Source organism: Niabella sp. CPT15-335-S11 (genome assembly GCF_058792415.1).
Genome location: NZ_JBYTEI010000003.1, coordinates 57,672 through 115,342 on the forward strand (window position 1 = coordinate 57,672; position 57,671 = coordinate 115,342).

The 57,671-nt window shown below is 44.8% G+C and carries 45 protein-coding genes, 1 tRNA gene and 1 pseudogene (2 of these 47 cut by a window edge); 18 read left to right on the forward strand and 29 right to left on the reverse strand.

Annotated features, from left to right (window positions below; all coding sequences use genetic code 11):
- Positions 1–367, reverse strand: the 5' portion of a protein-coding gene (locus tag AC3WS5_RS11315) for an SGNH/GDSL hydrolase family protein (protein WP_492467489.1). Its footprint begins 1,019 nt before the window's first position; 367 of the gene's 1,386 nt are visible here — the first part of the coding sequence; the start codon lies at positions 365–367; its stop codon lies off the left edge, out of view.
- Between the two features lie 580 nt (positions 368–947).
- On the opposite strand from AC3WS5_RS11315, the gene AC3WS5_RS11320 reads away from it, so the two are divergent.
- The gene (locus AC3WS5_RS11320; RefSeq protein ID WP_492467490.1) at positions 948–3,479 is read left to right on the forward strand and encodes a glycoside hydrolase family 38 C-terminal domain-containing protein; all 2,532 of its coding nucleotides are present in this window, start codon (positions 948–950) and stop codon (positions 3,477–3,479) included.
- A 25-nt stretch (positions 3,480–3,504) separates the two neighbouring features.
- Complete coding sequence (locus tag AC3WS5_RS11325; RefSeq protein ID WP_492467491.1) at positions 3,505–5,940, forward strand: alpha-L-rhamnosidase-related protein; 2,436 nt, start codon at positions 3,505–3,507, stop codon at positions 5,938–5,940.
- Between the two features lie 61 nt (positions 5,941–6,001).
- Here AC3WS5_RS11325 and AC3WS5_RS11330 read toward each other — a convergent pair whose 3' ends face one another.
- From AC3WS5_RS11330 to AC3WS5_RS11350, 5 genes are all read right to left on the reverse strand, one after another.
- Complete coding sequence (locus AC3WS5_RS11330; RefSeq protein WP_492467492.1) at positions 6,002–6,643, reverse strand: HAD family hydrolase; 642 nt, start codon at positions 6,641–6,643, stop codon at positions 6,002–6,004.
- 51 nt (positions 6,644–6,694) lie between these two features.
- Entirely contained in the window at positions 6,695–7,147 is a 453-nt protein-coding gene (locus AC3WS5_RS11335) for a DinB family protein (RefSeq protein ID WP_492467493.1), read from the reverse strand.
- 146 nt (positions 7,148–7,293) lie between these two features.
- Positions 7,294–7,716: a hypothetical protein gene (locus AC3WS5_RS11340; RefSeq protein WP_492467494.1), complete on the reverse strand. Its 423-nt coding sequence runs from the start codon at positions 7,714–7,716 to the stop codon at positions 7,294–7,296.
- The gene (locus tag AC3WS5_RS11345) at positions 7,703–8,173 is read right to left on the reverse strand and encodes a hypothetical protein (RefSeq protein ID WP_492467495.1); all 471 of its coding nucleotides are present in this window, start codon (positions 8,171–8,173) and stop codon (positions 7,703–7,705) included. The genes AC3WS5_RS11340 and AC3WS5_RS11345 overlap by 14 nt, the downstream gene beginning before the upstream one ends.
- A gap of 132 nt (positions 8,174–8,305) precedes the next feature.
- The gene (locus tag AC3WS5_RS11350) at positions 8,306–9,865 is read right to left on the reverse strand and encodes a glycosyltransferase family 39 protein (protein WP_492467496.1); all 1,560 of its coding nucleotides are present in this window, start codon (positions 9,863–9,865) and stop codon (positions 8,306–8,308) included.
- 446 nt (positions 9,866–10,311) lie between these two features.
- On the opposite strand from AC3WS5_RS11350, the gene AC3WS5_RS11355 reads away from it, so the two are divergent.
- On the forward strand, positions 10,312–11,178 hold the full coding sequence (locus tag AC3WS5_RS11355; RefSeq protein WP_492467497.1) for a hypothetical protein: 867 nt from the start codon (positions 10,312–10,314) through the stop codon (positions 11,176–11,178).
- Positions 11,179–11,427: 249 nt separating this feature from the next.
- Here AC3WS5_RS11355 and AC3WS5_RS11360 read toward each other — a convergent pair whose 3' ends face one another.
- Positions 11,428–12,858 carry a S41 family peptidase gene (locus AC3WS5_RS11360; RefSeq protein WP_492467498.1) on the reverse strand — a complete coding sequence of 477 codons (1,431 nt, stop codon included), beginning with the start codon at positions 12,856–12,858 and terminating at the stop codon, positions 11,428–11,430.
- A 170-nt stretch (positions 12,859–13,028) separates the two neighbouring features.
- Here AC3WS5_RS11360 and AC3WS5_RS11365 point away from each other — a divergent pair, with 170 nt between their 5' ends.
- From AC3WS5_RS11365 to sucD, 4 genes are all read left to right on the forward strand, one after another.
- Positions 13,029–15,326: an NADP-dependent malic enzyme gene (locus AC3WS5_RS11365; protein ID WP_492467499.1), complete on the forward strand. Its 2,298-nt coding sequence runs from the start codon at positions 13,029–13,031 to the stop codon at positions 15,324–15,326.
- A gap of 25 nt (positions 15,327–15,351) precedes the next feature.
- Positions 15,352–16,089, forward strand: coding sequence for an MlaE family ABC transporter permease (locus AC3WS5_RS11370; protein WP_492467500.1), 738 nt, complete (start codon positions 15,352–15,354; stop codon positions 16,087–16,089).
- A gap of 15 nt (positions 16,090–16,104) precedes the next feature.
- Positions 16,105–16,971, forward strand: a complete 867-nt coding sequence (locus AC3WS5_RS11375) for an ABC transporter ATP-binding protein (protein ID WP_492467501.1) — start codon at positions 16,105–16,107, stop codon at positions 16,969–16,971.
- A 114-nt stretch (positions 16,972–17,085) separates the two neighbouring features.
- Positions 17,086–17,967: a succinate--CoA ligase subunit alpha gene (gene sucD / locus AC3WS5_RS11380; protein WP_492467502.1), complete on the forward strand. Its 882-nt coding sequence runs from the start codon at positions 17,086–17,088 to the stop codon at positions 17,965–17,967.
- A 201-nt stretch (positions 17,968–18,168) separates the two neighbouring features.
- Here sucD and AC3WS5_RS11385 read toward each other — a convergent pair whose 3' ends face one another.
- The 4 genes from AC3WS5_RS11385 to AC3WS5_RS11400 all read right to left on the reverse strand — a co-directional run bounded on the left by AC3WS5_RS11385 (position 18,169) and on the right by AC3WS5_RS11400 (position 20,798).
- On the reverse strand, positions 18,169–18,480 hold the full coding sequence (locus tag AC3WS5_RS11385; RefSeq protein WP_492467503.1) for a rhodanese-like domain-containing protein: 312 nt from the start codon (positions 18,478–18,480) through the stop codon (positions 18,169–18,171).
- 41 nt (positions 18,481–18,521) lie between these two features.
- Positions 18,522–19,358 carry a PASTA domain-containing protein gene (locus AC3WS5_RS11390; protein ID WP_492467504.1) on the reverse strand — a complete coding sequence of 279 codons (837 nt, stop codon included), beginning with the start codon at positions 19,356–19,358 and terminating at the stop codon, positions 18,522–18,524.
- 28 nt (positions 19,359–19,386) lie between these two features.
- Positions 19,387–20,379, reverse strand: coding sequence for a D-alanine--D-alanine ligase (locus AC3WS5_RS11395; RefSeq protein WP_492467505.1), 993 nt, complete (start codon positions 20,377–20,379; stop codon positions 19,387–19,389).
- A 71-nt stretch (positions 20,380–20,450) separates the two neighbouring features.
- Entirely contained in the window at positions 20,451–20,798 is a 348-nt protein-coding gene (locus AC3WS5_RS11400; RefSeq protein ID WP_492467506.1) for a 4Fe-4S dicluster domain-containing protein, read from the reverse strand.
- A gap of 88 nt (positions 20,799–20,886) precedes the next feature.
- On the opposite strand from AC3WS5_RS11400, the gene AC3WS5_RS11405 reads away from it, so the two are divergent.
- From AC3WS5_RS11405 to AC3WS5_RS11415, 3 genes are all read left to right on the forward strand, one after another.
- Entirely contained in the window at positions 20,887–21,888 is a 1,002-nt protein-coding gene (locus AC3WS5_RS11405; protein WP_492467507.1) for an acyl-CoA reductase, read from the forward strand.
- Between the two features lie 267 nt (positions 21,889–22,155).
- On the forward strand, positions 22,156–23,709 hold the full coding sequence (locus tag AC3WS5_RS11410) for a trypsin-like peptidase domain-containing protein (RefSeq protein WP_492467508.1): 1,554 nt from the start codon (positions 22,156–22,158) through the stop codon (positions 23,707–23,709).
- A gap of 190 nt (positions 23,710–23,899) precedes the next feature.
- Positions 23,900–24,778 carry a universal stress protein gene (locus tag AC3WS5_RS11415; RefSeq protein WP_492467509.1) on the forward strand — a complete coding sequence of 293 codons (879 nt, stop codon included), beginning with the start codon at positions 23,900–23,902 and terminating at the stop codon, positions 24,776–24,778.
- 6 nt (positions 24,779–24,784) lie between these two features.
- On the opposite strand, the gene AC3WS5_RS11420 is transcribed toward AC3WS5_RS11415, so the two are convergent.
- Entirely contained in the window at positions 24,785–26,125 is a 1,341-nt protein-coding gene (locus AC3WS5_RS11420) for an alpha-amylase family glycosyl hydrolase (RefSeq protein WP_492467510.1), read from the reverse strand.
- 121 nt (positions 26,126–26,246) lie between these two features.
- Between AC3WS5_RS11420 and AC3WS5_RS11425 the strand changes: the two genes are divergently transcribed.
- Positions 26,247–27,470 carry a 4-hydroxy-3-methylbut-2-enyl diphosphate reductase gene (locus AC3WS5_RS11425; protein ID WP_492467511.1) on the forward strand — a complete coding sequence of 408 codons (1,224 nt, stop codon included), beginning with the start codon at positions 26,247–26,249 and terminating at the stop codon, positions 27,468–27,470.
- 252 nt (positions 27,471–27,722) lie between these two features.
- On the opposite strand, the gene AC3WS5_RS11430 is transcribed toward AC3WS5_RS11425, so the two are convergent.
- The 8 genes from AC3WS5_RS11430 to prfB form a co-directional block, all read right to left on the reverse strand.
- On the reverse strand, positions 27,723–28,769 hold the full coding sequence (locus AC3WS5_RS11430; protein ID WP_492467512.1) for a hypothetical protein: 1,047 nt from the start codon (positions 28,767–28,769) through the stop codon (positions 27,723–27,725).
- A 132-nt stretch (positions 28,770–28,901) separates the two neighbouring features.
- The gene (locus AC3WS5_RS11435; RefSeq protein ID WP_492467513.1) at positions 28,902–31,415 is read right to left on the reverse strand and encodes a DNA gyrase/topoisomerase IV subunit A; all 2,514 of its coding nucleotides are present in this window, start codon (positions 31,413–31,415) and stop codon (positions 28,902–28,904) included.
- 59 nt (positions 31,416–31,474) lie between these two features.
- Positions 31,475–32,314: a DUF1835 domain-containing protein gene (locus AC3WS5_RS11440; protein WP_492467514.1), complete on the reverse strand. Its 840-nt coding sequence runs from the start codon at positions 32,312–32,314 to the stop codon at positions 31,475–31,477.
- Positions 32,311–33,105, reverse strand: a complete 795-nt coding sequence (locus AC3WS5_RS11445) for a class I SAM-dependent methyltransferase (protein ID WP_492467515.1) — start codon at positions 33,103–33,105, stop codon at positions 32,311–32,313. The genes AC3WS5_RS11440 and AC3WS5_RS11445 overlap by 4 nt, the downstream gene beginning before the upstream one ends.
- A gap of 13 nt (positions 33,106–33,118) precedes the next feature.
- Positions 33,119–35,029 (reverse strand): DNA topoisomerase IV subunit B, encoded by a 1,911-nt coding sequence (locus tag AC3WS5_RS11450; RefSeq protein ID WP_492467516.1) that lies wholly within the window; start codon positions 35,027–35,029, stop codon positions 33,119–33,121.
- A 218-nt stretch (positions 35,030–35,247) separates the two neighbouring features.
- Positions 35,248–35,775, reverse strand: coding sequence for a bifunctional pyr operon transcriptional regulator/uracil phosphoribosyltransferase PyrR (gene pyrR, locus AC3WS5_RS11455; protein WP_492467517.1), 528 nt, complete (start codon positions 35,773–35,775; stop codon positions 35,248–35,250).
- A gap of 101 nt (positions 35,776–35,876) precedes the next feature.
- Entirely contained in the window at positions 35,877–37,508 is a 1,632-nt protein-coding gene (gene pruA / locus AC3WS5_RS11460) for an L-glutamate gamma-semialdehyde dehydrogenase (RefSeq protein ID WP_492467518.1), read from the reverse strand.
- Positions 37,509–37,608: 100 nt separating this feature from the next.
- A protein-coding gene (prfB, locus tag AC3WS5_RS11465; RefSeq protein ID WP_492467519.1) for a peptide chain release factor 2 occupies positions 37,609–38,704 on the reverse strand; the annotation gives its coding sequence in 2 pieces (ribosomal slippage) (positions 37,609–38,643 and positions 38,645–38,704; 1,095 coding nt in all).
- Between the two features lie 385 nt (positions 38,705–39,089).
- Here prfB and AC3WS5_RS11470 point away from each other — a divergent pair.
- Positions 39,090–39,797, forward strand: coding sequence for a hypothetical protein (locus AC3WS5_RS11470; RefSeq protein ID WP_492467520.1), 708 nt, complete (start codon positions 39,090–39,092; stop codon positions 39,795–39,797).
- A gap of 23 nt (positions 39,798–39,820) precedes the next feature.
- Here AC3WS5_RS11470 and smc read toward each other — a convergent pair whose 3' ends face one another.
- Positions 39,821–43,354 (reverse strand): chromosome segregation protein SMC, encoded by a 3,534-nt coding sequence (gene smc, locus AC3WS5_RS11475; protein WP_492467521.1) that lies wholly within the window; start codon positions 43,352–43,354, stop codon positions 39,821–39,823.
- Positions 43,355–43,706: 352 nt separating this feature from the next.
- The gene (locus AC3WS5_RS11480) at positions 43,707–44,921 is read right to left on the reverse strand and encodes an NAD(P)-dependent oxidoreductase (protein WP_492467522.1); all 1,215 of its coding nucleotides are present in this window, start codon (positions 44,919–44,921) and stop codon (positions 43,707–43,709) included.
- Positions 44,922–45,226: 305 nt separating this feature from the next.
- Here AC3WS5_RS11480 and AC3WS5_RS11485 point away from each other — a divergent pair.
- Positions 45,227–45,313, forward strand: a tRNA-Leu gene (locus AC3WS5_RS11485).
- A gap of 155 nt (positions 45,314–45,468) precedes the next feature.
- Here AC3WS5_RS11485 and AC3WS5_RS11490 read toward each other — a convergent pair.
- The 5 genes and pseudogenes from AC3WS5_RS11490 to AC3WS5_RS11510 form a co-directional block, all read right to left on the reverse strand.
- The gene (locus tag AC3WS5_RS11490) at positions 45,469–45,723 is read right to left on the reverse strand and encodes a Txe/YoeB family addiction module toxin (protein WP_492467523.1); all 255 of its coding nucleotides are present in this window, start codon (positions 45,721–45,723) and stop codon (positions 45,469–45,471) included.
- Positions 45,720–45,971, reverse strand: coding sequence for a type II toxin-antitoxin system Phd/YefM family antitoxin (locus AC3WS5_RS11495; RefSeq protein WP_492467524.1), 252 nt, complete (start codon positions 45,969–45,971; stop codon positions 45,720–45,722). Before AC3WS5_RS11495 ends, AC3WS5_RS11490 begins: the two co-directional genes overlap by 4 nt.
- A gap of 240 nt (positions 45,972–46,211) precedes the next feature.
- Positions 46,212–46,319: pseudogene (locus tag AC3WS5_RS11500) on the reverse strand (transposase); the annotation flags it as partial.
- 86 nt (positions 46,320–46,405) lie between these two features.
- The gene (locus AC3WS5_RS11505; RefSeq protein ID WP_492467525.1) at positions 46,406–46,873 is read right to left on the reverse strand and encodes a hypothetical protein; all 468 of its coding nucleotides are present in this window, start codon (positions 46,871–46,873) and stop codon (positions 46,406–46,408) included.
- Between the two features lie 251 nt (positions 46,874–47,124).
- A complete protein-coding gene (locus AC3WS5_RS11510) occupies positions 47,125–49,503 on the reverse strand; it encodes a TonB-dependent receptor domain-containing protein (RefSeq protein WP_492467526.1) in 2,379 nt (792 codons plus the stop codon).
- A gap of 734 nt (positions 49,504–50,237) precedes the next feature.
- Here AC3WS5_RS11510 and AC3WS5_RS11515 point away from each other — a divergent pair.
- From AC3WS5_RS11515 to AC3WS5_RS11525, 3 genes are all read left to right on the forward strand, one after another.
- Complete coding sequence (locus AC3WS5_RS11515) at positions 50,238–50,999, forward strand: response regulator transcription factor (protein WP_492467527.1); 762 nt, start codon at positions 50,238–50,240, stop codon at positions 50,997–50,999.
- Positions 51,000–51,448: 449 nt separating this feature from the next.
- Complete coding sequence (locus tag AC3WS5_RS11520) at positions 51,449–51,625, forward strand: hypothetical protein (RefSeq protein ID WP_492467528.1); 177 nt, start codon at positions 51,449–51,451, stop codon at positions 51,623–51,625.
- Positions 51,626–51,682: 57 nt separating this feature from the next.
- Positions 51,683–51,913 carry a hypothetical protein gene (locus tag AC3WS5_RS11525; RefSeq protein WP_492467529.1) on the forward strand — a complete coding sequence of 77 codons (231 nt, stop codon included), beginning with the start codon at positions 51,683–51,685 and terminating at the stop codon, positions 51,911–51,913.
- A 23-nt stretch (positions 51,914–51,936) separates the two neighbouring features.
- On the opposite strand, the gene AC3WS5_RS11530 is transcribed toward AC3WS5_RS11525, so the two are convergent.
- Positions 51,937–54,057, reverse strand: coding sequence for an outer membrane protein assembly factor BamB family protein (locus tag AC3WS5_RS11530; RefSeq protein WP_492467530.1), 2,121 nt, complete (start codon positions 54,055–54,057; stop codon positions 51,937–51,939).
- A 219-nt stretch (positions 54,058–54,276) separates the two neighbouring features.
- Here AC3WS5_RS11530 and AC3WS5_RS11535 point away from each other — a divergent pair, with 219 nt between their 5' ends.
- Both AC3WS5_RS11535 and AC3WS5_RS11540 read left to right on the forward strand, forming a co-directional pair.
- Positions 54,277–55,494, forward strand: coding sequence for an esterase (locus AC3WS5_RS11535; RefSeq protein ID WP_492467531.1), 1,218 nt, complete (start codon positions 54,277–54,279; stop codon positions 55,492–55,494).
- Positions 55,495–55,532: 38 nt separating this feature from the next.
- On the forward strand, positions 55,533–56,432 hold the full coding sequence (locus tag AC3WS5_RS11540; protein WP_492467532.1) for an urea transporter: 900 nt from the start codon (positions 55,533–55,535) through the stop codon (positions 56,430–56,432).
- 162 nt (positions 56,433–56,594) lie between these two features.
- Here the strand turns inward: AC3WS5_RS11540 and AC3WS5_RS11545 are convergent, their stop codons facing one another.
- Positions 56,595–57,671: the 3' portion of a metallophosphoesterase family protein gene (locus AC3WS5_RS11545; protein WP_492467533.1), read on the reverse strand. It continues 69 nt past the right edge of the window; 1,077 of the gene's 1,146 nt are visible here — the last part of the coding sequence; its start codon lies off the right edge, out of view — the gene reads right to left on this strand; the stop codon is at positions 56,595–56,597.

The window sequence follows — 57,671 nt, forward strand, 5'->3', positions numbered from 1 at the left end:
TAGACTCAGCAATCCTTTGTTTTGAAATTGAGTCACCATCTTTTTTCAAAAACTCAAAATAGCCAGTATCATTCATTCCAAAGGTCAAGACTACGACGCTGGGGTTCCGGTTGAAAACATCATTGCCCAGCCTACGGTATATATTTTCGGCTACATCGCCCCCAATACCGGCATTGTAAATCGTCAACTTCTGATCAGGCATCCTGGTCATATAGTACAGCCAAATGTAAGAATGATAATGTCCTCCATCCGTTATACTGTTACCCACAAAAGCTACTCGATCTCCTTTTTTAAAAGGTGCAACCGGTTGTGAAATACTCCCATAACTGAGCACTCCAAAAAAAATAACCGCAAAGATCCTTTTCATGTATCAAAATTTTTATTGTACGATTGGAAGTCACGTTCAGGGGCTTTTACAGCTATCCCGATTACTATTTTAATTCAGATTTCCCCTGGATCAATGAATTTCTGTAAAATCTGATTTAGGGTACCAACAATTTTACTCATACTTTTCATATTGCCAAAATCATTTCAGACCTTTCGAAGAAAGATCCGGAGTTTAGGAAGTACTCAGTGTTCCAGCCGCGGAAATGGAGGTAAATTGATGTTTGGGTGACATTCCATACAGACAAGATTTATACATGCTTTGGGTGTGCGCTTAGTTTCGGTGAATAGCAGAATTTATGCGTTTAGTTACAGTAGTTTTGTTATTTCGCTCAAACAACCAAAAGTCATGATTAAAAAGGGACAGCAGTGAAGCTATAAATTTAGCTACGAAATACCCGGATATTGTCAGACAATTACATAATAAATATAATATATGGGTTCAGACGGTCTTTCAACAGTGAATTTTGGGGAGCTCTGAAAGCTCCTTGCTATAATCCCCTCGGCAAAATGATAGGTACGGGGAAACGATCGATCGGGAACGAAATAAAAAAGGAAGGTACATGAACGGAATGGGAAAGATTGCAATAAGCAGGCTATTTATCGTCATTTTATTATTAGTGAGATTGAGTTCCGTTGGCCAGTCAACCTACTTCATCGACGGGTATCACGGAGGAGTCTATGGTCACTATCCCAGGAAATTCACTTCGTTTATTTTAAATACACTGGAACAATATCCTGACTGGAAGATCAACCTCGAGATTGAACCTGAAACATGGGATAGCGCTATGGTAAGGGAACCTGACGCCTACCTCAAATTCAAAGATAAATTCCAAAATCAGCGCCCAAAAAATAGTATTATTGAGTTTGTGAGTCCTGCTTACGGGCAAAGCTACCTTTTCAATATTTCGGGTGAAAGTATCATCCGCCAGCTCGAATATGGAATGTGGAAAATAAGGCAGCACTTCCCAGGAGCAGAATTCGCGACCTACTCATCCGAAGAGCCTTGTTTTACCAGTGCATTACCAGGCATTCTCAGATCATTTGGTTTTAAATATGCTTCTCTCAAGAATCCAAATACCTGCTGGGGAGGATACACAAGGGCGTTTGGCGGTGAAACCTTGAATTGGGTGGGGCCTGACGGAACTAAGATCCTAACGGTGCCCAGGTATGCATCGGAAAGACTTGACAGCGCCTCAACCTGGCAAACGGATGCGTGGACCAATTCAGAAAGCTATTTTTCAGATGCGAGAAAAATTGGCGTGAAAAACCCGATAGGCATGTGTCTCCAGGATGCTGGTTGGAGAAATGGGCCATGGTTATCAAAAAAACAGGGATCAACACAATATACGACCTGGCAGAATTATTTTGAAAATGTTGCAGAAAAACCGACAACAGACTGGAAACTCTCACAGGAAGATATTCAGGTCAGCCTGGTATGGGGATCCCAGAAATTGCAGCAAATTGCGCAAATGGTCAGAGCGACTGAAAACAAGCTGCTGGAAGCTGAAAAACTATGTACAATGGCTCAACTCGCAGGGAGTTTTAGATGGCCTGACACTACAATCCGGGAAGCCTGGCGCAACCTCCTGCTTGCTCAGCACCACGATTGTTGGATTGTTCCTCTTAGCTGGCATAGCCGCGTAAGCGGATGGATAGCGAACTGTGATCGACTTACAGCGGAAATTTTGTCAGCGGCCAAAGATCAATTACTAGACAAATCTGACAAACAAACCATTTCAGTAATTAACCTTTCAGGTATTTACAGAAAGGAACCGGCAAGTGTCTGGTTGCCTGCAAAAAACTACAGGAAGGGAATAAAGGTAATGAACGCAGAAAACAAGCAAGTACCTTCTCAAATAAACTATAACGCGGGCCGGGACTCTCTGGAATTACTATTTATAGCAGAAATCCCACCAACTTCCGGAAGGACGTTTTCTTTACAGGAAGGTACCGGACCTATTAAAAATACTGCACTTCAACCTAATGCATTAAAAAATGGGCGATATCTGCTTGAAACGGATCTGTACAAACTTCAAATCAATTCCAGAACAGGAATCATCGAAAGCCTGAAAACAAAGAAAGACAAACGAGAATTCGTATTAGTAAACGATGGTCGTAGATTCAATGAGGTCAAGGGCTTTTTTTACCAGCAGAACAAATTCCTTTCATCATGTGACGGAGAAAACGCTATAACACTGGTTGAGGACGGCCCCCTCCGAAAAAAAGTGAAAATTGAAGGTAAACTGGGGATTCATCGATTTACCCAGTATATCACATTAACTAATGGTGAGAAAAGAATCGACCTCAGCACAACGATAAATTGGTTAAGAAATGAGGGGATCGGGGACGGTCACGCACAAAATGAAGGTTATCAGGAAAAGGACAGGTACAAGGCCTTCTATGTAGACACTTCCAAATTGATCATTTCTTTCCCATCGAACCTGAACCACCCGAAACTTTTCAAAGATGCTCCTTTTGACGTAACAGAAAGCAGGCTGCAAAACACATTTTTCAAAAGCTGGGATAGCATTAAGAATAATATAATATATAGGTGGGTAGACTTATACGATCCCAATAAAAATCAGGGCATTGCTTTGTTCACTGATCACACAACCAGCTACTCCTACGGCAAGGGCTTTCCCTTATCGTTAACCCTGGCATACAGCGGAAAAGGATTATGGAATGGAAACTATGAATTACAAGATTCCAGTACTATCGACTATGCGCTGATGCCTCATGTGGGGAATTGGAAAGAAGCGGCTATTCATCATGAATCAACCCGGATCTCCGAGCCCTTAATTATATCGAGCGGCTCATTAGTAAATCAAAAATCTAACCTCCTCTTTGATCTTTCAGGAACCGGCTACGAGTTAACTTCACTACGCATTGATGGGGGCGCTCTCATAGCAAGGTTTTACAATGCAGGGGGCAAGGGTCATGCAGCTTACATCAAAACAGGAATTCCGTTCCGATCTGCCCAGTGGATTAACCTGAACGGAGAATCTGCAGCAAAAGTTGAATTATTGAACAACAAAATACTTCTGCAGTCACCCGGTTTCGGATTCCGGACGCTTCAACTGAAGATAAAATAAAAAATTTCACTAACATCAGATCAACATGAATCTTCTCAACTTACTCAACCGTCACCAGTCAGCAAAATGGACAAGGGGAAGTCGCTTTACCCGGGCCAATATATTTCTCCCGTCATTTGCCGTTATACTATTATTACTTCATTTCTCTTCGGCTTATTCCCAGGAAACTGCCAGGATCAATCCTGATATTCTCAATAGAACCTGGCAATCCAAATGGATCACCTATCCCGGAATTACTGGTGAGGAATTTGGTGTTTATCTTTTTCGCAAAGATTTCAAATTGGACATCAGACCGAACAAGTTCGTCATTCATGTTTCCGCCGACAACCGGTATAAACTGTATGTAAACGGACAACAAGTCGGTGACGGACCAGCCAGGGGAGATAATTACAAATGGTATTTTGAAACGACGGATATTTCTTCATATCTAAAATCGGGGACAAATGTAATAGCAGCAGAGGTATGGAATTTTGCAGAATTCAGACCGGCTGCGCAAATTTCCAGCTTGACAGGATTTATCATGCAGGGAGATACAGAAGTTGAGAAAATAATTAATACAGACAGCAGTTGGCGCACTTTTAAAGACGTCGCATACAGCCCGGTCACGGAAGGATTTCATATTATTGGACCAGGGCTGATCTTCGATGCGGCAAAACACCCCTGGAATTGGATGGCGTTCAATTATGACCGCGCGGGCTGGACCAAATCCAGAGAACTGGAAAATGGAAGACCTATGAAGAGTATGGCCCCCTGGGGAGATCCGGCAAGATATATCCTTTCACCCAGGGATATTCCACCCATGGAACAACATATTCAAAGATTCTCGAAAATAAGAAGGTCCGGTTTGAGTGCTTCACCATCAACATTCCTGGAGAACAAAGCCAGCCTGGTCATCCCTGCATCAACCAAAACCAGGATCCTGGTAGACCAGGACTACCTGACGAATGCATACCCTGTACTGGTTTTTTCCAACGGAAAGGGAAGCCAAATAAAAATCACCTATGCCGAAAGTCTGGTTGACAGTAACAATGAAAAAGGCAACAGGAATCTTGTAGACAACAAAAAGATATCTGGTTACTACGATATTGTCAGGCCGGACGGTGAAGAAAACCGCATCTTCACGCCTCTTTGGTTCCGGACCTTCAGGTACATAGAGCTCGAAATTGAAACGAAAGAATCGCCCCTGATCCTTAAAGATTTTTATAGTGTCTTCACAGGATACCCATTCTTAGAGAAGGCATCGTTTGATTGCGACAATCCGTTGCTCAGGCAAATCTGGAATGTTGGCTGGCGAACCCAGCGACTGTGTGCGATGGAAACTTTTTTCGATTGCCCGTATTACGAACAATTACAATACGTAGGCGATACCCGCATTCAGGCGCTGGTATCAACTTACGTGAGTGGCGATACCAGGCTTACAAAAAACGCAATAGCCTCCATCCATGACTCAAGGCTGCCCGATGGTTTGACGCAAAGCCGCTATCCAAGTTACCAGCCACAGGTTATTCCGCCATTTTCACTGGTTTGGAATACGATGGTCTACGACTATTGGATGTTGAACAAGGACAGTCAGTTTATTCAATCCATGATCCCCGCAATGATAGATATCCTGAATTGGTATGAAGCCAGGATTGATTCTTCAGGTCTTCTGGGAAATATGGAATGGTGGAATTTTGTCGATTGGGTAAATTTTAAAAACTGGAATTTCGGAACACCTCCTGAATCCCACGGAAGATCTGCAGTTTTGAATCTGCAATTTGTCTATACACTGCAGAAAACCGCTACCCTTTTGAAAGCATTTGGAATGCCTGTCAAGGCCGCCTATTACAGTTCCCTCGCGAACAACATAAAAAACAAAGTGTTCAAATCCTGCTGGGATGCATCAAGAGGGCTGCTGGCTGATACGCCTGAAAAAAAGAATTTCAGTCAGCATACAAACTCGCTGGCAATACTGACAGACGCGATTCCATTTAATCTGCAGAAAAAGACTGCTTCAAAGATGCTTGATGGTGATGATATCGCAAAATGCACATTCTACTTCATGTTTTATCTGACAGAAGCCATAGAAAAAGCTGGTCTGGCTGAAAACTATCTCTCGCTTCTTCAACCCTGGAAGGAAATGCTCGACCATGGTCTTACAACTTTTGCCGAAGTTCCTGATCCTACCAGATCAGACTGCCATGCCTGGAGTTCCTCACCAATTTATTACTTCCTCTCTCTGGTATGTGGAATAAAACCGGCTGAGCCAGGCTTCAGAAAAGTAATCATAGAGCCGCATTTAGGAGATCTCAAATGGGTAAAAGGCGTCGTTCCCCACTCGCTTGGTAATATTAAAGTATCGCTCAAAAATGGTGCGCAACACCAGTTGAGCGGTGAAATTGAACTTCCCCCAAACCTCACCGGCGTATTCAAAAATAAGGGGCGGACAATTATACTCAGGTCCGGTACTAACAAGATCTGAACAAAATGAAAATGCATTCACCCGGTGTATACGCGATGTACTTCATGGTGGCGAACAGCAATTACTTCTTATCAAAATAGCCGGTCAGTTCGGCGAATGAGTCAAATTTCATTTCATAGCGGTCCGTATCGCCAAAACCGTAGCTGACAAACACAAATGGAATGGAAGCAAGCTCACACTGTGCACTGTCGGAATCCGTGTCACCAACATAAACAGCCCCCTCCAAAGAATATCGGCTGATCAGACTTTTTATATTCTCACTTTTCGATTTAAGATTCGCTCCATGGGCCATACTGTCAGTGATGTAGTCTTCAATGCCTGCCCACTCCATGAAATACTTAATCATAAACTCTGCGCAATTGCTCACGATAAACAACTTATACTTTTGGCTCAGTATCTTTAAACCCACTTTCACAAATGGGTAAAGCACTCCTCCATTGATCCTGATTTGCTCATATTGAAAGCCGACAATACTCCGATACATCTCTTTTCTTTCCTCTGACGGAAACTCCGATAATGTCAGGTCTACATATTTGTCTTCCTCCATGCCCATGAGCCCATAAAGATCGTCTTCTGTTATACGCTTTTCTATGTTCTTTGACTTAAAAAAATCGTTAAATCCCTCCGCGTAGGATTTCACGCCATCCCAAAGTGTTCCGTCCATATCGAAAAATATCGCGTCTGTTTGCTGTATGTTAATCATATAAGTATATATTATTATTCGAGATGCAACCGGATACTGTGTCGGCAGCGCTTAGTCTCTTTTAAAGAAAATATAGTCCATGTTGATAGGTTCAATCCCGTTATTTCTCAAATCAGCGGAAATCTGTGCCCGGTGATGGGTTGAATGATTGATCACTTGAAATAAAATATCCTGTACAGAACTCACGAAATCGATCCCGGCGGATGTTTTATAGGCCAGATTTTTGTCCAGTTCCATGCCGCCCAGGACTCTCATCGTCTTTTCATAGTTATACTGATTAAATGCAGGAAGATCTGCAAATTCCCGGATCTCCCATACGCCGCAGGAAATTTTCTCCCCCAGAAGCCTCTCGTTCCAGACCTGGTGCGCATCGATCAGGTGATTAATGAGCTGAATGGATCTCTCGGGGACCATTGTCCTATTGCTATCGAGTAATTTCAGCAGTTCGCGATTATAATGAAAATTATATTCAAAAAGCTCCTCAAAAAATGTTTTCAGTTCCATCGTTTATGTTGACCGTTACTGTGTTTAAAACTATCCCGCATCTTGATATTCATCGTCATTTTTTCGGAACACTCACGGCTTCATCAGACCGATGCTTAAAAATAATGAAAATTTGCCAGTCGACATGGCCGGCGGGATTTTGTTAACTATCTGCTAGGCGACTTGGTGCAAAATTGTTTGATTCTCTTCATTAAGGTCCTGGCCTTATCAGCAATTTGCTTATCTTGCTGATAAGCCAAATAGCGGGCATTCATGGACATACTTAATAACCAGTCATAATCCCCCGATATTTCACTACATTGCTTTCCAACCAAATCTGCCAGCAATTCGTGTTTGGTTTGCCTTCTGTTATTTTGATAGCGGGCAAAGTCGTCCAGACTTTCGATCTTCGTTTTCTTTCCTTCAATAGAAGGCATTTCAAAGGGGAAGATTCTATGTGAGACAAATTGCAACGAAGCATAAAACGCGGTCGTGACAATCCAATCCGTAAATTCCTTTTTCAACTCAAGATAATTACAGGCAGCTTCGTTATGTAACCCATGTTTTAAGCGATCGTCAGTCTTTATCATACTCCAGAAAATAGCCATCAGCGTGGATACTCTTTTCGCTCAGGGATTTTGAATCAGGCATGAACGAAAATGAAATATAGAAACTATCACTTTCTACTTCGTCCTTAAACTTCCGGGCAGCAACAAACATTTCCCTGAATTTGTCAGAAATAAAGTCATTTTTTTTGGCAACAAGTAATGCGGAGAATTTTGTGATACCATCTGCCTTGAGATAGATCTTTTTTAAATCCATCTTCTTTTGTGCCGCCGTTGCAAAAAGCTTTTCAGATACAGCCGTAGCTATATTTATATTTTCTTTAAATTGCTTTGCGAGGATTTTCTTAGCTTCATCCCTCCCGTCCTGTTTACCCATTAAGTAGGCGTCAATCAGATGATCCCCAGTGTAAACACACTCCTCTTTTTTCCATTTCGGCGGAATGAATGATGATTTAGCGGTCTGTTTTTGGGTAGATGGCATAAAATCAAAATGACTTTGATTAGCGAATATAGTATTAAAATGTCAATATGGTATCAAATCCCGGGATTAGCATAAAACTGTTTATTGATTTCTATAGTTGCCCAGCATCTTCGATCGCGAAGCGAAAGCCCTCTAACGCGCTTCCTCCAAACTCCGCCTGACTTTCGCCACTTCTTCTTTCAGCCGTCGGCTCACATCGATCTTAGGTCCGGAAAAGACAAAGATAGTCGTCTGGTATTCCCGCGAGAATGGGTTAGCTATAGAATCAGCAACGAAAGATGTGTCAAACAATGGGCCCGTCACGCGCATTTCATCGGACTGCTCTGATCCTACTTTTACCCGGATCAGATGCCGGACCTTTTCGTGGGGCTGAATCCAATTCAGATAGTTAGCCTCAAATGTCACCGCCTGGATACCTTTATTACGGCTATAATAATTGATAGCACCAGCCTCCCCGTAATTGTCACACAAAATCAGCGTAGCATCCCGATCCGGCAGCTTATCGTAAGCCGCATCCACCTTCCGGGCCAACTCCTTCCAGCCCAGCATATCGGCATAGTCCTGCGGCAGCGAATGATCCTTACCACCTTCCCAGCGCAGGAGTCCCAGCTTTCTGTATGCATCTGCATGCGCAATGATATAGTCCGGACTTTTTACCGGCAGGATGAACCTGGCCATAGGTAGGAATAACATTATAGGTATCAACAACGCAACGGGACGTAAATAGCGCTTCCAACTCGTTGCTAAAAGCTTTTCCAGGTAAACCGATCCAAAGGCCATATACACGGGGTAAATACCGATCGCGTAATAACCTTTCGCGTGGAACAACATGAAAATCGACAGCGTGAAAATCAGCGACCACCAGAACAATCGATATTTTCTGAGCGGCGGATAAATCAATAACCCAATTAGGGCCGCGATGATCACAAAGAGGGAGTTAATGAAAAATAAAAGCTGCCATTGCAAAAACTCACCCGCGCTGACGTGCACAAGTTGCGTCGACGCCAGTTTTTTAAGATGATGGATCACTGGAAAAGAACGCGTGTACTGCCACCAGAGGTTGGGCAGGATCAACACGACCCCAAGTAGCAGCGCGAAGTAAAACGATTTTCTGGCAAACAGTTTCCGGTGACTGGTCAGCAGAATCGCCGGAACCAGGCCCATTAACAGGAATACAAAATTGTATTTATTCAGAAAACCCGCAGCAAAAACCAGCGCTCCCAGGTAGAGCCACTTTTTATCGGTAGATTGAATAAATTTGATGACGATATAATAGAAAGTTGTCCAGGCCAGCACATCCACCGAATTAGGCTGGAACAGACTGTTCAGACGCAACAGCGCAGAAAACAGGACTGCCAGCGAGCCCAGCACCAGCGCAAACAAATTTCCTCCCAAAGTTTCGATCGTCTTCCAAACGACGACGATAGTCAGCACGCCAAACAAAGCTGGGAAGAACTTTACCCAAAACACGCCATTCCCCAACTCCCTGATCATCCAGGCGATCCAGGATGTAAACGGAGGAATAGACAAATAACCCCAGGCTAAATGATTGGCCTGATCCAGATGCAGGTACTCATCGCGCTGCAATTCATAGACCGGGTTGATAGCCAGGTATTGCAACAGGAATTTTAATACGATGATCCCTGCCAAAACAAATCCGTTCCTGCGTATCGTTAAGTTCGTTCGCTGCAATTGTAAAATTTTTGTCAGTTCTTTTGTGGTCACCGCGCGATTCTTCCAACACCTTCACGTTCCGGCCGACGAAAATAAAATTAATTAAAATCAGGTTAACCAGGGTTCAGGCCCTGAAGGAGGGTCGTTTGCCGAAGGAATTTGAAGCAGCCTAATGTGGCCCGTTCCTGGTTCTGCAATGCAAAAAACCGTCATTCTCTGGAAATACGATCAGAAAATGCAGGGCTGTGGCGCGTTGCAGAGCAATCGCTGCTACCGGCAAAAAGCGAAAGTTTTAAAGAATAAGTCGAGGGGATGCCGGAAAACAGCGGGCTTAGGCAACAAGGTTCGCACTAAATAATTGGCACCCAAATGCCAATCCGGTGAGCCTGTTACAGTAACAAATTGATTTTGACTTGTATTTCAGCCAGAATTTCTTTAATATTGTACATCAATTTCATTAAAGCGTGAAACTAGCTCCGGTCTTATTGAAATATCTTGCCATCCACAAGCAGTTGGATTTGCCTGGCCTGGGAACCTTTCTCAGCGACCAGAACGACGATCCTAACGTGGATTTTACCAAGAAAGATGATATCCTGACCAATCTCAGGTTTGAACAAAGGAAGATTACATCATTCGATGACTCACTGGTGGAATTCATTTCGAAGGAGACGGGGAAAATGAAGGTCCTTGCTCTTTCGGATATTCAGTCGCAGCTCGATGACCTCTTATATTACCTCCATACCGGCAAGCAATTTAATCTGCAGGGATTTGGTCTGCTAAGTGCACAACCCGACGGCAGTATTACCTTTTCGAGGGAAAAAAGGTTTCCGGATGACAAGAAAAAGGAGGCGACCACTTACTTGCAGCCCCAGCATTTGCCCAACCAGTTCGCGAAAGAGAAAAACAATAAGAACCAGCGCGTCAAACCGACCATCATTATTCTGACGCTGGCTTTGATCGCTATTGCAGCTACCACCTGGTATTATGTACAATCCAATTCATCCAGGGAAGGCGAAGAAGTCCCCGCTGAGACTGTGAAATCTGAGCCGGTACCGGATACTGCGAGCGCGAAGCCTGAGACGCCGGCCAAGCCAGTCGTTCAAACGGCCCCACCCGATCATTACACCTATTTGCTGGAAATTGCCGCTAAACCGAGAGCGATAAAAAGGTACACCCAATTAAAAACTCTCAATTGGCCGGTTGAGTTGGTAACCAAAGACTCCATCACCTTCCGGCTCATCATGCGTTTACCTGTTGCGGGCGCCGATACGACAAGGATCAAGGACTCGCTAACTGTACTTTCCGGGCGGAAAGTGGTTATCAGCCCCTGAGTAACGGCATAACGCGATTTATTGTTAAAATTTCGGCTATTACTTATCACCTGAGATTCGGGAGAAGTCCTCAGCGTTTGGTTACTCGCCCACTCTCACGCCGAAGTAACGGCATAACGCAATTTATTGTTGAAATTTAAGTAATTACTTATCCCTGGGCATTCGAGGAAAATACCAAGCGTTTTGCTTCTCTCCTACTCTTAGTCCGGAGTAAAGGCATAACAGGATTTATCATTGAAATTTACGCGATTACTTATCGCGGAACATCCCGGAAAATTTCTTACTGTTCAGTTTGTTTTCCAAAGCGCCCTGGCTGTAAACTGACCGCTGGAGGGTATTTAAGGCATTATTTGGCGCAATGGCCTGGTAATTTCCATTGTTGATATAATAGAGCGCCTGTGCCAGAGATTGATCAGCGGGATCTCCCCAATCCACCAGTTTCCGTCTTTCGTCTACCAATTTTGCCGGGAAAAATCCTCTGTAAAAATCTGCATTACCTGCTCCATTGATTGTTCTGAAAGAAACTGCATAGAAGGAGACATTATTGGATAGATCAATTGGAAAATAACCTACGGGTTTACCATCGGTCGTATCTCCAATGATTTGCACATCAATGACCGGCTTCAGGTTATTGATCAGCAGCTCGCTGGCAGATGCGCTGTTGCGGGTGGTGATAAAGAATACCCGGCTCAGGTTCATGCTACCCAGTTTAATAAACCTCTCTGTGTTATTTTGAAGTGAAAATGCATTATTGCTCCACCCAAATCTCCGTTTCAGCAGCGGAAAATTACCGCTTTGTAATTGTTGGTTAAATTCATATTGGTACATCACAGAGGCCGTTGCCGATGAAGGTGCGATCAGGTTAGCCAGGGTATCCTGGGTGGCCACGGACCCGCCACGATTATTTCGCAGGTCTACGATTAATTCGTTTATGCCTTGTGACGTAAAATTCTCGAACACCGACTTCAATTCTTTGGTGTAGCCTCCCTGGAAGAACTGGTTATAGGCCAGGTACCCAACTTTTCGTCCGTTGGTCGTATTGTACACATTGGTGTACATCACGGCATTCGCCGTATGCACTGTCTTTGAAAGACTCAAAGTTTGAGCGGAACCATCCGGTTTAATAAACTCAATGTTAGCCGTCAATGTTGTACCAAAAAGCAGGTTGTTCAGGATATCGGCGCCGGCATTATTATATTCCACCACATTTCCATTGACTTTATTGATATACCACCCTCTTCTAACGCCCAGCTGCCCTGCTGTGGAACTGGTGTTCACATAGGTAATATACCATTTCACCACATTGGAAGGATTAACAGCGCTTCTGACAAAAAATCCCCAGTCCTCTCCTCTTCCTGTTTGGATCTGATCCGATTCTGCCGAGGAAACCGCAAAACTCCATTTATCCAGCCCGCTGGAATACCTGCTCCGGATGCTTTTAAGCACCGCATCTGAAGTTGCTATTGGATCGCCGGCTTTTACGAGGCTCCTGGGATTGAAGCTGTTATAATCAGGTATTTGAGTATTCCACAGGTAGATCTCTTTCGTAAACAAGAACGTTGAATCTGCAGCCAGTTGTTCATTACTTGCCTTAGCCGGAGCAGGTTCGGGTCCGCTTTTCTTGCAACAACTGAGTGTTATTGAAATCACAAACAAACTGATTAGCAATACATTTTTCATAAACGGGATTAATTAGTTTTTCTTATTTGACGTCCAAATATATTATTAATCACTGACGAGGAAATAAAATTAAATGGAATCGTTAAAAATCCGCTTTAACAGGAATTTATATTTTGCCCGTTCCCCGCTTTGGCTTACTTTTCGGGGTCGAAAATTGAACTATTTACCAAATGGCAAAGTCCTTACTAAGAAAAGAACAGGCGCTGGAATATCATGCAAAAGGGCGCCCCGGGAAGATTGAAGTCATCCCCTCCAAAGAAACCAAAACGCAACGTGATCTTTCGCTGGCCTATTCCCCCGGCGTAGCTATTCCCTGTCTGGAAATCGAAGAAGATGTTGACAATGTGTACAAATATACCGCAAAGGGTAACCTGGTCGCGGTAATCAGCAACGGTACGGCCGTATTGGGCCTGGGCAATATCGGGCCGGAAGGCGCAAAGCCGGTGATGGAAGGCAAAGGTGTGTTATTCAAAATATTTGCGGATATTGATGTCTTTGACCTGGAAGTCAACGAAAAAGATCCCGAAAAATTTGTTGAAATTGTTAAAGCACTGGAACCCACATTTGGAGGAATCAACCTGGAAGATATAAAGGCGCCGGAATGTTTTTATATCGAGAAAAAACTTAAGGAACAACTCAAAATTCCGGTGATGCACGACGATCAGCATGGCACGGCCATCATCAGCGCTGCCGCCTTGCTGAACGCCCTGGAAGTACAGCAAAAAAATATTGAGACGGTGAAATTTGTTGTCAACGGCGCCGGAGCCGCAGCCATGGCCTGCGTTATGTTATACCAGGAAATGGGGGCAAATCCCGAAAACTTCACGATGTTCGATTCCAAGGGCGCACTGCACAAGGACCGAAAAGGTTTGGATCAGTTCAAATCAAGGTTCGCCACGGCCCCAAAGGATATTTCGCTGAATGATGCCATGAAAGGCGCAGACGTGTTTATCGGGCTGAGTGCTGCAAATGTGCTGGATGCGAAAATGATCAAAGCCATGGCGCCCAGACCTATTGTTTTTGCAATGGCCAATCCCGATCCCGAGATTACCTGGGAGCTGGCGACATCAGCCCGCGAAGATATCATCATGGCAACCGGCAGAAGCGATTATCCCAACCAGGCAAATAACGTACTGGGATTCCCTTATATTTTCAGGGGAGCACTCGATGTTCGCGCCGCTCAAATCAATACCGAAATGAAGTTGGCAGCAGTGAAAGCCATCGCCGATCTGGCCAAACAACCCGTCCCCGACATCGTGAACCTGGCCTATAACGAGCAGACGATCTCCTTTGGCCCGAATTATATCATCCCAAAACCCCTGGATCCCCGCCTGCTTTGCACCGTGGCTCCCGCTGTGGCAAAGGCTGCTATGGATTCGGGTGTGGCAAAAATTGCTATCTCAGACTGGGATCAGTATGCCCAGGACCTGAACAAGCGGCTGGGTATGGACAATCAGGTATTGCGGGTTATCGGCACTAAAGCAAGAACTGCTCCCAAGAGAATTGTATTTGCCGAAGCAGAACATCCCAATATTCTGAAAGCCGCACAGATCGTGCTGGATGAAGGCATCGGATTTCCGATCCTGCTTGGCGATAAGAAAATTATACAATCCCTCGCCTCGCTTCATAAACTTGACCTTTCGGGAGCCACCCTGCTGGATCCCAGAGGTGATAAGGAAGAAGCCAAGCGACGGGAATTTGGCAAGATCTTTTTCGAAAAGAGATCCCGCAAAGGGTTTACCTGGGATGAATCGCTGAAGATCATGAAGAACCGGCACCACTTTGGATGCATGCTGGTGGAAACCGGCGAAGCTGATTGCATGATCTCTGGTCTGACTAAAAATTATGATGAGACGATCCGGCCCGCTCTTCAGATTATTGGCAAGCAGGAGGGCGTGAATAGAGTAGCCGGTATGTACATGGTGATGACCAAGAAAGGTCCGCTGTTCCTGGCGGATACAACGATTAATTTCAACCCAACCGCCGAAGAGCTGGCGGAGATCGTCATGCTGACGGCTGGTGAAGTGCGTGCGCTGAATATCACGCCACGAATCGCCATGCTGAGTTACTCAAATTTTGGGAGCAGCAATTCGCCGGAGGCCAGAACCGTGGCACAGGCCCGGGAAATTGTGAAGCAAAAAGATCCAACGCTGATCGTGGACGGTGAGATGCAGGCCAATGTGGCGCTCAACAATGCCCTGCTAACGCGGTTGTATCCATTCAGCGAATTAGCGGGAAAAGAGGTCAACACGCTAATCTTCCCTAACTTAGCTTCTGGCAATATCGCATATAATATTCTAAAGGAAATCGGCTCCATTGATGTCATCGGACCGATAGTCCTTGGCCTGAAGAAGCCGGTGCACGTATTACAGTTGGACAGCAGCGTCAGCAATATCGTCAATATGGCGATGGTTGCCGTGATCGATGCGCAGCTCAAGCGGGAAAAAAAGGAAACCGCTAATCCCTGATAAATCGAAATAAAAAGCAACAGGTTTGAAAATAATCAGAGAATTCGGACAGTTTATCCAGATGTTCGGGGGCATGTTTCAGCCGCCGGAAAACAAGAAAATGTACTGGAGGCAGTTCGTTTTGCAATGCTATGATATTGGGATTGGTTCACTGGGAATAATTTTTATCATCTCAATTTTTATTGGCGCTGTTTCTACACTTCAGACCGCCTATCAGTTGGTGTCTCCGATTATTCCCAAATCCACCATCGCCCAGATCGTACGGGATACAGTGATCCTCGAATTTGCGCCCACACTCAGTTGTATTGTGCTGGCCGGTGTTGTGGGAAGCAAGATTGCCAGCGAACTGGGTAATATGCGCGTGAGTGAGCAGATCGATGCGCTCGAGATAATGGGAATAAATGTAAAAAGTTACCTGATCCTGCCAAGGATCCTGGCGGGCGTTATTACGATACCGATGCTGATCACCATTGCGATGGTTCTCGGTATATGGGGCGGCCGACTCGCGGGCATGGCAGCGGGTATCATCGACGTTACCATATTCGACAAGGGGTTGTTGATGGAATTCAAGCCCTATAATGTTTATTTCGCGCTCATCAAGAGTTTCGTATACGCTTTTCTGATTACAAGCGTTCCCGCTTATTACGGATTTTATGTAAAGGGCGGATCGGTGGAGATCGGCTATGCAAGCACCAGGGCCGTAGTGGTATCCTGCGTGCTACTCTTGCTGGCCGATTATGTTCTTTCAGCACTGTTACTCTAATTATCTGGCCCAACTATGATTGAAATAAAAAATATCAGGAAGAGTTTTGGCAATAAGGTAGTGTTGGAAAACATCAACGCCACCATGCTTGCAGGTAAGTGCAACCTGATCATTGGTACCAGTGGAAGCGGCAAGACAGTCCTTATGAAATGTATGGTGGGACTGGTGAAGCCTGATGCGGGGGAGGTTCTGTACGCGGGGAGAGATTTTATCCATATCCCCGACCATGAAAAGAAAATCATCAGGCAGGAAATTGGTATGTTGTTCCAGGGGTCGGCGTTGTTCGACAGCAAGACGGTAGAGGATAACGTTATGTTCCCCCTGGAAATGTTCTCGACAGAAAAGTATTCTGTCCGCAAAAGAAGGGTCAACGAGGTGCTGGACCGGGTAAATATCGTGGATGCCAATAAGAAATACCCTTCCGAGATCAGTGGCGGCATGAAAAAAAGGGTGGCGCTGGCAAGGGCCATCGTCCTGAATCCGAAATATCTTTTTTGTGATGAGCCAAATTCAGGTCTGGACCCCCAAACATCAATGGTCATTGATAAATTGATCCAGGAGATCACGCGGGAATATAATATGACCACGGTGCTGAACACGCATGACATGAACAGCGTAATGGAAATAGGAGATTATATTTTGTATCTGTACCAAGGGAAGAAAGAATGGGAGGGCAACAACAAAGAGATTATTTTTAATAAAAACGCAAGATTGAATGCATTCATCTTTGCATCAGAATTTCTGCAGGATGCCAAGAGCATGCGGACTTTCCAGGAAACCGGTGAACTGCCGGAAGAAATGAAGGAAGAGATCAGGGAAGAAATAAAAGTAGAACAAATGCAGAAGGGAGATCGCGGTGTTAATACAGATGACAAAAAATAGTTAAGTAAACATTGCTTTCCGGAGCCGGAAACGATTCGAAGGGTTGAACCTGAAATTTGCAGTTGGCTTCAAATCCAATACATTTGCGTTAAATCAATGTAACAAATTATATCTATGGCAGTACTGGTAAGTAAAGAATCAAAGGTCCTGGTTCAGGGCTTTACAGGAACAGAAGGAACATTTCACGCTTCGCAGATGATTGAGTATGGAACCCGGATCGTGGGCGGCGTAACGCCCGGCAAGGGAGGCACCACACACCTGGATCGCCCGGTGTTCAATACGGTGGCCGACTGTGTAAAATCAACCGGCGCTAACGTGAGTGTTATTTTTGTTCCCCCCGCCTTTGCCGCCGATGCCATTATGGAATCTGCCGACACCGGTGTGGAGCTGGTGGTCTGCATCACGGAAGGTATTCCAATCCAGGATATGGTGAAGGTGAAGAACTACCTGGAGGGAACCCGTACCAGGCTAGTAGGACCGAATTGTCCGGGTGTAATCTCTGCGGGCGCCTGCAAAGTGGGCATTATGCCTGGATTTGTATTCATCCCGGGCACAGTAGGTATTGTTTCCAAATCGGGTACGCTCACCTATGAAGCTGCTGACCAGGTGGCCAAGGCCGGACTGGGTATCACCACAGCCATTGGCATCGGTGGCGATCCGATCATTGGTACGACGACACGCGATGCCATTGAATTATTCATGAACGATGATGAAACCGAAGCGATCGTCATGATCGGCGAAATCGGTGGTGGCATGGAAGCTGAAGCAGCAAGATGGATCAAGGAAACCGGCAATCGCAAGCCGGTAGTAGGTTTTATCGCGGGTCAGACTGCACCCCCCGGACGTCGTATGGGGCATGCCGGCGCTATTGTAGGCGGCGCTGACGATACCGCTGCTGCCAAAATGAAGATCATGGCCGATTGCGGCATTCATGTTGTGAATAGCCCCGCTGACATCGGAAATACGATGGCTGCTGTACTGGGAGGGAGACAATAGATATTAGATGCTAGACAATAGATATTAGATGCTAGACAATAGATATTAGATGCTAGACAATAGATATTAGATACTAGACAATAGATCCCAGATATTAGATGATGCGTATATATACAAAACAAATCATCCGATAAATGGACCTGCGGCGTTTGTGTGAAAATTCGTTGGTGGTATACTCGGTGTTAGCGATTACCCGATGATTCAGGCGTTATCGAAAGCTTCTTTCCAGGCAAGCACTCCGCCTTCCAGATTCACCGTGTTTTTAAATCCCAGGGTATCCAGGAACAGGCAGGCCTGGGCGCTTCGCTTGCCGCTGCGGCAATGAATGATAATTTCTTCATTTTCTTTTCCCTCGATGACTCCTAACTGCATGCGCTGGATCTCACCCAATGGTATGAGGGTGGCCCCAATATTATATTCTGCGAACTCGGCAGGCTCCCTGCAATCGATCAGATTTATTTTTTCACCCTTATCGAGTCTGGCTTTTAATTCATGTACAGTGATTGTTTCCATAGTTATAATTCAAAAGAATAATTGGTTAATTTGTTCCCCTCTCACGGCGTCTCCTCTGCTTTTCCACTGCTGTCGGCTCCCGAATTTCCACCTGAAGTATTTACAGCGGGTTTTTCTAGGCTAAGCCAGATATCCATGGTTTGCCCCTGTCTGATCAGACGCAGTTTACCATCGACATCAAACTTTTCCGGACTCTGACGATTGATATAGGAGGACGCTGTGTCCTTCACATCCGGAGCAGCTATGATCACCGCAAAACTTAGGCCCATTCCTTCAATCAGGGTCTTGGCTTCTGCATAGGTCATGCCCACAATACTGGGAACCGCCATCGCGGCGTTACCCAGACCGTTGCCTATCACCAGCCCGATGGAACTACCCATCCTTAGTTTGGCCCCGGGCAATATGGGTGCACCGTTATAGTTCTGCTCCAGCACTGAGTTTTTGGCAAAATCAGGACGATAGGTAGTATCCCCTACTTTCAGTCCAAGGTTTTTCAGCACCAGTTCGGCATTACGAAAACTATAGCCCACAATATTCGGCATTTCCACCAGTGGCGGTACAGCTCTGTTTATGGTGAGATATACTGTCCGCGAGGATTTCACGACCTCGTATTCATCAGGCACCTGCCGCAGCACTTCCAGTGGTTTCAGCGAATCAACATAAACACTGTCCGCGATTTCAATATCAAACCCAGCTTTCTCCAGGATCTTTTGCGCTTCCGGTAATGTCTTGCCAAGCACCGGAGGTACGGTTTTAGAATCTCCATGGTTGGTAAACCAGGAAAGCGAGAGTATAAAACCTGAGAAGATCAGAAGAGCCAGAACCAGGCCCGCTATAATATTTACCCAAAGCGGTTTATTTGTAATAAACTTAAACATTATAATATTTAGGCGGTAAATATAGGATTTACCCGAAACATTCCTCAATGAGCGAACTATAAAAATCCCTCAAATTTCTGCCTGATGCTCTTACCTGCTGAGGAACAATACTTGCTGCCGTTTGTCCCGGAACAGTATTCACCTCAAGCATATAGGGCTGTCCGGAACGTTCATGATAAATGAAATCAATGCGGATAACTCCGCGACAGTTGAACAGTGCATAAACTTTCCTGGCCGCTTCCCTAACCTTCTCTGCTATCTCTTCAGCAACAATCGCTGGTGTAATTTCCGAGGAATGCCCTTCGTATTTAGCTTCAAAATCAAAAAATATTTTGGTGTCATGTGCCTTCACCTCGGTCAATGGCAACGTGATGATCTCTCCTCTTGTCCGAAATACGCCGATGGTAAATTCACGACCTTCGATCATTTCCTCCACGATGACCTGACTGTCCTCATGAAAGGCTTTTTCGATGGCGCGCGGTAGCTCACTTGCATCAAGCACTTTACTCATCCCAATGCTGGAGCCTCCGTTATTGGGTTTGACAAACAAGGGCAGTGTGAGCTGCGAGAGAATATCATCCGTTGAGTAAGGGCTGTGAGCAAACAGTAAAACAGATTGGGCGACAGCCACGCCGCCTTTTCCCGCAACGGCCACAGCGTAGCTTTTATTAAAGGTGATGGCAGAAGTTGCGGCATCACAACCCGTGTAAGGGATGCCAAGCATATCAAAATAACCCTGAAGTTTTCCATCTTCGCCCGGCGTGCCGTGCAAGCCAATCAGCACCGCGTCAAAAGTAACAGGATGACCATGGACCAGAATAGAGAAATCATTCTTGTTGACGGCCACCCTGCCTCCTCCGTCCCCGGCGGGCTGGTAAAACCATCCTTCCGGAGTAATTTCTATTTTGTAAACCGTATATTTTTCGGGGTCAAGGTTCTCCTGAATGGTAACGGCACTCTTGTATGAAATAACCGATTCACCAGAATATCCACCCGTTACCAAAGCTATGTTTCTCTTCATAATTTTGATGTGAAAAAACGACCCCTAACCATGTGTTGACACGGCTTTCCCTGAAAGGAGCCCCTAAAATATCAGGCGTGTAATTTTTCTTTTTTGGCCAACAGAGATTCAACAGTCTCCTGATACTCTTCATCAGGAACGCAGCAGTCTACCGGGCAAACTGAAGCACACTGAGGTTCTTCATGGAAACCCTGGCATTCTGTACATTTATCCGGAACAATATAATAGGTATCGACGCTAATCGGGGAATTTTTTGCGAGGGCGTCTATTGATCCTCCATTCATCAGGGTGTAGGCACCCGATACCGTGGTTCCATCAGCCATTGCCCATTCCACCCCGCCTTCGTAAATTGCATTGTTGGGACACTCAGGTTCGCAGGCTCCGCAGTTAATACATTCTTCAGTGATTTTGATTGCCATAATGTAAAATTTATTGTTATGAAACTATTTTTGTCCGTATTTAACTACAAATTTGATCCGTAAATAACCACAAATTTAATAAGAAGAAATGAAACTTTTACAACGCATCCATTTGCTGGTAAAATTAGGACAATACCTTGACAGTAATGACGCCTCCTGGCAAAAAACAAAAGAAAAAGCATACGCAGAAAACACCTGGTTCCTGCCGGAATTCATTGATATTGCTGTGAAAAATATCGCCGGGCAATTCCTTCAGGAAGACATTTTAAGCAAATGGGTGGCCCGTTATCCCGATATCAGCGATGAAGACGCTACCGGCAAAACCGTAGGCCTGGTTATGGCCGGAAATATCCCATTAGTTGGTTTTCACGATTTTCTGTGTGTGTTTATCAGCGGTCACGCTGTCAGGATAAAACCATCTTCCAAAGATGAAGTGCTGATCAGGCATCTCGCAGATAAGCTAATCAGTTGGGAGCCTTCCCTTTCGACTCAGATCAGCTTTGAATCCATGCTGAAAGGCTGCGACGCTTATATCGCAACGGGAAGCAACAACACCGGACCCTATTTCAATTATTATTTTGGAAAATATCCCAACCTGATCAGGCGAAACAGGACTTCAGTGGCCGTACTTGCGGGTACGGAAACAGAAGATCAACTACAGGCATTGGCAGATGATGTTTACCTATTTTTTGGATTGGGGTGCAGGAATATTACTAAGATATATGTGCCGGATGGTTATGATTTCGGCCCGATTCTAAAAGCTTTTGGCAAATACGATTACCTCGCTGACATTCATAAATACAAAAACAATTACGATTACAATCTGGCCCTGCATATCCTGAACAACAGGTTTTATATGAGCAACAACTCGCTGCTGCTGGTTGAAGATGCCAGCCTCTATTCCCCTGTCAGCCAGTTGAACTATGAGACCTATCACTCAGCAGATGAAGTGCTGCAAGGCCTGAAAAACAATCCCGACCTACAATGTCTGGTTGGCCTGGGAGGTCTTTCTTTCGGTAAGGCCCAGCGCCCGGGGATTGACGATTACGCCGATGGTGAGGACACAATGGCATTCCTGTTAAAGCTGTGATAACTTTCAAATCTGGCGATCGCGCGGAAGCGGGAGGCAAATTTCAAGTATGACATTATATTTAATTGAATTCTTAAACACTTGTCGCTATTGGGTTTAAGCCAGGAACTGCAGTTCAGCAAACGCAAAACCGGCTTCAGAAGTACGAAACCTTTAGTAAAACTTTGTTAAACCTGATTCCTAAAAAACCAACAGACTGACAGTTTGTTATTTTTACAATAGAAAGGCACAAAATTTGAAACTGAAAAATCAAAAGAAGACCAGAATATGAAAGTGAAACAATTATTCCTGATAGTAGTCATCAGTCTATTATCAGCATTTGCCGGCATATTTTTATATGGCAAATTTTTCAAAACCAACGATTCCACCGTGGGTGGGCCCGTTAATGGCAAGCTACCTGTAAATTATGCAAGTTATCTGGAAAGTAAAAGTAGTACCCCTGAATCAACAGATTTCACCAGGGCTTCCTCGGCTGCGATCCCGGCTGTGGTGCATATCAAAACCAAGATCCCCGCGAAAAAAGTAACCAACAACCTGCCCAATAGCCGGAGCAGGGGTAATGATCCGTTTGAAGATTTTTTTGGTGATTTCTTCGGTGGCGGTGGCCCCATGATCATTCCCGAACAAAGAGCCAGTGGTAGTGGTGTGGTGATCAGCCAGGATGGATACATCGTAACTAATAATCACGTGATATCCGATGGAGAAAGCGGAATTGCCAAAGAAATCAAAGTAACCCTGAATGAAGGTAAAAAAACTTATACAGCCCGGGTGGTCGGACGCGATCCAAGCACAGACCTTGCCGTCCTGAAGATTGATGCAACTAACCTGCCTTATCTCATCTATGGAAACTCTGATGAACTGCAGGTAGGTCAATGGGTATTGGCTGTGGGCTATCCGTTCTCCTTGGAAGCCACAGTAACTGCGGGTATCATCAGCGCCAAAGGCAGGAGCATTGGTATCAACAGCAGTCAAAGTAAATCACCTATCGAATCTTTCATTCAGACGGATGCTGCAGTGAACCAGGGGAACAGCGGTGGACCACTGATAAACACTGCCGGACAACTGATTGGTATCAACTCATCGATATTAGCGCCAACCGGAACTTACGCGGGATATTCTTTCGCAATCCCGGTTAATATTGTGAAGAAAGTGGTGAATGATATTGTTAAATTTGGCGATGTGAAAAGAGGATACCTGGGCGTTACTTATTCGTCTGACAATGATCAGAACGACCAGTTCCTCAAACGTGCCGGACTTCAAGGCGGGCAGGGCGTGTATGTCATGGAAGCCCCATCTGACGGCGGCGCAGGAAAGGCCGGTCTCCGCGAAGGAGACGTGATTACGAAAGTGAATAACAAAAGCGTCTCAACCGGACTGGAAATGGCTGGTCACCTTGGCAGCGCGCAACCCGGCGACAAAATCAAGATCGATTATATCCGCGGCGGAAAACCCTATTCGACATCTGTGACGTTAAGCTCCAAACCGAGTACCATTAATATCTCCAGCGCGAAAGTATTACAGGACAACCTGGGCGTTCAACTTCAGAATGTGGATGCCAAAGATGCAGCTAAGTACAAGATCAACGGTGGTGTGAAAGTATTAAATATCAGCCCGAATGGTCCGTTGAGCAAGACCAGGATTGAGAAGGGATTTATCATCACCAAGGTAAATGGTTTAAATATCAAGAATACCGATGAGCTGGCAGCAGCGATGAGCCGTGGCCGGAGCAGCACGGTAGACTTTGAAGGTATCTACCCCGGTTACACTGGCAGATACAGTTACCAGATCAACCTTTCGGGCGATGACGACAGTTCTTTCTAAATAAGTAACGAACGATATTAAAAAGCCTGCAGAAATTGCAGGCTTTTTTATTTGATCTGACTCCGCCAAATACCGGAATAATGATGTAAATTTGAATAGTATAGCAGGAATTGTTAGGCAATATCCAAAACCCGAAACGGGATTTGGGTGTGATCATTTGTCGACCGGCATAGTCATAAAAAATATTCATATGAACAAAATGCTTGTCCTTACCGATTTCTCAGACAACGCCCTTCACGCGGCACTATATGCAAGTCTGCTTGCCCGGAATACGGGCACGGAAAAAATCATTCTTTTTCACCATTTTGACATATCAGCTTTGCTGGCGCCCAACGAAATCAGTTCTTTGCTGGCACCCGTCGAAGCTACCGGCGTTTTCAATAACTACGAATGGGCATCGGAACAAATTGAAACTACGCGGATCGAGAACCTGAAGGAACTGGACGAAATCCGGGAAAAATTGCTTGCGGCCACTGAAAGCAAAATTGACATCGAATGCCGAACGGATTCCATCAACCTGCTGGAGTCGGTCAACAAGATCTGCAGCACGGAACAGGTCGACCTGGTGGTCATGGGCATCAGGGGCCGGAGCGGACTTGAAAAAACTTTCATAGGAAGTAATGCAACTAAGGCAATCGAAAACCTGAAATACCCGCTTTTGATCGTGCCCATGCAAACTGAATTATCAGCTCCGCATACCCTGCTGATCGCCACGAACCTGAAACCGGTGCCACCAGACACGGTAGAAAGTCTGCGGCATATTATCTGGAATTGGGATACGAAAATGCTTGCCTTGTATGTTGAATCCCGCGAGACTGATCCCGCGAAAACAAAACAGGACACGTATTCGTTCCTGGAACATTTTAAAGATTTCCAACCTGAATTCCACAGCATAGCAAGCCAGGATGTAGAGGGTACCATCAACCAGTTCGCAACTGACAGGCAGGTATCCGTTATTGTCTGCCTGCATAGGGTCCGGCATTTTTTCGACAGCCTGTTTCATAAGAGCCTGACCAAGAACCTGGCCTGGCACAGCAAAATTCCCTTATTGGTGATAAATGCCAGGTAGCGGCCGTTAGTTTTTCAACACCATAAATTCCCATGGTTTCAGGGTGAATGCCTTAATAGCGTCAAGGTCCATAGGTGCACCCGTAAAAACATTGAAAAATATCCCTGCCGGTTTGGTACCGGTTATAGTGAGGTCATGCAAAGAAGCTGAAGAAAGGTTCAGTAAGACCAGCACTTCCTGCGGCCCGTTCTTCCTGAGGTAAGCCAGCACTTTGTCATCGGCTGAAGTTGTCAGCAGCCGGGTTTCTGCGGCGGAATCTCCGCCTCGTAGCGCCGGATTGGATGATTTCAGATCAAAGAGGGTTTTATAGAAACGCTGAAGGGCATAATTCCCTGTCCACGGTATGGGGTCCTTTTCAAAAAATTTCAGCCTTTTCTTCAGCGGCAGTTCCTGCCCGCTGTAAATCAGCGGAATGCCGTCCCAGGTACTGCTGAAGACAGCCAGCGGGAGCGCCATATCGCCATATTTTTCGTATTCGGTGCCGTTCCAGGAGTTCTCATCATGGTTGGTAGTAAACCAGGCCCGCATACTTCCGTGACCGATCGCCTGGTAGCGATTGAGTAATGCTCTGAGGTCTGACAGCGATTTTTTCCCTTCGTAATAGTCCTTTGCCTGATGCATCCAGGTCCACGTATAGCTGGCATCGAAAACTTTCCCATAATCGGGATTGTCCAGTTCGTCATATTCTCCCAGCCAGAAAAGTGGTTTCAGGGAGTCCAGTGCTGGTCTGGCCTCCTGCCAGAAATCCAGTTCAACCCAGGTAGCCAGATCGCAGCGAAATCCATCGATGTCACATTCGCGCACCCAGAATTTCATGGCATCCTTCATGGCTTCGCGCAGTTTAGGATTGCCGTAATTCAGCTCAATGATATCGTCCATCCCACTGGCTATTTTGAACGTTCCGGTAGCACTGTCTTTCAGGTAATATTCGGGATGCGTTTTAGTCCACACATGATCCCAGCCGGTATGGTTGGCCACCCAGTCGAGGATAACCTTAAACCCCATGAAATGGGCTGTTTTTACCAGCTCGCGAAAATCGTTCAGGTTTCCAAATTCAGGGCTGACCGCTTTATAATCGGAGCAGGCGTAGTAACTGCCCAGACTACCCTTTCTCTTTTCCTTTGAAATAGGCGTCAGCGGCATAAACCAAAGTGTTTGAACACCCATTTCTTTCAGGCGCGGGAGCTCGCCGGCGAAAGCGCGAATCGTTCCTTCGCTGGTGTACTGCCTGAGGTTGACTTCGTAGATATTGGTCTGATGTTTCCAATCCATTACTTTTCCGGATAAATTCGTTATATTTATAGGTTGGGATGTTGCTGAACCTTTCCCATCGTCATTTTTGGGCATCAAAATACAGGAATTTATCAAGACCATACATCCGGCAAGCAAAAAAATCCTGACCATAAGGTAATATTTGGATGAAGTTAGCAACAATTTATATTTGGCAGATAAAATTTATTTTTGCAGTATGAAGCAATTTGAGGTCCCGTTTTTCTACAGAAGCCCGCTAATCTCAAACATAAAGAAACAGCGTAAGGAACAGGATAAGTTGAAAAAAGATTTTACCCCCACTCTACTCGATTTCGGTCCGGTAAAGATTTTTCTGGCACGACATTTTGGTTTTTGTTATGGTGTGGAACACGCCATTGAGATTGCATTCAAGACGGTTGAAGAAAACCCGGGCAAAAATATATTCCTCCTGAGTGAAATGATTCATAATCCCAGGGTTAACGCTGATCTGCGTTCACAGGGAGTCCGGTTCCTGCAGGACACTCACGGGCGCGAACTGATTCCTTTTGACCAGCTTAAGCCGGATGATATCGTGTTGATCCCAGCTTTTGGTACCACACTGCAGATTGAAAAGCAATTGCAGGAAAAAGGCATTGAAACAGCAAAGTATAATACCACTTGTCCTTTCGTGGAGCGTGTTTGGAACCGCAGCAATGCTATTGCGAAAAAAGATTATACAATCATTATACACGGTAAACCCACACATGAGGAGACCAGGGCTACGTTCTCTCATGCTGCTTCCGATGCACCTGCAGTGGTGGTTAGGAATATGGAGCAGACCATAGAACTGGGGCAGTTTATTACGGGAGAAAAAGATCCGGGAGAATTCTACACAAGCTTCAGGGGGCAGTACAGCGCCGGGTTTGATGTGCAGCGCCACTTGCAGCGGATTGGGGTGGTGAACCAGACCACCATGCTGGCCAGCGATACCCAGGCAATTGCAGAGTATCTCAAAACGATCATGATTGAAAAGTACGGCCTGACGAAAGATAATTTACAGGAAAGATTTGCCGACACCAGGGATACGCTGTGCTATGCAACCAATGACAACCAGACTTCAGTCGCTGAGATGCTTGACACGCCGGCAGACCTGGCAATCGTTGTTGGAGGTTACAATTCTTCGAACACCTCGCATCTGGTTGAGCTTTTTGAAGAAAAGCTGCTTACTTTCTTTATCAACAACCAGGAAAAGATGATCAGCAGGAATGAGATCCTGCACTTCGATTTTCATCATAAAGTGGAATTGCTGTCGAAGAAATTCCTCCCTGAAAAAGAGCCGGTTTCTATACTGCTGACCAGCGGCGCGTCCTGTCCGGATGCACTGGTAGAAGAAGTTATTCAAAAATTAGTATCTTTTTTCCCGGAGGCAATTCCTGTTCATGAAATAGCGAAAACTATCTAACTTTAATATTGACAAAATTTTTCAGATCTTAGCGGAAAATCAAAACGTGCGGGCGCTGATCAATTCATCAACGATCTGAAAGACATCAATCCGGATATTGTAGTGGAATGATCGCAGACGCTAGATATTAGACGCTAGATACTAGATAATAGACGCTAGATATTAGATATTAGATACTAGATATCAGATATTAGGTATACGCATGTAAATGTGTATAAAACAGTCTATCGTCTAAAGTCTAAAATCTAACGTCTACTGATACTGGATATAAATCGGCTTGGGGGTAAACTTCAGCAATTCCTCCGGCGTAAACATATGGTTGCCGTTTTTCACATCGTTTTTGTAGAATAATTTGAAACCGGTAAACTGAACGGGCTCCCGGAACACATGCCTCTTATAGGTTCCGGCTTTCAACGCCTTGCTGCCCCAGCCATCCATATCCACCACAATCTGCACTTCAGGAACCTTCCTGATCGCCTTGTAGTTCATGATCATATCCTGTGTGAACCGGTGAATAACCAGTATTTTCGGTGGGAGATTGTTCTCACGCACTGCCTGCGCCAGCAGATCGATGGCATCGTTAATATCACTGGCGTCAAATTTCCCGATCACCGTTCCGGGTGTCTGCCCGCCTTTCATTGAAAACTCGGGATCAATGCCCAGGTGAAAATCGGGCTGTTTAAAATATTCGGTAAATCGGGATGCTTCCTGCTTTACAGTGCTATGACCCACCTGCAGATCCACGAAGGCCAGCCCATTGATTTCACGAGCCCACTTGATAATTGTATCCACCTGGTGAAAAGGCATACGCAGTCTGTATTTTCCATCCTGCCCCGGGCTTCCCTGCGCAGTCACTGCAATATAATGCAGGGCTGGTTTCACAGGGGTATGGGGATCAGCCTTTTCCCATTTATGAACTTCCTGAAGCAGTTTCTTGATCATTTCCTTTTTCGGATACTCGCCCAGTACTCCCATCCGCGTAGAAAAAAGATTACCGTAATAAGCCACCACGCGGTGAAAAGGCAGGACAGCTCCGGGGCGCGGATAAGGCGCTTTAGCGGGCCAGCGACCCGTGGAATCGCCATTGGCAAGCTGGTGCATGCGCTTGTCATAGTCTGCCGTATCCAGAACCGGGCCCTTTGGCTTCACCTCTTCCTGCTCAACGCGAATGGTATCTTTCAGGGAAATTTGTGAAGGGGCAATTTGCTTAGAACCCTGTTTGACTTCCTGGGAGTCGGTAGAAACACAACCCCAAACAAGAACTAAAGCCAATCCTGACGTCGCGAATATATACCTCATCTGAATAAATATTAAAGCCTGTTTACATTCAAAAATAACCTATAATCTCTATCCGAAGCCGCAAAAGCTGTCACAATTTCAGATAATAACTGAGTTCTCTTTGTAATGCAAATTCAATCTGTTACTTATGTATTAAAATAATTCCTGCTGAAGGTTGTCTTTCTCGTGGCTCGTCCACTCCATGATGGTGCTGGCGCTGTAATCGGCGAGTTTAGTGCCCACTGTTTTCCAGCCCGTGACTTCCGTTACCCGCGCAATCTTAAACCGGGCACTACGCGCCTGCCCGCCCTTGCCAGACTGCATCTTCAAGACAGGTTCTTCTTCTGTCGTTGCGCATTCCACGTAATTTCCCTCCCCTTCCTTGATAAACAGGAATTTGTTGTGAAGCGTTGTCGTTTCTATTTTAAACCGCTTCACATTGAACTGAAGCATTTTCATATCGGCATACACCGCCGTGATGATCTTTTCCGGATCAAACCGCTCTATCAGCAATACTCTCTCGGCATTGATCTTCTGCGTCATTTCCTGGTCGGTGATCTCATAATACCCATCGGTATAAATCACGAGTATACGATCTTCCGGCTCAAACATCCCCAGATAGATACCTTTTTCTTCGGCACTCAGTCGACCAAATTTATCGTCAAACCAGAGTTTCCTGCCGGCGAGCGTTGAACGACCGGCCTCTTTAAAGCGAACAGATTTTATCGGGTACTTGGTGACCGTGACACCGATACTCCCCCGGCCCTTTATTTCCAGCTCTTCGAAATAATATTCAAGCTCTTTGTTTCTGGCTGCGCAACCCGGAGTTAAAGTAATCTTCACGACTTCGGTCTCACCATTGGGATTAACGCTGAGATAGTGCACCTTGCTCTTATCATCTCCTTTCGTGAGGTCGTATTCCTTTTCGCGGGTAATACCCGTAACACTGAATCGTTTCGCAAAACTCCGCCCCGATTTCCCATCGGTATAGATCATATTATACGTGGTGCGGTCGTCGTTCTTCTGAAAAACTGCAGCATGTATAATATCCTTGCCGATAAAAGTCTTGTCGGAAACACGGATCACTTTCATAACGCCGCGCTTCGTGAATACAATGATATCATCCAGGTCAGAACATTCAAAAAGGAATTCTTCTTTCTTCAGACCGGTACCAATAAATCCACCGGGGCGGTCGATATACAACTTTGTATTTGCAATAGACACGTTTCTCGCCTCGATCACTTCAAACTGCATGATCTCGGTTTTACGCTCGCGCCCCTTTCCAAACTTCTTCTTCAGATTTTCGAAATAATTAACTGCAAAATCAACCAGGTGGGCCAGGTGAAACTTAACTTGTTTGATCTCATCCTCCAATCCCCGGATCTGTGCATCCAGCTCATTGATGTCCAGGCGGTAGATCCTGCGCACCGGTTTCTCCGTCAGTTTGAGAATATCTTCACGGGTAATTTCCCGGTTTAATTTTTTCTTGAAAGGGTCAAAAGCTTTATCGATCGCCGCAATCACTTTCTCCCAGTCAGCATATTTTTTTTCCAGCTCCTTGTAAATCCTCTCCTCAAAAAATATTTTCTCCAGGGATGTGTAATGCCATTTTTCATTCAGCTCCGCCAGTTTGATCTCCAGCTCCCGGCTCAACAACTCTTTCGTCTGGTCGGTGGACAACTTCAGCAGTTCATCGACTGTAAGGAACTGCGGCTTCTGATCCATGATCACGCAGGCATTGGGTGAAAGGGAGATCTCACACTGCGTAAACTTGTACAGGGCATCCATCGCAATATCGGGAGAAATTCCCGGCGCCAGGTCTACCTGAATTTCAACCAATGCTGCTGTTGAATCTGTAACCTTTTTGATTTTTATTTTACCCTGGTCGTTGGCTTTGACGATCGACTCAATCAGCTGATCCGTTGTAACGCTATATGGCAGGCTCTTAATGGTCAGCGTTTTTTTATCTGATATTTCAATATGTGCCCTGAGCTTCACTTTCCCGCCACGTTTACCTTTCTGGTAATCGGAAACATCCACCATCCCCCCTGTCTGGAAGTCGGGGTACAGCTCGAAACCCTTGCCCCGCAGGTATTTGATGGAAGCATCAATGAGTTCGTTAAAATTGTGCGGCAAGATCTTGGTCGTCAGGCCAACAGCGATACCTTCAGCGCCATGTGCCAGCACCAGCGGAAATTTCATTGGCAGGGTCACCGGCTCGTTTTTCCTGCCGTCGTAACTAAGCTGCCATTCAGTAGTCTTGGCGTTGAAAGCCACTTCCAGCGCAAACTTGCTCAGCCTTGCTTCGATGTAACGGGGTGCGGCCGCATCATCGCCGGTCCGCACGTCACCCCAGTTTCCCTGTGTTTCAATCATGAGGTCTTTTTGACCCATGTTGACCAGCGCATCTCCGATGCTGGCATCCCCGTGAGGATGGTATTGCATAGACTGACCAATGATGTTTGCGACTTTGCTGAAACGGCCGTCGTCCATCTCTTTCATCGCGTGCAGGATACGCCGCTGTACGGGTTTGAGCCCGTCTTCTACAGCCGGAATAGCCCGCTCCAGGATCACATAGGACGCGTAATCCAGGAACCAGGTCTTAAACTGACCCTGAATACCCGTAGTACTCGCTTCCTTAATTTCTTTCTGTATTTGTCCCTTCATATCTTTTCTCCAAACCTTATCAACCCAAATTCAAAACGCTGAGCTGTGTTGCTCGTATTTTAATCACCCTCACCGACTGTTTCAGTCTCTTCTTTAGAGGCAATCTTCACATCAAAACTTTTCCAATCCGACGAAAACTCACCCATTAGTGATATTTTACCTTCATCGATCAGTTGTTTCATCCGCCACATCAGGAAAACATCACCGGTCTTAATCTTCATACGGTGCAGGGTACTGCTGAGCACCCGGGCAGCTTTCTGCCAGTTCCCGGTAACACCAGCAAGCAGATCAGCATCATAAAAATCAGCCTGCCTGCCTATGATTTTTTTACCTCCTTCGAGTACGCGGACGATCGCATTTTCTTCCATCAGTCTTGTCCATTCATCCGGATCAACTTCAAACTCGCTGAGGGTGACCGGGCGGGCTAGTTTTTTAGCCTTCAGAAATTCAGAAGGCCTGATCTCATGCAGCCAGGAGGGATAAAAAATCTGACCCTTTTCATTGATAAAGGGCAGATTATTGAGATACAACACCATCACCCTGCCCTGAAAATCCTTCAGTTGGGGTATCAGCCAGTAATAACCACATACATCATGCTGGTTCTGACCCATCCAAATCCATATTACTTCTTCCGGGTTTTCTTCCAGTGACCTGATCAGTTTGTGGACCGTCAGCTTATCATCTACAATTTCCGTCTGTCCTTTATAAGGCGAAAGCTCCAGTAATTCCTGCCACCAGTCGCGCCGCACCCTATATCCCTCCGGTTCATAGATCTGCTGAATGGGGCCGACTGCAAAATCGTCTTTAATCTGGACCACTTCTCCAGCCAGACTTTCATCAAGCTCCTGCACATTTTGCATCAGTTGCACTTCTGCCTCATTAAAAACAATATGAATCATGCTTCTTGTTTACCTATTAAATAATATACCCCCGTAGTGAAAAAATTTCGAATTCCCCGCAGCCGCTGTATATACTTCCACTGTTCCCTCGCCTTCCATCCAAATTTGAACTGATAAATAGGGTTTAGTAAATAGTGTTTTTGATTCAGCACTTTGTATCCCGCAGCTCTAACAATTATTTCAAAACGCTCTATCGAAATGCCGGTATCGCGGATATCCATCATTTCCTGCACGTTCTCGCCGGCAGCCTCAAGAATCTGCTGATACACCCGGCGTGGCAGCAAGTGATAATAGGGGGTACGGGAAAGAATCTTATTTTTCAGGATCTGCTGGTGCCCCCCAAAAGGCATTTGCCAGGGAGGGAATCCAACAAAAATGACACCGCCCTGGTTCAGAAATTTTCCCAGATAGGTGATCATTTTCTCCTGCTGCGGAATATGTTCGATGACATCTTTCAGCAGGATAATATCGAATTTATGCTGACTAAAATCCTGTTCGATTTCCGGATCATAAATATCAACGGTCAGGAATTTAACATCACCCCGCTCAATGTATTCTTTCAAAAAAACCTGCGCGTCTTTTATTCTCACGGCATCCATTTCAATACCCACACCCTGAAGACCCAGGTCCAGAAACGATTTCAGAATCCCGCCTTCACCACAGCCCAGATCCAACACCCTCATCCCCTGTTTCAGCTCTTTGATCTGGCGGATAAAAGGAATGATGAACTGCGTTGTTGTAGCAATATTCATTCTGAAATACCTTTCCTTATCCATATGAAACTCGTGCATAGCGGGTATTTTATCAGCTTACGGCAGGTTCCTCCTCTTCCACTTTATCCATCTCCACCACCAGGTTATCTATTATAAAATTCTGGCGGTCGTGGGTGTTTTTGCCCATATAATATTCCAGCAATTGCTGAATATGATCGCCATGTTCCAGGCGCATCAGTTGTTTGCGCATGCCGTTGGTAATAAACTGAGCAAACTCTTCGGGGCTGATCTCTCCCAGTCCTTTGAAACGAGTAACCTCAGGTTTACCGGTCAGCTTCTTCATGGCTGCCTGCTTTTCTGCCTCACTGTAACAATAGATGGTTTCTTTTTTATCACGCACCCGGAAAAGCGGTGTCTCCAACACATAGACTTTTTCCTGCTTCACCAGATCCGGAAAAAACTGCAGGAAGAAAGTCATGATGAGCAGTCTGATATGCATACCATCCACATCGGCGTCGGTGGCAATCACCACATTATTGAATCGCAACCCTTCGAGTCCTTCTTCAATATTCAGCGCGTGCTGCAAGAGGTTGAATTCTTCATTTTCATATACGACTTTTTTGGTAAGCCCGAAGGAATTCAGGGGCTTGCCTCTCAGACTAAATACCGCCTGCGTCTCCACATTCCTGGCCTTGGTTATAGACCCGCTGGCACTGTCGCCCTCGGTGATGAAGATCGTGCTTTGGTTTTGCTTTTCTATAAACTCATCTTTTCCTTTCGCCGGGGGCTCGTCATTCAGGTGATACCTGCAATCCCTGAGTTTTTTGTTGTGCAGGTTTGCTTTTTTGGCTCTTTCGTTCGCCAGCTTTTTGATACCAGCCAGATCTTTTCGTTCCCTTTCGCTTTGCTCAATCCGCTTCTTAACGGCATCCGCAACCGAAGGGTTTTTGTGTAAATAATTGTCCAGCTCCCGGCTCATGAAATCGCCCACGAACTGGCGCATCGACGGACCATGATGATCCACATTTTGCGAGCCGAGTTTGGTTTTGGTCTGGCTTTCGAACACAGGCTCCACCACCCTCACCGCGATCGCTGCGACGATAGCGGTACGGATATCGGCCACGTCATAATCCTTCTTGTAAAAATCGCGGATCGTTTTCACGTAGGCCTCTCTAAATGCCTGCTGATGGGTCCCGCCCTGGGCCGTATACTGTCCGTTTACGAAACTGTATATTTCCTCTCCATAGGCATTTCCATGTGTTACGGCCAGCTCAATATCCTCGCCTTTCAGGTGAATGATTGGGTAACGGATCTCATCCTCGTTGGTTTTTCTTTGCAACAGATCCAGCAACCCATTGCGGCTCACATAGGATTTTCCGTTAAATATGATTTTCAGCCCTGCGTTCAGGAAGCAATAGTTCCAGATCTGGTTCTCCAGGAATTCCGGAAGAAATTTGTAATTTTTGAATATGGTGTCGTCCGGCGTGAAAGTCACCAGGGTGCCATTAGCCTCTTTGGTTTTCGTTTCCTTGTATTCTTTGATCAATAGTCCCCGGTCAAATTCGGCGGCTTTTTCCTTCCCGTCTCTGACGGATACCACCCGGAAATACTGACTGAGCGCGTTCACGGCTTTTGATCCCACACCGTTTAAGCCTACAGATTTTTTAAATACACGACTGTCATATTTGGCGCCGGTGTTCATCTTACTCACCGCATCCACTATTTTCCCCAGTGGGATACCCCGGCCGTAATCACGCACGGTTACGGTTTTTTCTTTCACGGTGAGCTCGATGTTTTTACCATATCCCATCGCAAACTCGTCAATACAGTTGTCGATGATCTCTTTCACGAGCACGTAAATGCCGTCATCCGGACTACTGCCATCTCCCAGCTTTCCGATATACATACCCGGTCGCAGGCGGATATGTTCCCGCCAGTCGAGACTTCTGATGCTATCTTCATTATATACTGTTCCTGTCGATTCCACTTTCGCTTTGGCCATTTAAAAATCTCCTGTTTTTTCTTCCTCCCGACCGTTAGAAGACATCCATTCTGCATCCGTCTTTTAGATGCCGGGTTCGATACAAATATAATAAAAGACAGTTCCAATCAGCATTTGGGAATTATGCACAGGTGTGCAGAATAGGTTTTGGCGTTCACCGGGCTTTCCTTGGGTCAGACTGTCAATTGTCTTTGAATTTCATTTTGGTTAATGATGGTCTATTCCATGATCATTACCTGGTCCTTGTCACTGTTCTCTTTCCAGCGAACCAATACTTTTTGCGTTTCAAATGAATCAATATACCTGCCTACATAATCGGCCTGGATCGGAAACTGCCGGCTGTAGCGGCGGTCAATCAGCACGCACAACTCAACTTTGGCGGGCCGGCCAAAATCAATCAGAGCATCCAATGCGGCACGCGTGGTTCTTCCGGTGTACAGCACATCATCGATCAAGACTACTTCCCGGTCCTGAATTGAAAAGGGAATATCCGTTTCGTTGGCCGTATGCAGGGAATTCCGGACATCATCGCGGTAAAAGGTGATATCCATTTTACCATAATTGATTTTTGCATAGGTGGGGTTGGCGATAATCTCCCCGTAAATCCGGTCGCTCAGAAAAATGCCCCGCGGCTGCAGACCAATGATCGCCATTTTATCCGGATCGGGATGGTTCTCTATGATCTGGTGGGCCAGCCTTTTAATGGTTATGGCGATTTGTTGTTCAGTTATGATCGATTTCAACATACAGACTTTTTAAAGGCGCGGTTAAACGGCATTGTAAAATTGCGGAAATAAAATGATCCAATCATTTACTTTTCTACAACCTACCCGTCCGGAGACCGCGATCAGGGTTCCTGCATGAAGGGATACCTGTAGCCTACCGGTGGATTAAAAGTTTCTTTGATCGTGCGGGCACTGAGCCACCTGTACAGGTTCAGGATTGAGCCGGCCTTATCATTTGTACCGCTGGAACGCGCACCGCCAAAGGGTTGCTGCCCAACCACGGCACCGGTGGGTTTATCATTGATATAAAAATTACCCGCCGCGTTAACCAGTTTTCTCGTTGCGAGATCGATGGCATTCCGGTCATTGGCCATGATCGAACCCGTCAGCGCATAGGGGGATGTTTCGTTCAGCAGATCCAATGTTGCTTCGAACTCATTTTCCGGATAGACATATAACGTAAGTACCGGCCCGAAAATCTCTTCACACATCGTCACGTATTTCGGTTTCTTCGCTTCAATGAGGGTTGGCCGCACAAAATAGCCGTTCGATTGATCACATTCGCCTCCAGCCAGGATCTCTGCATCTGGATCTTTCCGTGCATTCTCGATATAGGTTTTTATCGTATTAAAACTTTTCGCATCTATTACGGCGTTGATGAAATTGGTAAAGTCCTCCACTGAACCCATTTTAAAGGATTCGATGCCTTCAACCAGTTTGCTTTTGACTTCCGTCCAAAGATTTGAAGGGATATACGCCCTGGATGCAGCCGAGCATTTCTGTCCCTGGAACTCAAATGCCCCCCGCAGCAGCGCCGTTACTACGGCATCTGGATTTGCGCTCGCATGGACCATCACAAAATCCTTACCACCGGTTTCGCCGACGATCCTCGGGTAGGATTTATACATGGCCATATTCTTGCCGATGGTCTCCCACATATTATTAAACACAGCGGTGGATCCTGTGAAATGAACGCCGGCAAATTCTTTGTGGTTGAAGCAAACTTCGCCTACTTCCGGGCCACTCACGTAGATCAGGTTGATGACGCCGGCCGGCAATCCAGCTTCCTGCAGAATCCGCATAAACATCCGGGCGGAATAGATCTGGGTATTGGCACATTTCCAGACAACCACATTGCCACACAAGGCAGCAGAGGTAGGCAGATTGCCGCCGATAGCTGTAAAATTGAATGGTGTCACTGCCAGCACAAATCCTTCCAGCGGGCGATATTCCATCCGGTTATGCATGCCGGCGCTGTTCGATGGCTGCTGCTTATATATCTCGCTAAGATAATGCACGTTGAACCTAAGAAAATCTATCAGTTCACAGGCACTGTCGATCTCCGCCTGGAATACATTTTTGCTTTGGCCGAGCATGGTGGTGCCATTCATCAGGCTGCGGTATTTGGTAGAGATCAGATCTGCCGCTTTTAAAAAGATGGCTGCCCGGTCCTCCCAAGGCATTGCCGCCCAGCTTTCCCTGGCCGCCAGGGCAGCGTCAATGGCCTGTTTGACATGCGTTTTATCTCCCCTAAAATAGTATCCCAGCACATGACCGATCTCATGCGGGGGATGAATTTCCTGACGGTCGGAGGTCCGCACCTCCTGCCCACCGATATACATGGGAATATCCGGCTGTTCGCTTTTCAGCAGCGCAAGCGTCGCCTTCAATGTTTTCCGCTCAGGGCTGCCGGGTGCATAATTCAGGACCGGCTCGTTAGCGGGTAACGGATAAGAAAAAGTCCCCAGGTGCATATAATTTATTTTTAATATTAAAATATGATTTTTTCAGTCTGACAGCGCTGATCTTCCAGCATCCCTTTGTATCTCGCATGAACCCAACCTAAGTTGCTGATCATTCCGATGTCACTTCCTTGCTCATCATCAGGTAGGCCTTGATAAATCCATCCAGCTCACCATCCATCACCGGCTGCACATTGCCCACTTCAAATCCTGTGCGATGATCCTTGATCATTTTATAGGGATGAAACACATAACTCCGGATCTGACTACCCCATTCTATTTTCTTTTTACTGGCGTTGGTGGCGTTTTTCAGCTCTTCCCTTTTACGCAACTCCTCTTCATACAACCGGCTTTTTAGCATCTGCATAGCCTTTTCGCGGTTGCCTATCTGGGTGCGTTCTGTCTGGCAGATCACCACAATGCCTGTGGGAATATGGGTTAGCGACACTTTCGTTTCAACCTTATTTACATTTTGTCCGCCTGCTCCCCCGCTTCGGGAAGTCTCCATTTTCACATCCGCATCCTTTATTTCAATGTTGATCGTATCATCCACCAGTGGGTAAACGAATACCGATGCGAACGAAGTATGACGCCGCGCATTACTATCGAACGGTGAAATTCTCACCAGTCGGTGCACGCCGCTTTCCGCTTTTAGAAAGCCGTAAGCGAACGGTCCATCAAATTGGAGGGTGGCCGTTTTAATACCAGCTCCATCGCCCCATTGCCAGTCGAGCTCCGTGATCTTCCAACCCTGTTTGTCGCCATACATTTTATACATTCGTGCGATCATCTCGGCCCAGTCCTGGCTTTCGGTACCGCCGGCGCCTGAATTGATCTGCATCACAGCGGGCAGCTCATCTTCCGGCTCATTGAGGGTGCTTTTAAACTCTGCATCTTCAAGAGCTTTGATGCCGCGATCGTAGGCCTCCTGGGTCTCTTCTTCCGTAGCATCGCCGGCTTTCCAGAATTCAAACAATACGGCAAAATCTTCCACCTCCGTTTCCAGCGATTTGTATAGATCCACCCAATACTCGTTTGTCTTTAGTGATTTCAGGATACCGGTTGCGCGCTCGTTATCATCCCAGAATCCCGGGCTTAGCGATAACTGTTTATCCTCAGCGATTTTTTGTTGACGGCTCTCGACGTCAAAGAAACCTCCTTATCCCGAGAACGCGGGACCGCATATCGTTCAATTTTTCCTGTGTCATGGGGCAAATGTACGGCTTTAAAGCCGAATTTTAAGGTGATCGGGTAAGACGAAAGATTTGAGACGCCCCGTCTGCCTCCGCTTTCCGATAGGCTCACCTCCAAAGGTGTATAGACCAAACAAAACTTATTTTTTTAAACCGATTTATTTTCGTATCTTGATAGATTGGTGAGATACAAATGAACAAGATCAGCGTGACCGGTAACTGGTCTTGCAAGCTATTCCAAAAACGTCGGGCACCCGGGCGATGGATCAGGCATTGTTTCCGTTGATGGCTGGAAAAACAGGCTAACGACAACTCAGGACAAATGAAAAAGCACTTAGATTTAACAAAAGATTGGGCGGCCTGCAACCTATCCAAACTGAGACCGGCCTTAGTTTTAATTATGTTTCAACGACTAATCTGCATAATGATCCTGACGGTTCTGTTCCAGAACATTTCGTTCGGGCAATCTCAGCTTCATGGGAAAGTCTTCCGGGCCGGCGGCGAAGACTCAATCATTGCAGGAGCCAATATCACCAACCTGACCAAGAATATCACAGCCACATCTGCAAAAGACGGTACCTACAGAATCCTTGCGGATAGCCGCGACCAGGTGAGTTTCTCCTTCATCGGGCTGGTCAGCGATACTGTTATTGTGGAACACCAGTTACTAATCTCAGGCTACGATGCCGTGTTGGGAACCAGGGCCACCACACTGGAAAGGGTGGTTGTTTCGGGCAATTATCAGCAGGATTCGGCTAACCGACGAGAAGCATACCGCGATATTTACGATAGCCGAACGGGCATCACAGGGGGAAACACGCCCACGGGATTTGGTCTTGTGCTAAGCCCTTCGAGGATATTTTCGAAAGACAGCCGTCAAAAACGGGCTTTAAAAAAGAGACTTCGGGTACAGGAAGAGGACGCTTATATCGATTATATGTTCCCCGCATTTTGGGTGAGCAGTGTTACCGGACTGAAAGGTGATTCACTTCGGCTATTTATGCTCAGGTATCGGCCAACCTATCAATTTTGCCGACAGAATGACCGCACAGGTCTGACTCTTTATGTAAATGAGAAATATAAAGAGTTCCGGAATCCGAAAAAGTAAACCGCCTGGCGATTTAGTTTGAATCAGTTTTGACTTGCGGTCAGGCTCCTGAAATCCACACTGACCAACTTACTCACACCGGGCTCCTGCATGGTGACCCCGTAGATCACGTCCACCGTGCTCATGGTCGTCTTGTTGTGGGTAACAATGATAAACTGGGAGTTGTCGCTAAACTGACGGATCATATTGGTGAACTTCCCCACATTGGCATCATCCAGCGGTGCGTCCACTTCGTCGAGGATACAGAAAGGCGCCGGCTTGATCAGGTAAATAGCGAACAATAAAGCCGTAGCCGTGAGCGTCCGCTCTCCCCCGCTAAGCTGAGTGAGCGAAGTCGGTCTCTTACCCTTTGGTTTCGCAATTACATCTATGCCCGTCTCGGCCAGATTTTCCGGATTCTCCAGGATCAGATCACATTGGTCATCTTCAGTAAATAATGACTTAAACACTTGTTGGAAGTTGTCTCTCACCAAGTTAAATGTTTCAAGGAACTTCTGATTTGCCGTCGATTCCACTTCTTCAATTGTCTTCAGGAGACTCTCTTTTGCATTGACCAGGTCATTCTTCTGCTCGACAATAAACTCGTACCGTTTTTTCATTTCGGTAAATGCCTCGATGGCGGTAGGGTTCACTTCTCCCAAATTCTCCAGTCTTTTCTTCAGGCGATCTGCCTTTTCCTGCAGGTCTTCCAACGGCGTCTCGGAGGTACGCTCTTCATCGAGGATATCGTCGAGCTTTATCCGGAACTCCACATCCAGTCTTTCCCGGGTACCTGCCAGCTTTAATTTTAGTTCGTTGAGGCGATCCTTGATGGCTGCCAGCAAATGCTCAACCTGCTCTTTCTCGCGGGTCTTCAGCCTGAGCTCACTTTCTTTTTCATTGAGCCGGTTCCTGAAATTGTAATAGGCCTGATCTGCTTCGTCAAGATTTTTCTTGTCGTCCTCCCTGGACCTCATCAATTGTAAGAGCGTCTCTTCGAGCGTTTGAAGTGAAGTAGCAGCGTCCTGAATATCCCGCGCGGTATCTGATAATTGCAGCGCGCTCTGCTCGACCTGAGTCTTCAGATCCTTCAACTGATTCTCTTTGAATCCCAACTCCTGGCGCAACGCATTGATCTTGCTCTGTTGCCGGGTTACATGAAGATTGAACTCGTTGAATGCTTGTGTGGATTTTGCAAAGTCGGCTTCAGCTTCTTTGAAGAATTGATCAATTTCATTTAACTTATTGATACTAAGTTGATATATTTCACTTAAGTTAACTAATTGTTGACGTGACTCTTCGATATTTCCCTGAATGTTCTCCAGTTGTGTATTCAGTTCCGAGAGGCGGGCTGCCGAGCTATTTTGCTGGCTCTGGATGTTCTCCAATTTATTTTGCAGGGTGAATACCTGGTTCGAAAGTTGCTGGATAGATTTTCCCAGTTCGCGGATGGCATTTTCGCGAAGATCCTCATTGAAGGCGATCACTTCATTATGTCTTTTCTGAATTTCGGCCTGGAGCTCCCTCACAATTTTTTCCTGTTTACTGATTTCTGCCTGTAATTTCTCCAGGTTTTTGGCCCTGCCGATTTTCTTTCCTTCGATCAGTCCAACGCTGCCGCCGGTCAAGGTAAATTTACCTTTTACGTATTTTCCGTTCTTCTCGATCACCACATTACCATTGGCATTTTCCAATGCCTCTTCGCCATCCGCGATATAGACATTCCCCAACAGGTGACGAGCGAGGTTACGGTATTTATCATCTACCTCAACTACGCTCATAGCCGGGATGGCTCCATTCAGCGCATGTTCGGACTGACTGGCAATTTCCCCGATTTTATTGAGCAGGAAAAAGTTCGCTTTTCCCTTTTTATTATTATCCAGCAAGTGCACAGCCTCCAGGCCGGTTTGCAAATCTTCGACCACATAGTAACTCAGATATGGCTCCAGCACATTTTCCAGTGCGGTCCGGTATTCTTCCTTCACATAGAGAATATCCGACAGGATGGGCGCCTGGTGATCCCAGTCTTTGTTTTTATGCAGAAATTTTACGCTATCGGGATATCCCTCCATCGAATCGATCATACTTTTGAGGAGGTCGTGTTCGTTTTTCTTTGCATCAAGCTTCCGGGTTTCACCAGCCAGTTCATTCCGTAGCTCTTCCAGCAAGCCTTGCGTCTGCAGGATCTGTTCCCTGGTTCGTTCGTCATGCTCCTGCAGTTGTTCCAGCGACAACTGCTGCTCAGCCAGCTCGCGTTCTTTTTCCTTCCGCTCGAGTTCAAGTTTCTGAAACTGCTCTTCCCGTTGTGCCCTGTCTTCTTCAAGTTGCCGGATAGCGCGGCTGGTATTCTGAATGGAGGTATCAGCAACTGCAACTTTCTTTTCAACCTCGAACTGGTCGCGCTGAACCTGCTGATGTTCCATTCGCTGGTTATTAAGTTCGAGCCTTCTCCCTTCTAAACTCTCTTTTTTTGATGTCGTATCCAGTCTAAGGTTTTCCAGTTTTTCGGTAAGACCCTGGAACGAAAGTTCTTCCTCTTCAATTTGTGTTGTTGTAAACGCAATGCTGTCTTCGATCCCCTTCACCTGTGCATCGCTCTTACTCAAGAATTCATTGAGGTTATGCTCCTTTTCTTTCAGATACTGAAGCCTTTGCGCAGCGAGGTTTTTATCGCCATGCCCCGTTCTCACTTTCTGTTCCAGTTCATTAAATGCGTGCTGCATTCCCTGGAGGGCTCGTTCTTTTTCAATAAAAACCAGCTTCTCCTGCTCAACTGCCGCCTCTTCGGATGCAATTTCAGCTTCCAGTCGGACGGTCTTGTCTGTTTCCGATTCCTGCTGTTGCGTCAGTTCCCTATAGGTCAAATTAAATCCTTCGAGGGCTGCTTTAGCCAGTTCGATGCTGATGGCCCGATAGTCCTTCTTGATCTCGTGGTATTTCTCCGCTTTTTTAGCCTGACTCTCGAGGGTTTTCAGTTGGTTATGGATCTCAAAAAGAAGGTCTTCGATCCGGTTCAGGTCCATTTCGGTAGCGTCCAATTTGGACTTGGCCTCTTTTTTCCTGGTTTTATAAATGGAAATCCCCGCGGCCTGCTCCAGCATCCGGCGGCGGCTGTTGTCCTTATCCTTGATCAGGTCGTCCACCATGCCCAGTTCAATAATGGCATAGGAATCGGTGCTGATCCCAGTGTCGAGAAATAGGTTCTGGATATCTTTGAGGCGACACTGGACGTCGTTCAGTCGGTACTCACTTTCCCCGCTTTTATAAAATTTACGGGTGATGCGCACATTGCTGAATTCCGTTGGCAATAGGTTCTTGGTGTTTTCAAAGGTGAGGCTAACTTCAGCCAGTCCGCTGGCCGACCTGGTTTTGGAGCCGTTAAACACCAGGCTGTCGAGGTTTTCACTTCTTAGTTGGCTGATCTTTTGCTCCCCAATCACCCAACGGATACTATCCACGATATTAGACTTACCGCAGCCGTTCGGACCTACTATTCCGGTGATGTTTTCATCAAAATTTACGACCGTTTTATCGGCAAAACTTTTAAATCCTTTTATTTCCAGACTTTTTAATCTCACTATGAATCCTCTTTAATTTGGAAAAGCGAATATAAATAATCGACAGCCAGACCGGAAAATCCATTTATACACAATTCCGGACTTCACTCCCTTAAAATGTGGATAATAAAGATCGGTCAGATTTGTGGATATTGTTTATGAACAAATATTAAGCCGGGGAGGCACGATTCAGTTCTAAAACACGTCGATATATTTATACAATTATTATTTAGATAGATGTAATAAAATGCTATTAATCACATTATTAATCTAATATACTATAACGTTTATCTTGCTCAAAAGTTGTGCTGATTTAATTTTGCATCATTAGAATCAGCGCAATCCATTGAACTTGGGCGCGACTTGGTTTTATTCACTTTTCAACAACCCAATCCCGGAGATGTTGAAAATTCGCTCCCAGTCTTCCGTCGCGGGCGACGGTGGCTTTGTCGATCATCACGCTGTTTGTTATAAATAATTCATCGAGGACGTACTTGATCAGTTGTTCGCCAAAATACCGGCTGGCATCCCGGGGCAGTTCATTGGGCAGGTTATCCACAGCGACGACGTCAATTGAACTTTCGAGGTAGGGTTCCGTTTTTTGCAGGGTTTGCCTATCCACACCGTAAACAGGATCTTCGATGCTGGCTGGTCCGAGATTGATTGGAACAGCTCCTCCCTTGTCGTCTGCCACATCTGAAATAGTCCGGATACGAAAGCCCGGGTCTCTGATATCCTCGGGTTCGAAAAACCGCGGCGCGCCGGCTTCCCAATACAGGCCATTCATTAAAATATCGGTTTGGAAAGTGTACGGTAAAAATTTACTGCGGTAGTTTCCGGGATTCAGGTGAAAATCGTCGCGGCTATACTGGCCTGATTGATTAGTGGTCATTTTAGGTTCAAACAGGTCGGCGCCATTCAGCCGGGTATAGACCGCGTAAGGATAGCCCCGTTTAAGGTATTCATCGGGTTCCACTTCCAGGATCCCCATCAGGTTCATGATCTCGATCAGTCCGTGGGCAACACGACCGCTTCCGGTGGCGGCAATTTTGATCGCGGGAAGTCTTAGCCCAAAATAGGTATGGATCAGTTCTTTGAAGCTTCGCTGCCGGTAAACCCTCTCAAGTTGAAAAAGCCCAGATCGGTTTCCCCAGGCCATGATTCCGTTGTGAGCGCCAACGATACCCGCGAAAAATCCAAAACCAATGATCCGCTGTCCGTCTCCAAACTCCATGCATTCAAAGTCGATGAGCCTGATTTTTTTGTTTAAGATCTCCTGCAACATGGCACGGTTTTGCGATTGTTTTTTCCGGGTGTGTGAAAAGAATAGGTAGGTTTTCTCTGGAATAAGAGATTCCGGGGGACGTTCCTTGATCCCCAGCAGGAAATCACAGGGTTCCAGGTCTTCTGACACCTGTGCTCCCGCCAGGCGGTATTCATCATCATCGAAACACCGGTAGGGTGAAGGCTGTACACTTATTTCCAGACCGGGGTAGCGGGCCAGCAGCCACCGGCACTGCCTGGGTGTGAGTGCTACGCGGTTATCCACCGGAGTTTTTAGTTCCCGGACCAATCCGATTTTTGTCATTTTTGAATATTTGCAAACAACCCTGGCTTTTTGTTGTTACCAGTTGTAAGAATCACTTATTGATAAACCAGGGAATGATGAAAGACCTGACCAGAAAGATATGGAAAATTTTGTCGGATTGGCTTTTGCCGAAAAAATCCTGTTGTAAGTAACTTTGCATCGCAAACGTTGCTCGCAAAAATAATTGCCTGCTTACATCATTCTTTTACGCCTAAACTTTGTAATATTGCACCCCGTTTCATCGTCGTTGTGACTGGCAAAGAACTATTTGCATGCCAACGAGAGCGGCGAGGAATTATTTGAATGCCCGGATGGCGGAATTGGTAGACGCGTCAGACTCAAAATCTGATTTCAGCAATGGAGTGCAGGTTCGATTCCTGTTCCGGGCACCACGCCCCCTTTTTAGGGGGTTTTTTATTTTTATCAAATCCTAGCAAATCAATCCTGGCAAGGGTTCCATGGAATTATAATTCCAAGTACTCCTTTTTGTTACTCTCTTGTTTTTGTTTTTTTTGTACCTTGAGTAGGGATTTTTTGCTTATATGCTTCAATAATGATAACGGCATTGAAGAATTATCACTGATTCATTTTCGACTGTATAAACCAGCCTGTGCTCCAAATTAATACGGCGGGACAAGAAACCGGATAAGTTTTCCCTGAGTGCTTCTGGTTTACCTGTTCCCTGAAATGGGGTACGGGTTATTTCTTTAATCAACCCATTGATTTTTTTAAGCATGGATTTATCTGCTTGCTGCCAGTACAAATAGTCTTCCAAGGCATCGTCCATAAAAACTATTTTCATTCCTCGATGAGTTTTCTTTCCTGGCCATTGCCTTTTTCATATTGATCCACGGCTCTCTGAAGACGCTCAGCATTTTTTGCGGACTTTAACAGATAAAAAGTTTCCATGATGCTTTCATAATCTGATTCTGAAAGCACGACAATATTCTCGCCTTTGGTACGGGTTACATATAAGGGGCGATGGCTATTAAAGACCTCATCCAGGTACCCCTTTAATTTCTGCCTGAAATCTGAATAGGTTGTTATCATGCATACAAAAATAGTAAAAAAACAAAATTGTACAATATCTTGTACAATATTTATTTCAGAACACGCGATAATAGCTCTCAGTCGTAGTCCTAAAATACTAATTGTCAAATAGTTAATGCCTTAAATCTCCTGCCGTCAAGAGCGCATCGCTGACAAAATCCATCGACCAACATGCGTGTAAGCTGTTGTTATCAGGAAGTTCTATACTATACGCACCCGCTTTATTGCGCCTGAGACGTTTGCGTCTGAAATGCCCATCTTCCGACAAACTTCCACAGCCCTTACTCCTTGCTCAGATTGCCTGATTACAAACACAATCTGTGCTTCTGTAAACTTTGACTTTTTCATGTGCAATATTTCTTTTTCAAATTATAAATATTGCCCCAATTTTCTACTTTTAATGCTACGGTTTTTCGGGAAGAGGTCAAATTCAACTAACTGTCCTGTATATTCCATTGCTCTTTTTCACCGAATGGAATTTTCCGCTTTTCATTGATTAAATTAATGTACTTTTTATGAACGTCTTCGGACTGCTTCACTCCATTAATGATAAGCTCCCGATTATTTAATTCAAATGAATACTTGGCACCAGGTTTAATGAAGCCGTCCTTAATAAGCGCATCTTTTAGTGAGTTCACCACCCGCTGCTGTTCTATGGACATGTCTTTTTGCTTCTGTTCCTGGGTTTCTTGCGCCTGCAGTAAAGACTTTTGCTCGTTTGTTGGTAATTCTTGCTTCCCCGACCACTTCTTTTTTTTTTGAATAACCTCTTGCTGCTTGGCCAAACTCACCCTTTGTTCATTTGCTTTATTCGCTTGTGCTGTGGAATTGTTAGACTGCGCTTGAGAAAAATGGGCTAACAGCATTATTCCCGCAGTTAATAAAAAATTACGCTTTCCCATGTCATTTGTTTTTTAGTTAAAAAATAATTTGACCTCCTCCATATTCAGTAGCCGCTTAAATTATAGAATCGGACTTACAACTGCCCGAGCCGGCTTTAATTGCATTCATTTCTGCAACCGGCATTTTTTCCAATACAAACTTGTTCAGTTTCATGGCTGGTCGTTTAATTTTTAATAAATGGCTCTCTTAAAGGCTGGAGCGTTCTCCTATTATACTAGGCCAAATAATGAGTGATATAAATACACCTCCGTCACATAGCCCGAAACCGATCCGTATTTTTAGTATCCCGCGATATACGGGAAACCTTGCTGTTACCAAGATTTAGATTCACAGATATCCGAAAGTTTTGCAGTTTTGCATTAAAATAGTTTTCAACGACGTAATCTGAGTAATGGCGCTTTGTGACCGTATAGTTCTGCTTGAAAATGTCCAAGGCGGATACCATAATCTGGATGAGATCCTTAGCGATGGAGAATCTAACATTACTGCTGAAGTAAGCAAAAGCCTCTTTCTCGTTAAATCCATCCATGGAAGGAAAAGATTGGTAATATGAAGTTTGCCAAAAAGCTGTATTCTTTTTGTTAAGTGCAACGCTATTGCGAATATAACATGTTGCCCCAAAGCCTTTATTAGGAAGCACGTGTAAGTCAGGACGTTCAGATCGGCTATTGGCATAGAAAGTGGTTGCACTGCCGTATAAGTTCCATCGCTCAGTGAATTTGAGCGTATAGCTCAAATTCATTACGTAGCGACGTTGATTGACATAATTTTCAGGAGTCACACTATTAGTACCATCAGGATGAATAAGGGCAACATAGTCGATGCCATCGGATAACTGCACGTAAGAAAGGTACAAGGCTAAATTATTCTTATACGTATAACCTATGTCAACATTATTGGTAAAGGACGGCAAAAGATAGGCGTTCCCTGACACATAGCTATATGCACTTGAATAATAACGAAATGGATTCAGATCATTAAAACCGGGTCTTTCAATCCGCCTGGCATATGCGAGGTTGAGAACATGATTTTTGCTTATATTGTAAAGCACAAACAGGCTTGGGAAAATATTACCATAATTGTCTTTATTAGTCAGGGATAATGTAGGAGAAACTCCTTTTAAACCCGTATACTCATAGCGAAATCCCACTTTTACCGCCCATTTATCACCTATATTCTTATTGGCAGAAATATATAAAGCTGGCGTTTTCTCTGTGTAACGGAAGCGGTTACTTATTGAAGAGTCATATACATTTTGACCGCCTATTTTGTTATAAGTTTCCAGCGCACTGTAATTTTTGATTTGAGTATAGCTCATACCTGTTTCAATCTTAGAAAAGGAAGTCGGCAATTCCGCATCTGCCATGACCGAATTAATGTTATAGTTAGAGTTGCCGAAAAATTGAGATATTTTTGACCTTGCAGAGGACGTCGTAATTTCAGAAGAGACCAGTTTGTTCAAGTCATTTGTGTTTTCAGAGAGGTTATAAGTCAGCGACAATTTTTTACCTTTGTCATCCAGTCGATAATCGATATATGCGGACAACCCTTTACCCAATGGTTTTTCTCGAATTTGAGAAGGGGAATGCATCATCGAATCGATAGTCGATGAAGCATAATGACTATATGTGCTGTTCTCAATATCGTTATTTGATGCTTTTCGATAACTATAATCCAGCACTAGTCCTGTTTCTAACTTTTGGATAGGTTTCCATTTAAGAATGCTGTTCACGGAAGAAGTGTGTTCGTTTCGTAGGGAGTGGCGAGAGATATTTAAATCCCTTTCGCTAAATTTAAATTGTGTGTTCTGGATATTTTCCAATTTACTGTTGTCATTCGATATGCTAATGGTTGCTTCAAAGAACTTAGATTTATAATTTATGGTTGTTGCTTCGGAGAAGGACGGATAAGACCTTTGTAGGTAAGCTATGTTGATTGATCCTTGCCAGCCCAGGTTTGGATTCTTTTTCAATACGATGTTGATATAGCCGCTATTCCCTTGTGCGCTGTAGTTGGCGGGAGGAATGGAAATTACCTCAATTTTCGCAATATCATCGGATCGAAGAGCCTTTAACCGTTGTTTCACATCATTTTCGCTGAGATTTAAAGGTCTTCCATCAATCATTACCCTCAAGTCACTTTTGCCAATCATTTTAATACTCCCGTCGTCAGTTACTTCTACTCTCGGTGTTTCTCGCAGCAAATCTACAACGTCTAACCCTCTGCTGTAAATACTGTTTTCTACGTTAAAAACAATACGATCCACTTTATACTCTATCAGCTTTTTCTGCGCAGTCACCGTTACACCTGCCAGCAGAGTGGTTGTATCGGTTAATATTATTTCTAAGTATAAGCTATCTAATGCACTAATATTTTTAAGATATGAGCGATGGCCAATTGAGCTAGCCTGTAGCATATATGTTCCAGTAGATAACCTGAAGCTGAAACGTCCAACGCTATCACCAATTTGTCTTTGAATGAACACTGAATCCTTGTATACTGTAATGGTGGGATAAGGAATTGGTTGGATAGAATCTTTAACCTGCCCTACTAAGTACACGCTGTTCTGAGCGAAACAGTATGAGCTTGAAACGAAAAGAAGTAAGCAGTACGTAGCTATTCGTGGCATTCATTAAGATTTAATGGTCAGTTCAGAGGAAACCTCTATTCGGGTAATTATTGGCTCAAGTAACGGCATTTGTAACAAAATTCAATGCATTTCGAGGACATTATACTGACTACTCTGTCATCGCTCCAGAAATATCGCCAGAATTAAGTTAATTACGAACATCTGAATTTATATATGCGGTAGTTCCTAGATTCTTTAAAAGTACAGTGGACCAACTTACCCTTGCCTGACTGGTGACCGGAGCAACGAGCAATCAGTAGCAAACCGTTTCGAAAACTCCGTCCTGTTTACAAGGGGTTAAGACAAATCACCTTCCGGATATTAATACTACTGCAAGGCTACTTCCAAATTCGATGAAAAGCTAAATCACGTTTTGCTGAAAAAAAAATATTTTGTCAAATTCCTTTAAAAAACTATCCTTTAGAATAGAACATTTTTCACATTTGATACCGGTTTAAAACGACAATATACCTCCTATTGCATGAAGCATATAATTCAATTAAATTTTTGGCAGTGACTGAAATATTGGAAGCAAAAGGTTCTGAATTTTATTTTTGTGGAAAATAAAACCACAACACTGTGATAAACAATGATTTAAATACATTTTCTTTTTATATATTTTGTAATCGTTAACTTTTTAGTAAATTCAATTAGCTAAGTAATTTGGGAATTGTTTATTTTCAGATGAATGAAAGCCGCTTCCCATTAACCAAAATAAATAAATTAAACCAACGATGAAAATATCAGTTAGTGACTTCTTTAGGCCGGTGCACCTAAGCGAAGAATTTTCTGATGAGGACTATCAAAGAACCCTGCCCTACATTCATTTTGCAGAGGCGCTTAGTGCAATAACGTACCAATCAATTTATCTCATTGATTATTATAAAAGGGGGTTTTTATACGTCTCAAGTAATCCCATTTTCCTTTGTGGATTAAAACCTGAATCTGTTTTAAAAGATGGTTACCTGTTTTATCTAAAAAATGTCCCTACTGAGGATTTAGAAATGCTTTTAAAAATCAATGAAGCAGGTTTTTCCTTTTTTGGCAAAATTTTAATGGAGGACAGGTTGAAATTTGCAATTTCCTACGATTTTCACTTAATCCAGCCTGGAGGAAAGCATACACTTGTTAACCACAAGCTCAAACCTCTTCTCCTGGACAAACACGGAAATCCATGGATAGCACTTTGCATTGTTTCAGTATCTGCGAACACCAAATCTGGCAATGTCCGCTTTAAAAGTGTGAAGTTAAATAAGTCTTTTGAATTAAACCTTTCAACAAATGAATGGACTCAAGTAAAAACTATTAAATTAACAAAAGGAGAACGGGAAGTCCTTATTTTATCAGCTCAAGGTTTGACATCTGAGGAGATTGCGGAAAGGTCATTTTTGACGCTGGCAGCAATAAAATTTCGTAAAAGATCCATTTTCAATAAGCTAAACGTAAACAATATGAGCGAAGCAATTACCATATCCATGAACCTCGCACTTCTTTAATTTTTTGGTGCTACATTAATAGACACTTGAGAACCTGGCTTCAATATATTGAGGCATATAACTTTCAAAAGCTGGCTTTGCAATGATTTTTTTGAAATACGCTAAATCCTAATAATTGTCTCCACTCAAATACCTGCCAGAATTAGAGGAAATATAATTCTTCAACCATTCAGAAGTTACGTATATAGGAAGGGACTCTGATCCCAAGTATTCAATTGAATCTTTGAGGCAAAGAGAAGAAATTTCCATTCTTTTTAGGGTATTAATGAGCTTTTTATCACATTCCGCAAATGTCAATCCCTGACCCATATGTTCAAAGGGGGAGAATCCATTAAATAGCAATTTTTTTAAAATAGGCAAAGACAAATAGCTATGCTTTTTCAGTTATGCCGAAAAATCTACGAGTTCTTTAAATGCGAACTTTTGAATAAAAAAAACGTATCTTCACCATGAAAGTTCACCTGATAAGAGAATTAGTTATGGCAACCTTCAAATACAAAGTAATTACCAGTAAGGCTCAATACAGGAATTACGGTGACGCATTGGAGCAATTGGTGTTTTCCTGTAGCAAAGACCGGGATACAAAGGATGAAATTGCCTTACTTACCCTCCTTGTCGAAAAATGAGATGAAGCACATAACTCCTTCAAAGAGCTGGACCCCATACAGCTCCTGCGATCCCTTATGAACGAAAAGAATCTTAAACCTAAAGATCTGGTACCAGTTTTAGAGATAAGTAAGGGATATATTTCAGACATACTGAATTATAAAAAAGGACTTTCCAAAGTAGTCATCGGGAAGTTAGCCACATATTTTAAGATTTCACAAGAGGCCCTTAACCGGCCGTATAAATTTTTAGTGCTTGAAAATCCTCCTTTGAGAAATGCCCGTGTAATGCATACAACAATTAATTAATATACATAATTTTTAAAGAATTCTTATTCTGTATTTTCCAAACTAAACGCAACGTAACTATCTCCTGATGGAACATCCAGTTTTCCACCGCCACAGGCAATAACCAGGTATTGCTTTCCATTTACTTCATAGGTTGAAGGAGTAGCAAACCCAGCAGCGGGCAGTGATGTCTCCCATAGAAGTTTGCCGGTTCTCTTATTAAATGCCCTCAATTTCCCGTCTAAAGTTGCGGCAATAAAAAGTAATCCTCCCTTCGTTACAACGGCCCCTCCATAATTTTCGGTACCAGTTACCGGAATTCCCTTTTTAGTTAATTCGGCGTATTCTCCCAAAGGATTGTGCCACATGGTCTCTCCTGTATTCAGATTGATAGCCGTTAATGTTCCCCACGGAGGCTGGTTAGCAGGATATCCTTCACGTGTACGCAGTTTATTATAACCCGTCATTGTATAAGGCACAAAGGGCGATTTTTCCGTTCTACTGATCACTTCTTTATTCTCAGAAGCGATAAATTGGCCTCTCCCCTCCTTTTTCAAATCAAGGAGAAATGTGAGCAGTGCTTTTTTATCATCCTCAGAAATTTGTTTAAAAGACGGCATCATCCGTCGCCCATTATTGATGATCTCAGATAACTGTGTAGCGCTATATTTTTTGCTAATGTTTTGCAGGATGGGATAGCTCCCACTCCCTTCTCTGTTTTTGCCATGACAAGTCATGCAACTATTCACATATACTGCCCTGCCATGTTCAGCCACCGTTTCCTGCGGTTTTTTGTCTGTTGCATTGGCCTTAACCATGGTCAATGTCCAGGGGACCTGGTTGGCATTCACATATAAATATCCAGTTGCCGGATCAAAAGCGGCGCCCCCCCATTCTCCACCACCATCAAAGCCAGGCAGCAGAACGGTTCCCTTTTCAGATGGGGGTAAAAACATTTTACCGGTTTCCAATTCAGCTATCTTTTTCCGGACTTCGTCCTGGGAAGATTTGGGAACAATCGTATTTATATTTCCTTTCGAGAAAAATTGTAAGGCAAAGGGTTTTGGTAATTCCGGTACCGGTTGTGTAGGCCATGGTTGTTCCCCGAAAAGTGTTGAGCTATCGGGTACCGGCATTTCACGAACCGGAAACAAGTGCTTCCCATTATCTCTGTCTAATACAAAAACATATCCTGTTTTGGTGATTTGGGCAACAGCATCAATTTGTTTTTCATTACGTGTAATAGTCACCAGGTTGGGAGGCGCAGGAAGATCTCTATCCCACAAATCGTGATGAACAGTCTGAAAATGCCAGATATATTTCCCCGTGGCTGCTTTGAGCGCAACAACACAATTGGAAAAAAGGTTTTCTCCTTTACGTAATCCTCCATAAAAATCAAAAGTTGACGAGCCGGTAGCAATGTAAACCACTCCCCGTCTCTCATCAAGACTCATCCCCGCCCAACAGTTGGCGCCACCGGTATATTTCCAGGCTTCTTTATTTCCCCAGGTATCATAGCCGAATTCTCCCGGATGCGGAATAGTATGAAATATCCATTTACGCCTGCCGGTATGAACATCATAAGCTCGGATATGACCGGGCGCCGCGTCACCCCCTTCGGCTACCCGCGTTCCCAGTATCAGCAGGTCTTTATAAATAATACCGGGGGAAGTGGAAACTACATAAAGGTTCGTCACATCACGGTCCAATCCATCGTGAAGGTCAACTTTTCCGCCACTGCCAAATGAAGAAATTAATCTTCCTGTCGCTGCTTCCACAGCATATAGAAATGAACCTGCCGTGTAAAAAATACGCTTATCCTTGCCATCTGACCAATAAGTGACACCCCGGTTCACATTTACTTCCTTTTTTGTTTTTGAAGGATCGGCAAACGGATCAAACATCCATATAGGTTCGCCTGTGGCAGCCTTTAAAGCAAAAAGCTTCAATTGGGGGGAAGTGGCATATAACACACCCTCAACAATAATAGGATTGCATTGTATTTGTTGCTTTACAGCACTATTGGTATCTCCGGTATGATAGATCCAGGCGACTTTTAATTGTTGCACATTGTTGGTGTCAATTTCATGAAGCGAAGAATAATGGCTTACTGATTTATCGCCAAGATAACTGCTCCAGGTATTATGTTTATGTCCTGGCTTCATAGTGCAGCTATATACGGACAGCAATGTCAGTATATAGAAAAGATTATTCCTGTAATATTTCTGATGCCTAATGATCATATTTAATTTAAATTATGGTAATTTTCGTTAAATTTAGTCTCAAAAACTCGTGTTCCGGGCGAACGCCCACAAATAGTCTCATACTCCTTTGGAAAATTATAAAAAATACATTTTGATGATTCATGCCGAAATCCTTCATTTATGAGATCGTATATATTCACCGCTATTTTATTAACACTTACCTGTGCCACTCTGGTGGCGCAGCAAAATGTGGGTTTTAAACAGGGAAATTTGTTATCACCACAGGTGAACCCCGACAATTCCATATCCTTCAGACTCTACGCACCGCTGGCCAAAGTGGTGACCATAAAAGGTGATTGGGAGGCGAACGGGGGTTTCGGAAGAATGGAGAAAGATGACCAGGGAGTGTGGAAATTCACCACGCCTGCCTTGCCGTCCGATCTGTACCTGTACACATTCAGGGTGGACAGCGTTCAAATGCTCGACCCCCTGAACTCCTTCTCCATACGCGACGTGGGCAACCTATTTAGTGAGGTGATCACCCCTGGCGGAGACGGGGACTATTATTCCGTAAAGGATGTGCCACACGGTAGTGTAATCCGGACCTGGTACCCGTCTGCCGAATATAAGAAGGATCGCCGCATCACCATTTACACACCACCTGGATATGAAACCAGTAAAGAGAGATTTCCCGTACTTTACCTGCTGCACGGCAGCGGCGGAGATGAGGAGGCCTGGATTACCTTAGGAGCAACAGCGAGAATTCTCGACAATCTCATCGAGGAAAAAAGGATCGTTCCGATGATTGTCGTCATGCCAAATGGAAATCCATCAAAACAGGCTGCTCCCGGCGAAACACCTGAGAACTTAAATTATCACCCGGCCATGAGCCATCTCCTGCCCCACTTCCTGGAGGGTTCCTATGAGCAGTCCTTCGGTGAGATTGTTAAGTTTGTCGATACGCGCTTCCGGACCAAAGCCCTAAAATCGCAACGCGCCATTGCTGGCCTTTCGATGGGTGGCTTTCATTCCTTTCTCATTTCTGCCAATCACCCGGACTTGTTTGATTATGTTGGGTTATTCTCTGCTGCTACCGGGACTGACAGATTGGACAAAAGTTTCCCGGCGTACCGCAATATCGATGAAAAATTAAAGGTGCAGAAAAATAAAGGTTTTAAACAATATTGGATCGCGATTGGTAAGACGGACTTCTTGTACGAATCCCTGAAGCAATTCAGAGCGAAACTGGACTCGCTTCATTTCCCTTATACATACGTTGAATCATCCCGCGGGCATATCTGGAGCAATTGGAGAAAATACATGCTTCAGTTTACACCGTTGCTTTTTAATGATACAGCAAACCGGCAAAAACAAAAAACAAAATCGCGGGTGCATTAATTTGGATGGAAACTCAAATCACCCAAAGTTCGGTAAGTATGCCTTTTGCGTTAACAAACAGAATCAATCGCGCCCGCCCAACAATCATTACGCAGGTCTTAAAAGGACTTGGTCAAATCATGCTCCAGGAAAATGCTGTTACAGGATTGTTGTTCCTGATAGGTATCTTTTATGGCTCTGGGACCATGGGGCTTGCAGCTTTGGTAGCTACCATCTTCGGGACAATGACAGCCCGCTTATTGAAATATCCTACAACTGAAATCAATCAGGGGCTTTACGGCTTTAGCGCAGCACTGACCGGCGTTGCGCTGATCCTTTTTCTGAAACCCGTTCTTATCGTATGGATCTTTATTATAGCTGGTTCTGCCCTCGCAGCCATCATTCAGCATTTTTTCATCAAAAGAAAAATACCCGTATTCACGCTTCCGTTTGTATTAGTTACCTGGTTGATTTTGTTCTTGTCGAAATATTATTCACTTCCATTTGCTTCGCAGGAACCCTCAACCCTTACAGGTGCTATTGATCATTTTACTTTTGCAATAAGAGGCTTCGGCCAGGTCATATTTCAGGGGAGTTTAATTTCAGGAGCCATTTTTTTTACTGCGGTATTCGTCAACACCCCCATCGCTGCGCTGTACGGGCTTGCCGGTGGCCTGCTCAGCGGTATTGGAGCATGGTATTTTTCGACTCCTGTCCCGGATATCAACGCCGGGCTGCTTAGCTTTAATGCCGTATTATGTTCTATTGCTTTCGCGGGCGGCCGGACCAAAGATGGCCTTTGGGTAATTGTTTCGGTCCTCTTATCTCTCGTCATTAGCCTGATCATGTTGCGGTATAATCTTATCCAGCTTACATTTCCCTTTGTCGCCGCGTCATCTATGACGTTGGGGATAAGAAATCTGATTGTGAGGTTTAAAAGACAACTTGAGAAGGGTTAAACGTAACACAATGGGCGCGGGCTTTCTACGCTTAATGCCGTCAGCTTTCACTAACCAGCACCATTGTGCCTCCGCCTGACAGTCAACATACGTTTTATCGATCTTCTGGTTTTAAGCTCATCGGCTTTGCTAAAAACCCTAATCCTTTTCAGGCGCCCTGAGTTAATTAATTGCTCTTACTGCCTGACCTTTCAATAATTCTGTAATATTTATCGTCTTCCAGGGATTCCTATCGACGTTTGGATAGATGCTTATACTCACGGTATCGGCTTCGTCGATACTCATTGTAGCGTAGCCGCAAAAGTCCGCGTATTCAAAATGACTAATGAAAGGCTTCTCTTCCGCCAACAGCTTCTTTCTTTCTTCGAGGCTCGCTGGAGAAAAGCCGGGCTCCAACTCCGTAAGTCGGGAGGTATAATTATTTACTCCGGAAAGCTCATGTTTTATCTTGTCATCGGGGCGGGAAACAACACTTCCAATGGCAAGCTGTACAAAACTCCCTTCAGGAGTATCCCGCCTAACAATCGATGTTTTATGCAAATGAGCTGTTAATACGATAGCCCGATGTTTCCCTAGAAGTCCTAACAGTTCGTTTCTCTTTGCAACATCCTCCGGCCTGGCGAAAATATGCCAGTTTGACCTTGCATTATAAGGCACAACGGGCTGATGCAGACAAAAAAATACGAGTTTTTGTTTATTTTTTTCCAGTATACCTTTCGCCCATTCAAGGCTTTCTGCCGCATCGTAACAATCAAAAATCAGAAACCGCGCATTTTTGTGAACAAAAGTCGCATTGGCTTTAAAGACGTCTGCTTTTTTATTCTCATTCCTCTGCCAGGGGATTACCTTCTTATCATACACGAGTGGTGCACCCTCGCCGGTAATATCATGATTCCCTTTTACAACAGCAAATGGACGTCGTAATTTTAGTTCACGTACATAATCAATAAACTCGGTAACTTGTTTATTAGCCAGTTCCGCTGAGCCACATAATCCCTCCACAAAATCACCTAATTGCAGATAAAAATCTGCATTCAACGACCTGCCCTTTTCCCTAACTAATTTCATCAGTAGGGGAAAATTCTCCTTAGTAATCCGGGAATAGTTTTCTATCTGCACGATGTCGTTTGGATACCTTGTCTGGACATACTTCATGTCATGATGTTCCAGTTTGTCAAAATGCAGATCGCCAAGCAACATAAAACTAAACCCGTTTTTTCCAGAAATATTGAAGTCGAA

Bases quoted from the DNA above. Each gene is read 5' to 3' on its own strand.
- AC3WS5_RS11320 (WP_492467490.1), top strand. From the start codon at position 948: ATGAACGGAATGGGAAAGATTGCAATAAGCAGGCTATTTATCGTCATT.
- AC3WS5_RS11325 (WP_492467491.1), top strand. From the start codon at position 3,505: ATGAATCTTCTCAACTTACTCAACCGTCACCAGTCAGCAAAATGGACA.
- AC3WS5_RS11330 (WP_492467492.1), bottom strand. From the start codon at position 6,643: ATGATTAACATACAGCAAACAGACGCGATATTTTTCGATATGGACGGA.
- AC3WS5_RS11335 (WP_492467493.1), bottom strand. From the start codon at position 7,147: ATGGAACTGAAAACATTTTTTGAGGAGCTTTTTGAATATAATTTTCAT.
- AC3WS5_RS11340 (WP_492467494.1), bottom strand. From the start codon at position 7,716: ATGATAAAGACTGACGATCGCTTAAAACATGGGTTACATAACGAAGCT.
- AC3WS5_RS11345 (WP_492467495.1), bottom strand. From the start codon at position 8,173: ATGCCATCTACCCAAAAACAGACCGCTAAATCATCATTCATTCCGCCG.
- AC3WS5_RS11360 (WP_492467498.1), bottom strand. From the start codon at position 12,858: ATGAAAAATGTATTGCTAATCAGTTTGTTTGTGATTTCAATAACACTC.
- AC3WS5_RS11365 (WP_492467499.1), top strand. From the start codon at position 13,029: ATGGCAAAGTCCTTACTAAGAAAAGAACAGGCGCTGGAATATCATGCA.
- AC3WS5_RS11375 (WP_492467501.1), top strand. From the start codon at position 16,105: ATGATTGAAATAAAAAATATCAGGAAGAGTTTTGGCAATAAGGTAGTG.
- sucD (WP_492467502.1), top strand. From the start codon at position 17,086: ATGGCAGTACTGGTAAGTAAAGAATCAAAGGTCCTGGTTCAGGGCTTT.
- AC3WS5_RS11385 (WP_492467503.1), bottom strand. From the start codon at position 18,480: ATGGAAACAATCACTGTACATGAATTAAAAGCCAGACTCGATAAGGGT.
- AC3WS5_RS11390 (WP_492467504.1), bottom strand. From the start codon at position 19,358: ATGTTTAAGTTTATTACAAATAAACCGCTTTGGGTAAATATTATAGCG.
- AC3WS5_RS11395 (WP_492467505.1), bottom strand. From the start codon at position 20,379: ATGAAGAGAAACATAGCTTTGGTAACGGGTGGATATTCTGGTGAATCG.
- AC3WS5_RS11400 (WP_492467506.1), bottom strand. From the start codon at position 20,798: ATGGCAATCAAAATCACTGAAGAATGTATTAACTGCGGAGCCTGCGAA.
- AC3WS5_RS11405 (WP_492467507.1), top strand. From the start codon at position 20,887: ATGAAACTTTTACAACGCATCCATTTGCTGGTAAAATTAGGACAATAC.
- AC3WS5_RS11410 (WP_492467508.1), top strand. From the start codon at position 22,156: ATGAAAGTGAAACAATTATTCCTGATAGTAGTCATCAGTCTATTATCA.
- AC3WS5_RS11415 (WP_492467509.1), top strand. From the start codon at position 23,900: ATGAACAAAATGCTTGTCCTTACCGATTTCTCAGACAACGCCCTTCAC.
- AC3WS5_RS11420 (WP_492467510.1), bottom strand. From the start codon at position 26,125: ATGCCCAAAAATGACGATGGGAAAGGTTCAGCAACATCCCAACCTATA.
- AC3WS5_RS11425 (WP_492467511.1), top strand. From the start codon at position 26,247: ATGAAGCAATTTGAGGTCCCGTTTTTCTACAGAAGCCCGCTAATCTCA.
- AC3WS5_RS11430 (WP_492467512.1), bottom strand. From the start codon at position 28,769: ATGAGGTATATATTCGCGACGTCAGGATTGGCTTTAGTTCTTGTTTGG.
- AC3WS5_RS11435 (WP_492467513.1), bottom strand. From the start codon at position 31,415: ATGAAGGGACAAATACAGAAAGAAATTAAGGAAGCGAGTACTACGGGT.
- AC3WS5_RS11440 (WP_492467514.1), bottom strand. From the start codon at position 32,314: ATGATTCATATTGTTTTTAATGAGGCAGAAGTGCAACTGATGCAAAAT.
- AC3WS5_RS11445 (WP_492467515.1), bottom strand. From the start codon at position 33,105: ATGCACGAGTTTCATATGGATAAGGAAAGGTATTTCAGAATGAATATT.
- AC3WS5_RS11450 (WP_492467516.1), bottom strand. From the start codon at position 35,029: ATGGCCAAAGCGAAAGTGGAATCGACAGGAACAGTATATAATGAAGAT.
- pyrR (WP_492467517.1), bottom strand. From the start codon at position 35,775: ATGTTGAAATCGATCATAACTGAACAACAAATCGCCATAACCATTAAA.
- pruA (WP_492467518.1), bottom strand. From the start codon at position 37,508: ATGCACCTGGGGACTTTTTCTTATCCGTTACCCGCTAACGAGCCGGTC.
- AC3WS5_RS11470 (WP_492467520.1), top strand. From the start codon at position 39,090: ATGTTTCAACGACTAATCTGCATAATGATCCTGACGGTTCTGTTCCAG.
- AC3WS5_RS11480 (WP_492467522.1), bottom strand. From the start codon at position 44,921: ATGACAAAAATCGGATTGGTCCGGGAACTAAAAACTCCGGTGGATAAC.
- AC3WS5_RS11490 (WP_492467523.1), bottom strand. From the start codon at position 45,723: ATGAAAATAGTTTTTATGGACGATGCCTTGGAAGACTATTTGTACTGG.
- AC3WS5_RS11495 (WP_492467524.1), bottom strand. From the start codon at position 45,971: ATGATAACAACCTATTCAGATTTCAGGCAGAAATTAAAGGGGTACCTG.
- AC3WS5_RS11505 (WP_492467525.1), bottom strand. From the start codon at position 46,873: ATGGGAAAGCGTAATTTTTTATTAACTGCGGGAATAATGCTGTTAGCC.
- AC3WS5_RS11510 (WP_492467526.1), bottom strand. From the start codon at position 49,503: ATGCCACGAATAGCTACGTACTGCTTACTTCTTTTCGTTTCAAGCTCA.
- AC3WS5_RS11515 (WP_492467527.1), top strand. From the start codon at position 50,238: ATGAAAATATCAGTTAGTGACTTCTTTAGGCCGGTGCACCTAAGCGAA.
- AC3WS5_RS11520 (WP_492467528.1), top strand. From the start codon at position 51,449: ATGAAAGTTCACCTGATAAGAGAATTAGTTATGGCAACCTTCAAATAC.
- AC3WS5_RS11525 (WP_492467529.1), top strand. From the start codon at position 51,683: ATGAACGAAAAGAATCTTAAACCTAAAGATCTGGTACCAGTTTTAGAG.
- AC3WS5_RS11530 (WP_492467530.1), bottom strand. From the start codon at position 54,057: ATGAAGCCAGGACATAAACATAATACCTGGAGCAGTTATCTTGGCGAT.
- AC3WS5_RS11535 (WP_492467531.1), top strand. From the start codon at position 54,277: ATGAGATCGTATATATTCACCGCTATTTTATTAACACTTACCTGTGCC.
- AC3WS5_RS11540 (WP_492467532.1), top strand. From the start codon at position 55,533: ATGCCTTTTGCGTTAACAAACAGAATCAATCGCGCCCGCCCAACAATC.